This is a genomic window from Funiculus sociatus GB2-C1 (assembly GCF_039962115.1).
Classification (GTDB): domain Bacteria; phylum Cyanobacteriota; class Cyanobacteriia; order Cyanobacteriales; family FACHB-T130; genus Funiculus; species Funiculus sociatus.
Genome location: NZ_JAMPKJ010000043.1, coordinates 1 through 53,675, shown reverse-complemented (window position 1 = coordinate 53,675; position 53,675 = coordinate 1). Strand labels below are relative to the sequence as shown.

The 53,675-nt window shown below is 45.6% G+C and carries 59 protein-coding genes, 1 other RNA gene and 2 pseudogenes; 36 read left to right on the top strand and 26 right to left on the bottom strand.

Translation table 11 applies throughout. The features are described from left to right. The 3 genes from NDI42_RS19020 to NDI42_RS19010 all read right to left on the bottom strand — a co-directional run. Positions 1–100: IS1 family transposase (locus tag NDI42_RS19020; protein ID WP_190450560.1), on the bottom strand; the 100-nt coding region annotated here is incomplete at its 3' end. Between the two features lie 145 nt (positions 101–245). Further along, positions 246–1,643, bottom strand: a complete 1,398-nt coding sequence (locus NDI42_RS19015; protein ID WP_190457218.1) for an MBOAT family O-acyltransferase — start codon at positions 1,641–1,643, stop codon at positions 246–248. 92 nt (positions 1,644–1,735) lie between these two features. After that, the gene (locus tag NDI42_RS19010; RefSeq protein ID WP_190457216.1) at positions 1,736–2,788 is read right to left on the bottom strand and encodes an SGNH/GDSL hydrolase family protein; all 1,053 of its coding nucleotides are present in this window, start codon (positions 2,786–2,788) and stop codon (positions 1,736–1,738) included. Between the two features lie 405 nt (positions 2,789–3,193). On the opposite strand from NDI42_RS19010, the gene NDI42_RS19005 reads away from it, so the two are divergent. Further along, positions 3,194–4,507 (top strand): glycosyltransferase family 4 protein, encoded by a 1,314-nt coding sequence (locus NDI42_RS19005; RefSeq protein ID WP_190457214.1) that lies wholly within the window; start codon positions 3,194–3,196, stop codon positions 4,505–4,507. Positions 4,508–4,618: 111 nt separating this feature from the next. Here the strand turns inward: NDI42_RS19005 and NDI42_RS19000 are convergent, their stop codons facing one another. Then, on the bottom strand, positions 4,619–5,416 hold the full coding sequence (locus tag NDI42_RS19000) for a WecB/TagA/CpsF family glycosyltransferase (protein ID WP_190457212.1): 798 nt from the start codon (positions 5,414–5,416) through the stop codon (positions 4,619–4,621). 263 nt (positions 5,417–5,679) lie between these two features. Then, positions 5,680–6,234, bottom strand: coding sequence for a 2'-5' RNA ligase family protein (locus NDI42_RS18995; RefSeq protein WP_190457211.1), 555 nt, complete (start codon positions 6,232–6,234; stop codon positions 5,680–5,682). A gap of 61 nt (positions 6,235–6,295) precedes the next feature. Between NDI42_RS18995 and NDI42_RS18990 the strand changes: the two genes are divergently transcribed. From NDI42_RS18990 to NDI42_RS18965, 6 genes are all read left to right on the top strand, one after another. Then, positions 6,296–6,562 (top strand): YciI family protein, encoded by a 267-nt coding sequence (locus NDI42_RS18990; protein WP_190420356.1) that lies wholly within the window; start codon positions 6,296–6,298, stop codon positions 6,560–6,562. Positions 6,563–6,604: 42 nt separating this feature from the next. Continuing rightward, an RNA gene (gene ffs, locus NDI42_RS18985) (signal recognition particle sRNA small type) lies at positions 6,605–6,701 on the top strand. Between the two features lie 118 nt (positions 6,702–6,819). Then, on the top strand, positions 6,820–7,191 hold the full coding sequence (locus tag NDI42_RS18980; RefSeq protein WP_190457223.1) for a phasin family protein: 372 nt from the start codon (positions 6,820–6,822) through the stop codon (positions 7,189–7,191). 160 nt (positions 7,192–7,351) lie between these two features. Next, positions 7,352–7,768 (top strand): hypothetical protein, encoded by a 417-nt coding sequence (locus NDI42_RS18975; RefSeq protein WP_190457209.1) that lies wholly within the window; start codon positions 7,352–7,354, stop codon positions 7,766–7,768. Between the two features lie 80 nt (positions 7,769–7,848). Beyond that, the gene (gene queF / locus NDI42_RS18970) at positions 7,849–8,265 is read left to right on the top strand and encodes a preQ(1) synthase (protein ID WP_206755947.1); all 417 of its coding nucleotides are present in this window, start codon (positions 7,849–7,851) and stop codon (positions 8,263–8,265) included. A gap of 203 nt (positions 8,266–8,468) precedes the next feature. Continuing rightward, on the top strand, positions 8,469–9,623 hold the full coding sequence (locus NDI42_RS18965) for a response regulator (RefSeq protein ID WP_190457207.1): 1,155 nt from the start codon (positions 8,469–8,471) through the stop codon (positions 9,621–9,623). A 93-nt stretch (positions 9,624–9,716) separates the two neighbouring features. On the opposite strand, the gene NDI42_RS18960 is transcribed toward NDI42_RS18965, so the two are convergent. The 6 genes from NDI42_RS18960 to apcA all read right to left on the bottom strand — a co-directional run bounded on the left by NDI42_RS18960 (position 9,717) and on the right by apcA (position 14,901). Beyond that, positions 9,717–11,105, bottom strand: coding sequence for a cytochrome c biogenesis protein (locus NDI42_RS18960; protein WP_190457205.1), 1,389 nt, complete (start codon positions 11,103–11,105; stop codon positions 9,717–9,719). A gap of 60 nt (positions 11,106–11,165) precedes the next feature. Continuing rightward, entirely contained in the window at positions 11,166–11,900 is a 735-nt protein-coding gene (locus NDI42_RS18955; protein WP_190420370.1) for a cytochrome c biogenesis protein CcdA, read from the bottom strand. A gap of 87 nt (positions 11,901–11,987) precedes the next feature. After that, complete coding sequence (locus NDI42_RS18950) at positions 11,988–13,229, bottom strand: FtsW/RodA/SpoVE family cell cycle protein (protein ID WP_199311268.1); 1,242 nt, start codon at positions 13,227–13,229, stop codon at positions 11,988–11,990. A 207-nt stretch (positions 13,230–13,436) separates the two neighbouring features. Continuing rightward, the gene (locus NDI42_RS18945; protein WP_190411193.1) at positions 13,437–13,640 is read right to left on the bottom strand and encodes a phycobilisome linker polypeptide; all 204 of its coding nucleotides are present in this window, start codon (positions 13,638–13,640) and stop codon (positions 13,437–13,439) included. A gap of 228 nt (positions 13,641–13,868) precedes the next feature. Then, positions 13,869–14,354 (bottom strand): allophycocyanin subunit beta, encoded by a 486-nt coding sequence (gene apcB / locus NDI42_RS18940; protein WP_190420373.1) that lies wholly within the window; start codon positions 14,352–14,354, stop codon positions 13,869–13,871. A gap of 61 nt (positions 14,355–14,415) precedes the next feature. After that, entirely contained in the window at positions 14,416–14,901 is a 486-nt protein-coding gene (gene apcA / locus NDI42_RS18935) for an allophycocyanin subunit alpha (RefSeq protein WP_190434555.1), read from the bottom strand. Between the two features lie 929 nt (positions 14,902–15,830). On the opposite strand from apcA, the gene NDI42_RS18930 reads away from it, so the two are divergent. Further along, positions 15,831–16,025 (top strand): hypothetical protein, encoded by a 195-nt coding sequence (locus tag NDI42_RS18930; protein WP_190457201.1) that lies wholly within the window; start codon positions 15,831–15,833, stop codon positions 16,023–16,025. Positions 16,026–16,510: 485 nt separating this feature from the next. Here the strand turns inward: NDI42_RS18930 and NDI42_RS18925 are convergent, their stop codons facing one another. Beyond that, a complete protein-coding gene (locus NDI42_RS18925; protein WP_190457200.1) occupies positions 16,511–19,915 on the bottom strand; it encodes a phycobilisome rod-core linker polypeptide in 3,405 nt (1,134 codons plus the stop codon). Positions 19,916–20,355: 440 nt separating this feature from the next. On the opposite strand from NDI42_RS18925, the gene NDI42_RS18920 reads away from it, so the two are divergent. After that, positions 20,356–21,552: a class I SAM-dependent methyltransferase gene (locus tag NDI42_RS18920; protein WP_190457198.1), complete on the top strand. Its 1,197-nt coding sequence runs from the start codon at positions 20,356–20,358 to the stop codon at positions 21,550–21,552. A 152-nt stretch (positions 21,553–21,704) separates the two neighbouring features. Here NDI42_RS18920 and NDI42_RS18915 read toward each other — a convergent pair whose 3' ends face one another. Next, positions 21,705–22,004 (bottom strand): hypothetical protein, encoded by a 300-nt coding sequence (locus tag NDI42_RS18915; RefSeq protein ID WP_190457196.1) that lies wholly within the window; start codon positions 22,002–22,004, stop codon positions 21,705–21,707. A 4-nt stretch (positions 22,005–22,008) separates the two neighbouring features. Between NDI42_RS18915 and NDI42_RS18910 the strand changes: the two genes are divergently transcribed. The 16 genes from NDI42_RS18910 to NDI42_RS18835 all read left to right on the top strand — a co-directional run bounded on the left by NDI42_RS18910 (position 22,009) and on the right by NDI42_RS18835 (position 33,131). Further along, positions 22,009–22,176 carry a hypothetical protein gene (locus tag NDI42_RS18910; protein WP_190457195.1) on the top strand — a complete coding sequence of 56 codons (168 nt, stop codon included), beginning with the start codon at positions 22,009–22,011 and terminating at the stop codon, positions 22,174–22,176. A gap of 150 nt (positions 22,177–22,326) precedes the next feature. Then, positions 22,327–22,770 carry an ATP synthase subunit I gene (locus NDI42_RS18905; protein ID WP_313931314.1) on the top strand — a complete coding sequence of 148 codons (444 nt, stop codon included), beginning with the start codon at positions 22,327–22,329 and terminating at the stop codon, positions 22,768–22,770. A 59-nt stretch (positions 22,771–22,829) separates the two neighbouring features. Then, positions 22,830–23,585, top strand: a complete 756-nt coding sequence (atpB, locus tag NDI42_RS18900; RefSeq protein WP_190457193.1) for a F0F1 ATP synthase subunit A — start codon at positions 22,830–22,832, stop codon at positions 23,583–23,585. A gap of 128 nt (positions 23,586–23,713) precedes the next feature. Then, positions 23,714–23,959 (top strand): ATP synthase F0 subunit C, encoded by a 246-nt coding sequence (atpE, locus tag NDI42_RS18895; RefSeq protein ID WP_010994186.1) that lies wholly within the window; start codon positions 23,714–23,716, stop codon positions 23,957–23,959. Between the two features lie 214 nt (positions 23,960–24,173). Continuing rightward, positions 24,174–24,659 (top strand): F0F1 ATP synthase subunit B', encoded by a 486-nt coding sequence (locus NDI42_RS18890; protein ID WP_190420329.1) that lies wholly within the window; start codon positions 24,174–24,176, stop codon positions 24,657–24,659. An 83-nt stretch (positions 24,660–24,742) separates the two neighbouring features. After that, entirely contained in the window at positions 24,743–25,312 is a 570-nt protein-coding gene (locus NDI42_RS18885) for a F0F1 ATP synthase subunit B (RefSeq protein WP_190420327.1), read from the top strand. Continuing rightward, the gene (atpH, locus tag NDI42_RS18880; protein ID WP_190457191.1) at positions 25,312–25,869 is read left to right on the top strand and encodes an ATP synthase F1 subunit delta; all 558 of its coding nucleotides are present in this window, start codon (positions 25,312–25,314) and stop codon (positions 25,867–25,869) included. The genes NDI42_RS18885 and atpH overlap by 1 nt, the downstream gene beginning before the upstream one ends. Before the next feature lie 112 nt (positions 25,870–25,981). Next, positions 25,982–27,499, top strand: coding sequence for a F0F1 ATP synthase subunit alpha (gene atpA, locus NDI42_RS18875; RefSeq protein ID WP_190457188.1), 1,518 nt, complete (start codon positions 25,982–25,984; stop codon positions 27,497–27,499). A gap of 112 nt (positions 27,500–27,611) precedes the next feature. Beyond that, complete coding sequence (locus tag NDI42_RS18870; RefSeq protein ID WP_190457187.1) at positions 27,612–28,568, top strand: F0F1 ATP synthase subunit gamma; 957 nt, start codon at positions 27,612–27,614, stop codon at positions 28,566–28,568. 545 nt (positions 28,569–29,113) lie between these two features. Continuing rightward, complete coding sequence (gene psb34 / locus NDI42_RS18865; protein ID WP_190457184.1) at positions 29,114–29,287, top strand: photosystem II assembly protein Psb34; 174 nt, start codon at positions 29,114–29,116, stop codon at positions 29,285–29,287. Between the two features lie 37 nt (positions 29,288–29,324). Then, positions 29,325–29,561, top strand: a complete 237-nt coding sequence (locus NDI42_RS18860; protein ID WP_190457183.1) for a hypothetical protein — start codon at positions 29,325–29,327, stop codon at positions 29,559–29,561. 319 nt (positions 29,562–29,880) lie between these two features. After that, positions 29,881–30,321, top strand: coding sequence for a protein tyrosine phosphatase family protein (locus tag NDI42_RS18855; RefSeq protein WP_190457180.1), 441 nt, complete (start codon positions 29,881–29,883; stop codon positions 30,319–30,321). 289 nt (positions 30,322–30,610) lie between these two features. Further along, positions 30,611–30,934 carry a 2Fe-2S iron-sulfur cluster-binding protein gene (locus tag NDI42_RS18850; RefSeq protein WP_190457178.1) on the top strand — a complete coding sequence of 108 codons (324 nt, stop codon included), beginning with the start codon at positions 30,611–30,613 and terminating at the stop codon, positions 30,932–30,934. Positions 30,935–31,187: 253 nt separating this feature from the next. Next, positions 31,188–31,388: a DUF8621 family protein gene (locus NDI42_RS18845; RefSeq protein ID WP_190457175.1), complete on the top strand. Its 201-nt coding sequence runs from the start codon at positions 31,188–31,190 to the stop codon at positions 31,386–31,388. A 48-nt stretch (positions 31,389–31,436) separates the two neighbouring features. Next, the gene (locus tag NDI42_RS18840) at positions 31,437–32,498 is read left to right on the top strand and encodes a DUF3326 domain-containing protein (RefSeq protein ID WP_190457174.1); all 1,062 of its coding nucleotides are present in this window, start codon (positions 31,437–31,439) and stop codon (positions 32,496–32,498) included. 42 nt (positions 32,499–32,540) lie between these two features. After that, a complete protein-coding gene (locus NDI42_RS18835) occupies positions 32,541–33,131 on the top strand; it encodes a CPBP family intramembrane glutamic endopeptidase (protein ID WP_190420766.1) in 591 nt (196 codons plus the stop codon). A gap of 71 nt (positions 33,132–33,202) precedes the next feature. On the opposite strand, the gene purN is transcribed toward NDI42_RS18835, so the two are convergent. From purN to NDI42_RS18815, 4 genes are all read right to left on the bottom strand, one after another. Then, positions 33,203–33,889, bottom strand: a complete 687-nt coding sequence (purN, locus tag NDI42_RS18830) for a phosphoribosylglycinamide formyltransferase (RefSeq protein WP_190457172.1) — start codon at positions 33,887–33,889, stop codon at positions 33,203–33,205. A 7-nt stretch (positions 33,890–33,896) separates the two neighbouring features. Continuing rightward, positions 33,897–34,496, bottom strand: a complete 600-nt coding sequence (locus NDI42_RS18825) for a type IV pilin-like G/H family protein (RefSeq protein ID WP_190457169.1) — start codon at positions 34,494–34,496, stop codon at positions 33,897–33,899. After that, positions 34,493–34,624, bottom strand: coding sequence for a hypothetical protein (locus tag NDI42_RS18820; RefSeq protein ID WP_277876861.1), 132 nt, complete (start codon positions 34,622–34,624; stop codon positions 34,493–34,495). The genes NDI42_RS18825 and NDI42_RS18820 overlap by 4 nt, the downstream gene beginning before the upstream one ends. Before the next feature lie 108 nt (positions 34,625–34,732). Next, positions 34,733–35,560 carry a type IV pilin-like G/H family protein gene (locus NDI42_RS18815; RefSeq protein ID WP_190457167.1) on the bottom strand — a complete coding sequence of 276 codons (828 nt, stop codon included), beginning with the start codon at positions 35,558–35,560 and terminating at the stop codon, positions 34,733–34,735. A 91-nt stretch (positions 35,561–35,651) separates the two neighbouring features. Between NDI42_RS18815 and NDI42_RS18810 the strand changes: the two genes are divergently transcribed. Together NDI42_RS18810 and NDI42_RS18805 are read left to right on the top strand one after the other, a co-directional pair. Beyond that, on the top strand, positions 35,652–36,542 hold the full coding sequence (locus tag NDI42_RS18810; RefSeq protein ID WP_190457166.1) for a carbohydrate ABC transporter permease: 891 nt from the start codon (positions 35,652–35,654) through the stop codon (positions 36,540–36,542). Positions 36,543–36,548: 6 nt separating this feature from the next. Next, entirely contained in the window at positions 36,549–37,127 is a 579-nt protein-coding gene (locus NDI42_RS18805; protein ID WP_190457164.1) for a DUF981 family protein, read from the top strand. A gap of 207 nt (positions 37,128–37,334) precedes the next feature. On the opposite strand, the gene NDI42_RS18800 is transcribed toward NDI42_RS18805, so the two are convergent. Beyond that, complete coding sequence (locus tag NDI42_RS18800; protein ID WP_190457162.1) at positions 37,335–39,488, bottom strand: PAS domain S-box protein; 2,154 nt, start codon at positions 39,486–39,488, stop codon at positions 37,335–37,337. A gap of 112 nt (positions 39,489–39,600) precedes the next feature. On the opposite strand from NDI42_RS18800, the gene NDI42_RS18795 reads away from it, so the two are divergent. The 3 genes from NDI42_RS18795 (at position 39,601) to NDI42_RS18785 (ending at position 41,815) form a co-directional block, all read left to right on the top strand. Beyond that, the gene (locus NDI42_RS18795; protein WP_190420783.1) at positions 39,601–40,278 is read left to right on the top strand and encodes a response regulator transcription factor; all 678 of its coding nucleotides are present in this window, start codon (positions 39,601–39,603) and stop codon (positions 40,276–40,278) included. Between the two features lie 349 nt (positions 40,279–40,627). After that, a complete protein-coding gene (locus NDI42_RS18790) occupies positions 40,628–41,011 on the top strand; it encodes a response regulator (protein ID WP_190457160.1) in 384 nt (127 codons plus the stop codon). A gap of 105 nt (positions 41,012–41,116) precedes the next feature. Next, on the top strand, positions 41,117–41,815 hold the full coding sequence (locus NDI42_RS18785) for a pentapeptide repeat-containing protein (RefSeq protein WP_190457159.1): 699 nt from the start codon (positions 41,117–41,119) through the stop codon (positions 41,813–41,815). 167 nt (positions 41,816–41,982) lie between these two features. Here NDI42_RS18785 and NDI42_RS18780 read toward each other — a convergent pair whose 3' ends face one another. From NDI42_RS18780 to NDI42_RS18770, 3 genes are read right to left on the bottom strand one after another with little or no spacing between them, the layout of a single operon-like run. Then, positions 41,983–42,882, bottom strand: a complete 900-nt coding sequence (locus NDI42_RS18780) for a DUF8832 domain-containing protein (RefSeq protein WP_190457157.1) — start codon at positions 42,880–42,882, stop codon at positions 41,983–41,985. 4 nt (positions 42,883–42,886) lie between these two features. Then, positions 42,887–43,423, bottom strand: coding sequence for a cupredoxin domain-containing protein (locus NDI42_RS18775; RefSeq protein WP_190457155.1), 537 nt, complete (start codon positions 43,421–43,423; stop codon positions 42,887–42,889). Between the two features lie 16 nt (positions 43,424–43,439). Next, a complete protein-coding gene (locus NDI42_RS18770) occupies positions 43,440–45,716 on the bottom strand; it encodes a heavy metal translocating P-type ATPase (RefSeq protein WP_190457153.1) in 2,277 nt (758 codons plus the stop codon). An 83-nt stretch (positions 45,717–45,799) separates the two neighbouring features. On the opposite strand from NDI42_RS18770, the gene NDI42_RS18765 reads away from it, so the two are divergent. Beyond that, complete coding sequence (locus NDI42_RS18765; RefSeq protein ID WP_190457151.1) at positions 45,800–46,531, top strand: hypothetical protein; 732 nt, start codon at positions 45,800–45,802, stop codon at positions 46,529–46,531. Between the two features lie 541 nt (positions 46,532–47,072). On the opposite strand, the gene NDI42_RS18760 is transcribed toward NDI42_RS18765, so the two are convergent. Beyond that, complete coding sequence (locus tag NDI42_RS18760; protein ID WP_190434448.1) at positions 47,073–47,267, bottom strand: heavy-metal-associated domain-containing protein; 195 nt, start codon at positions 47,265–47,267, stop codon at positions 47,073–47,075. Between the two features lie 66 nt (positions 47,268–47,333). Between NDI42_RS18760 and NDI42_RS18755 the strand changes: the two genes are divergently transcribed. After that, the gene (locus tag NDI42_RS18755) at positions 47,334–48,200 is read left to right on the top strand and encodes a branched-chain amino acid ABC transporter permease (RefSeq protein ID WP_190425488.1); all 867 of its coding nucleotides are present in this window, start codon (positions 47,334–47,336) and stop codon (positions 48,198–48,200) included. 120 nt (positions 48,201–48,320) lie between these two features. Here NDI42_RS18755 and psaX read toward each other — a convergent pair whose 3' ends face one another. Further along, on the bottom strand, positions 48,321–48,464 hold the full coding sequence (gene psaX, locus NDI42_RS18750) for a photosystem I protein PsaX (RefSeq protein ID WP_190457148.1): 144 nt from the start codon (positions 48,462–48,464) through the stop codon (positions 48,321–48,323). Positions 48,465–48,608: 144 nt separating this feature from the next. Next, entirely contained in the window at positions 48,609–49,532 is a 924-nt protein-coding gene (lipA, locus tag NDI42_RS18745; RefSeq protein ID WP_190457147.1) for a lipoyl synthase, read from the bottom strand. Between the two features lie 445 nt (positions 49,533–49,977). On the opposite strand from lipA, the gene NDI42_RS18740 reads away from it, so the two are divergent. From NDI42_RS18740 to NDI42_RS18725, 4 genes and pseudogenes are all read left to right on the top strand, one after another. Next, the gene (locus tag NDI42_RS18740) at positions 49,978–50,589 is read left to right on the top strand and encodes a response regulator (RefSeq protein ID WP_190425494.1); all 612 of its coding nucleotides are present in this window, start codon (positions 49,978–49,980) and stop codon (positions 50,587–50,589) included. Between the two features lie 147 nt (positions 50,590–50,736). Then, positions 50,737–51,162: pseudogene (locus tag NDI42_RS18735) on the top strand (response regulator); the annotation flags it as partial. Continuing rightward, positions 51,160–51,744, top strand: a complete 585-nt coding sequence (locus NDI42_RS18730; protein WP_348231454.1) for a response regulator — start codon at positions 51,160–51,162, stop codon at positions 51,742–51,744. The pseudogene NDI42_RS18735 and the gene NDI42_RS18730, both read left to right, overlap by 3 nt. Positions 51,745–52,040: 296 nt before the next feature. Next, positions 52,041–52,748, top strand: coding sequence for a Coq4 family protein (locus tag NDI42_RS18725; RefSeq protein WP_190457145.1), 708 nt, complete (start codon positions 52,041–52,043; stop codon positions 52,746–52,748). Between the two features lie 95 nt (positions 52,749–52,843). On the opposite strand, the pseudogene recR reads toward NDI42_RS18725, so the two are convergent. Together recR and NDI42_RS18715 are read right to left on the bottom strand one after the other, a co-directional pair. Continuing rightward, positions 52,844–53,434, bottom strand: a pseudogene (recR, locus tag NDI42_RS18720) (recombination mediator RecR); the annotation flags it as partial. Between the two features lie 149 nt (positions 53,435–53,583). After that, positions 53,584–53,675, bottom strand: a 92-nt coding sequence (locus NDI42_RS18715) for a photosystem II protein D1 (protein ID WP_190451001.1), incomplete at its 5' end; no start/stop codon positions are given.

Sequence of the window (53,675 nt, the reverse complement as noted above, 5' to 3'; positions counted from 1 at the left end):
CAAATTGTCTGCCACAATCTCGACATTTAAAATTTTGTTTACCAGTGTGAGTATGACCATTTTTTACAACGTATTGAGAGTCGCACTTGGGGCATTGCATAAGCTAAAAATTACGGTAGGTTGAATAATTAAAATTATAGTTCATTAGCATTACTATGCAGGACTACCGAATTTTCTTAGATATCGCGTCCCCTCAAAGTTATTTTTGAGCAGGAGGGCAGCGAAAACTACCCCATCCAGAGAATTTAAAATTGGAAGTAAATGAAGGGAGAAGGATTTTGAGGGGCTAAGAAAATTAAGCCAAATACGATAAAAAATACCACAAACAGCTCTCTAAATCTATTTAGTTTTAGTTTAACGCCTTTATTTAATTGGTTTCCTACATAATCGCAAACAATTAAAACAGGAACAGTCATAATTAAAGAATTTGAATACCACGGAATTCCTGCTGGATTTGCCAGAAAAAACATTTTTTGAAGAATGAGTAATGAAATGGAGAAATCTGTTGATCTAAAGAAAACCCAAGTCACGCATACAAAGGTAAAGGTTACAAACCAAGCTAAAACGTTGTACAAATATGATGTTAAGTAGCTGGGTCTAAAAAATCCCAGAGTAGTTACCTGTTCAGCCGATCCTAAAACTGGGCGTTTCACATCTAATTCAGTTTGCTTGCTTATCTTGGGTTCTTTTTGTACACGCTCCATATACATCTTGTGAATCGCCAAGCCTATACCGTGCAACCCACCCCAGGCAACAAAATTCCAACTAGCTCCATGCCACAATCCGCCTAGTAACATGGTAACGAAAAGGTTAAAATACTGTCTTTGCTTTCCTTTCCGATTTCCACCTAATGGAATGTATAAATAGTCTCTCAACCAGGTAGAAAGAGAGATATGCCATCTGCGCCAGAATTCCGTGACACTGCGAGAAATGTAGGGAATGTCAAAGTTTTTTGGAATGTCAAAACCTAAACATTTTGCCACTCCAATGGCCATATCTGTGTAACCACAAAAATCGCAATAAATTTGAATAGCGTAAGCTATGACAGCAAACCAAAGTGTCATCGAACTATAAGCTTGCGGACTTTGAAAAACCGGATCTACAAAAAGTGCTAATCTGTCAGCAATAAATACTTTTCTGACTAAGCCAAGTAAAAATATTTGAAACCCATATATTAAATTTTCCCGTTTTATAATAACGTCTTCTTCTATCTCAGGCAGAAATTGCTTTGGTTTTAAAATTGGGCCTGCTATCAAATGTGGAAAGAAAGCCACCAATAATGCAAAATCCCAAAAACTTTTAGCTGATTTGTTAATATTCCGATAAATATCAATCGTATAACTCATCACCTCGAAAGTAATGAACGATATCCCTACTGGAAGTAAGATATTCAAAAAAGGCAGTTTGACGTTAAGCGGGTTTAATAATATATTAGTTGAATCAATAAAAAAATTAAAATACTTAAAAAAACCTAAAACCCCTAAGTTGAATACTATACTTATTATTAGCCAATCTTTTTTACTTTTTGGGGTTTGGCTAGATTCCATTTTCAACCCTGCATAATAGTTGAAATAAGTCATAGCAAACATTAACAAGGCAAATCTGTAGTCCCAATAAGCATAAAAATAGTAACTTGCTACCAAAAGAATTCCTCGTTTAATGCGACTTGATTTAACAAGTATCATTAAGAGTAGGACTATGACAAAAAATACTAAGAATTCAACGCTTGAAAATATCATTTTAGTATCCTCTTTTCCAAAATATTTACCAGACTCTTAGCACTTAATTCGTGTCCTATTTCGTTGATGTGTCCTCTTCCTCCCAGGATTGTATTGTTAAATCCATGAGCAGGTTTATAATATGTTTGATAATACTTAAGAAAATCCCCCCTCATATTGATATAATTGACATTATTCTTAGCAGCCAGTTTATTCAAACTTAGTTCAATTTCAGTTGGCTTTTGATTGATTATATCAGCATAATTATCAATGCTGGGTAAGTACAAAATTACTAAATTTGGGTATTTATCTTTAAGGGTTTTTAGTGTCCAATCTATAACCTCATCGTAATCTGGCGATGGTTTTTTTTCTACTTTAGATTCCTCTGGATTATTATGAGTTGGTTTGGCCGCCATCGCTTTTTTAAAGTTGTTTCCACCTACTCGTAAAACTGAGTATTCGACCATAAAGCTAAGCTTCGGAAATTTTTCCAAAAATAATCGAGATAAAGCATTGTCACTATAAAAATCATCAACATATACTGTTTGAAAAGTATTAGCTTTTTTGACAACATGAAATTGCTTTGCTTTATCTAAAATATCTTCTGTAAAATCTTGATCTACGAGTTGTATAACTACACTATCTGGCTGAATTTCAGAATTATAGAAGTTTGCCAAATGAATATAATAAGCTGGAGAAGCACCGTCTCTACCAGCATTGATAGTATTAAAGTTTAATTTTAATTTATTCTTTATTTGTTCTTGCAGTAAATAACTGTAAGTTTTATTGTCTGAAACTTGAACTGCTTTTGTATACGAATCGCCTAAAATAAGCGCTCTGTGTTCATTCTTTTGTTTTGGTGAGATATCTTCTGCTCTCATCCCCAGGCTGTTTAATTTTATTCTACTAAATCCTTCTTCACCTTGGACAGCAATGCCAGCCTTATTAATCCTTCCTAATACCGGATGATTTATAAATCCAGGGTTTTTTGCTACTGTGTTTGATAAAATTACTTCCCACACAACTAACGCAGATAGTAGTGATGCAAAAGTTTTTAAAATCAGCTTCATTTTATTCTCTCACTGCTGTTTAGTTTAAAAATGCCTTATTTATGAAATCAATGGTAGTTAAATTATTTGCTCCATCCTATATACTTACGTGTTTTGAGTTGTGTTTTGAGTTGAGGGTAGCAGTTGCCAACTATTTATTGCATCATCTTTGCGTTATTCTAGAACTTCTATTAAGCAAAATATATAAAGATTTGGTAAAGACTTAAGCATTCTATGTAAAAATACTGTATTATGTTGCCCATACATAAAACATAGGTTACAACTCAAGGAAAAGGAAGTGTAGGCTAGGTAACCAGTTACATCTGGTCATAGCAAATTCATTGCTCATGTGGGGGACTCTCTCAAAGCAGCAAAACTCTACAAGCGTCTTACAGACCGATTACTTTTAGATAGCGAGTACCAGTAATGGAGCCTTTGACCCGTCCCCGTGTATTGCTGATTGCGGAATCTGCGAACCCTGATTGGATAAGTGTGCCGCTTGTAGGCTGGTTGCACAGCCGAGCCATTGCTAAGCTGAGTGACGCTCATATAGCCACCCAAAGCTACAACCGCGAGGCATTTGTCCGTGAGGGATGCGTTGAAGGAAAGGACTTCACAGCCATTGACACCGGACAGGTGCATGAGCCGATCAAGCGCCTAAGTTCCTTTCTGCGCGGTGGCAATGGGAAAGGCTGGACGACAGTTATGGCGCTGTCTGTTTTCACGTATTACTACTTTGAACATTTAATTTGGCGGGAGTTTGGTCAACAGATTACTGATGGGAAGTTCGACATTGTTCACCGCCTCACACCACTGAGTCCAACCATCCCAAGTCTGCTGGCGCAAAAGTGTCACCGGGTAGGAGTGCCCTTTGTGCTGGGACCGCTGAATGGCGGTTTGCCTTGGCCCAAGGAGTTTGAGGCAACGCGACGCGAGGAGAAGGAGTGGCTTTCTTATATTAGATGGGCGTACAAGTTGCTGCCTGGATACGGCTCTACTCGAAAATATGCTAGTGCGATCGCCATTGGCTCCCGCGCCACCTGGAACCAGATTCCTGCCCAGTACCGGGACAAGTGCGTGTATATTCCGGAAAATGCGATCGCTCCGGAACGGTTCACCCTGCAACGTACTCGCCAAGCGTCGCGCCCCCTCAAGGCAATCTTTGTCGGTCGTCTTGTACCGTACAAAGGAGCTGATATGCTCCTCGAAGCAGGGGCACCATTAATTCGGGCGGGTGAGTTGACCGTGGAGATTGTCGGTGACGGTCCGGATATGCCCAAGCTCAAGGCACTCCTCAAGCAGGAGAAAATCGAAAGTGGTGTAGAACTCTCCGGTCACGTGGAACACACCCGCGTCCAAGAACGACTCGCTAATGCTGACTTGTTGGGGTTTCCCAGCATTCGTGAGTTCGGTGGTGCTGTGGTAGTTGAGGCAATGATGATGGGGCTGGTGCCGATTGTAGTGGACTATGGGGGTCCCGGCGAACTTGTTACTAAATCCACAGGCTACACCGTTCCAATGGGTTCGAGAGCGGAAATTGTGGCGCGTTTCCGTGAAATCCTCAACCGTTTAATTGCTGATCCCAGTATTATCACTGAAATGGGACAACGCGCCCGCGATCGCGTTTTAACTCATTTCACTTGGGATGCTAAAGCTCGGCAAACCCTTGAGGTATATCGATGGGTTCTTAAATCTAGGACTGATAAACCCAACTTTGGGATGCCATTAGACGATGTTTAATAACTGAATTACTGAAAATAATTATGATTTTATTAACGGTAATGGCGGACAGTTCCCCTGTCTGCCATTACCGTTAAATTTTTGTAGAGATACAATGCAGGGAACAAAAGCTTATTCCCACTTAATGCGTTCCAATCTCATAGAGTTCTTGTCTTTTCTAAATGGTGTCTTATAAAGATTCATCTTTTGTTTTAAAATCAACCAGAAAAAGGGAAGGTCGTCTATTAAATATCTCTTCCATAGCCTTTGAGGCTCAGATAAAAGTCTATGCAACCACTCTAAGCCAACATCACTCATCCATTTGGGAGAGCGTTGTTTATTGCCCGCTTCAAAGTCAAGAGAAGCACCTATTGACAAAAATACTTTAATTTTTGGCAACTGATTTCTATACTTTAAAATCCACTTCTCTTGCTTAGGCGCACCAACCCCTATTGCCAAAGTTGTAGCGCCTGACTTGTTAATCATGTCAACAATTTTCAAACATTCTTCTTCGTTTCTTTCAAATCCAAAAGAGGGGGAATATGAAGCGATTATAATCTCCCTCCCCACTTGATTATTAATTTGTTGTTGAGCTTTACTAGCTACGCCTTCGGCAGCCCCTAGTAAGAAAATCTTAACGTTTTCGTTATCTTTGTTGTACGTGTAGAAAGCTGGAAACAGATCCGAACCGGAAAGCTTTTCTTTAAGAGGTGTGCCTAAAAACTTGGAGGCATACATCACTATTTGGCTATCACACACTTTGTAAGTGGCAATATTATACGCCTTATAAAAATCTCTATCGTTTTGTAACTTAATCAGGTGATCTACATTAGGCGTAAATACGATACCACCGGATGAATCCAGCTTTTCTAGTAATTCTGATTTTGATAAGTTGTCAATGGATACATTCAATACATTAACTTTTTGCATTGACCCCTCTCACTCAGCAATTATACTTGCTTGGACACAGTTACATTCCCAGACTACAATCCGACAAGCCATCAGCGCCTCTACCCTGAGGCAGGTTAAATATGTTCAGCATTATGAACCAAGGTAGATTTAAAGTTTTTGTTAAGACTAAGTATTTTCACGTAAAAGCACGCTTTATTACTCAAACTAGGACACTTCCAGAAGCTGGCGCTCCCATCTCTTCCAAAAACCACTACCGTCAAAACCCTTTTGCCAGTGACAGTTCAGGCACTCAAAAAAGGTAACGAAGATTGAATATTCCAACGCTGACCTGTATAAATCAGCAGCGTAAGATGGGAAAGCGTGAACTTAAAATCCAAAGTTTGGGACTGAAATTTTCTCCACCCACCATAAAAGTTTTGCCGCGTCAAGTCTCTAAAGGCTATAGTCATGTGAGGAGCAAAAGGACGCTTCTGGGATAAATCTGCAATTCCCAAGTTTTCCTCCAAATAAGCCCTTAAATCGGCTTGTAAAGCTATAAGTTCTGGCGTTTTGATGACATTGATATAGATAACGCGGGGTGGAAAGGCTCCAAACCCTGATAGGATAATGGGAATCGGTGAGTGACGAAGGGCAAACGTCTTCAAGGACTCTTCCAAAAATGGCAGCGCCTCCACCGACCATTCAAAAGGTGGTTGCAGAGTAATATGCGGGGGAGACTTTAGTGCGCCACTGCTTGCATAGACGCTAGCAAAGTGCTGCTTAATTTCAGTAACGTAGTCCTGAATCTCCTGCGGCGGCAAGAGAGCGACAAAAAAGCGGTTTTTTGTTTTGTCCAAGGAATTTTTTAGGTGTAAGTTACTTTACATATATATATAGATATACAAGGGAAGAAAGTGGATGCCCTGGTTTGTAAAGATTGAAGAAGGCATAGTAGACAAACCAACCTTTGATAAATCTGTACCAGCGCACAAAGCCTATATTCAGGATTTGATTGCCAAAGGGCACCAAGCACGTAGCGGTTACTGGATACAGAAACGAGGTGGCATGATGCTATTTGAAGCATCCTCAATGGAAGAAGCGCAAGCCATTGTAGCTCAAGATCCACTGGTGCAAAACGGCTGTGTCAAGTACGAACTCTATGAATGGCGAGTGGTTGTGCAATAAAATTGCTTTCCACTTGCCGGCAAATGATGTTATGCTGTAAACGATCCGGACCCATGCGATCGCAACGCCTAAACCTTGTCAGGACCGGAAGGTAGCAGCAACACGGGATGCTTGCGATAGGCGTGGAATCCGGGTCACACCGAAACGGTGCCGAAACACCAGTGCTTAGTCTGGAGATTGGTGGGCAGTTCCCTGGTTTCACGCTTATGCTGGAATCAGCAGATACTTGCAGATTCTTCAAGGAGCGACTGGTTGCGATGCCTGGTTTTGGAGATATTGTTAAAAAAGCGTTCTACCTGGGAGTAGGTTTAGCTGCCTCAGCGGGTGAGCAAGCCGGAGAGACATTAGGGGGCTTGCGATCGCAAGCGCAAAAGTTGGCAGACGAAATGGTGGCAAAGGGCGAGATGACAACAGACGAAGCCCGTCGTTTTGTCGATGATATGATGAAACAAGCCCAGCAGCCAATCGTTGAGGAAAACCCCAACGGCAGCAACCCTGGAGAGCCGCGCCGGATTGAAATTCTCACAGAGGATGAAGAGCCAAAAGCCGCGGAAACTAAGGACGTAGATACTATGCGCCAACAGGTGCAAGCACTACAGGATGAACTGCGGCGGCTGAGGCGCGATTAGTCCAGCAACAAGAAAAAGAAGCGCGAGGCAACGGATGCGCGGCTACGCATCTAGGCGAATAATTGGCATCGCGCTATTAAAATCAACGATTGCTGATTGATTCGGTTGGCTCCGGCTGCGTAGCTGGTAAAAATTAATGCTCTTATGCTGAGTATTCAAAATGGAAGACTTGCAAAAAGATTTTTTCGAGATGCTGGAAGCAGTGGCTTATGAAGTAGAGCAATTCTTCATTGGCATCACAGAATTAGTAGACGAAGTTGCCGAAAACGTGCAAAGCGTCATAGGAACAGATATCGACCAGTGTTTGCAGGAAATATTTGAACCACTGGCGGAGATTTATTTAGACTTTGAAGAAATAGTCAACGAGACAGATCAGTCTTTCACTTATATAGTCGATACAGTTGAACCCACGCCACACAAACACCCGGCTTGTATTGGTTGCCGTAATTACCACGGTCAAGTTTACAGCGGTAACTTATTAGTCTGCGGGATGCACCCTTATGGTTGGGAAGATAAAAATTGTCCTGACTGGGAATCTTTTGGTAAAGACTCTTCTACCTCCAGAGATATTTTTTGAGTTTTTAGTTATTAGTCATTAGCTTGTTTTAACGAACTAATGACCAATAACCAATGACCAACGATCGCTAACAACTACTGATGAGTAAATCGCCAATTCAACAACAACCATCGCCTGAGACACCGCCAGAAATGAAATATGGCGAACGAGAGATTGCCGAGGGACAATTAATTACGTTCCCCAATCCGCGAGTCGGACGCCGCTACGACATTCACATCACATTGCCAGAGTTTACCTGTAAGTGTCCTTTTTCTGGGTATCCTGACTTTGCCACCATCCACGTTAGTTATGTACCTAATGAGCGGGTGGTAGAACTGAAGGCGATCAAACTGTATATAAATAGTTACCGCGATCGCTACATCTCCCACGAAGAATCCGTCAATCAAATTCTCGATGACTTTGTAGCCGCCTGCGATCCCCTAGAAGTAACGATCAAAGGCGATTTTACTCCCCGTGGCAATGTCCACACGGTTATCGAAGTCCGTCACCAGAAATAAAGGGATTGGCAACTAAAAGGCAAAAAAAAGAATTCTTTTTTTGCCTTTTTCCTTTCACTAATACATTTGCTAACGGTGACATTACCTAAGCTTTCATCAAATGCCGCCAATAAAATCAATAAGTACACCCTTCTGGAGACTTTGCATCAGCCTTTATGCTGATATAGGAGTCTCCAGAAAAAGCGCTTGGCGATTTGGTGTTTATGCAGACATTGCCGGTATATTCAGGATTGACAAAGCTAGAGCGGCAGATCGTTGCTATCAACCAGAAGCAAGCTACCGGAGAGTTGATTGTCGGTTACAAGACTCCTCAATGGCGACTTTGCTTTTTCCTCGGTCAATTAGTTTATGCCGTTGGGGAAACTCATCGAGTCCGACGTTGGCAACGAGCTTTGAAACGCCACTGTCCGGATTGGAAAGTTGAAAACGACCAACTAGCTACCACCCAACTTTGGGAATGCCAATTGCTGCATCAAGGGATGGCTCAAGGTCACTTAAGTGCGGCTCAAGTTAAAGCAGTGATGTGTGAGAGTACGCAAGAAGTCTTGTTCTCCATGATCCGCCAGCCGAGTTTATCAGGGTGTTGGCGCGATCGCGAATACCAAGAGCCGCGACTTCCTTTTTACCTCACCTTGTGTTTCTTGGAAATTCAGCACCTTATCCAGCAAAGCCAACACCTTTATCAGCAATGGCAAGGTTTGGGAGTCAGCTATCTCGATCCAGAGATGGCACCCGTCCTTAAGCAGTCTCCATCTGATGTGACCCAATGTTCTGTAGATACTTTTCTTAATTTAACTGCCTTATTCAATGGTCGATACACCATTTGGGATCTAGCTTTGAAGATGAAGCAACCGCTTACCAGAGTAGGTCGTCTGTTGCATCATTTCTACCAACAAGGGGTAGTGGAACTGCAAACAGTGCCAGATTTTCCTCCCCCCTTAGCACCCAGTTATCTAATTGATGGCATTAGGAAAAGTGAGTCCACGATCGCTTGTGTAGACGACTCTCCTATGGTGGGAGAATATTTAAAAGAGATTCTTATCCCTGCTGGCTACCGAGTAGTGTACATTCAAGATCCCATTCAAGGGGTTGCTACCCTCGCCAAACACAAACCAGACCTGATTTTTTTGGATTTAGTGATGCCAAAAACTGACGGTTATAATGTTTGTAGTTTTCTGCGGAACAGTTCTGCTTTTCGTCAGACTCCTGTAGTTATTCTCACCAGTTCCGATGGTTTGATTAACCGGGTGCGCTCAAAATTTGTCGGTGCGAATGATTTTTTAACGAAACCTTTTGAAAGCAAGCAAGTTCTGCAAGTCCTCAAAAAGCATCTGTCAAAGAAAACTCCTAAGTCGTGAGTATTATAAAAGCCCATTTTCTTCTCAGGCAGAGGCTGGGAAAGCTTGGAAGGAGGCAGAGTCTCTTTCCAAGCTAGAAATAGGTGAACTCGATTAAGCGATCGCTTGAACCTCAACAACTGGAACTTCTGCCTTCGAGTGCGCCAGTTTATCGAGAATATCAATTAATTCTCGCTCAAAGGCAACTTGCGCCCGATTGGTTCTGCCACCAACATAGAAGCGATCGCCTTCTTGCAAAGCCCAAATTTGCGAGTGGGAAAAGTAACTCATCACCACACCTAACATCAGCAAGCCAAAGCCAGCATAAACCATCGGAATGCCTGGATCTGCTTTGATTTGTAAGCCAGTGCTACCAACAACATCAGTAATAGTCAACTTCACCTTATTAACGTCTACCGACATCCCAGAGCGAACCGTATTAATCAGCTGACCTTTAGCATCATAAAGTAGCAGCGTTCCCTGCAAATCTTTCGCCAGCAGGGAAACTCCCTCACTCAAATCTGGTTTAGTAGGAATCCAAGTTCCCCAAATTCTACCCCTACCGCCAGTATCTAATAAAGACATCGGCAACTGTAAAACCGGGCTATTGTTCAACTTTACCCGGATAGCTGCGACTCCCCAATCAGTTTGATAGAACGTCACGCCTTTGTAGCGCAACGGCTGATTGACGTGAATCGTCTTATGGTCAACTTCTTGCTCTCGATTGTCTAGCACCGACAAATCCGAGTAAAACTGGTCAATTCTACCTTCTGGTGTATAGTCAATCCAGAAGCGATTCACCCGCACCGACCAATCTTTGGGAACTTGTGGCAGCGCCCAGGAACCAGCTTCAATAATATTTTTCACCTGAAAAGTTTCACCGCTTGGCACCATTTCCTGTGCCACAAATCCGGTGATTGACCCCCAAATCGCCCCCGCCAGAATCAGTAACATACTGGCATGAACCACAATTGGGCCAATGCGACCGACAATTCCTTTACGGGCGTAGAGTGTATCTCCTTCTTGAAAAACTTTGTAGCGTCGTTGCTGCAACAACTGGGTAAGCGTACTCAGCGAACCTCTATCTAGTTCTGCACTTAAGGCAAGTTTCTCAAACTGTCGGGGTTGGTCGTAAAACTTCCACCGTCGCGCAGCTTTCAAAGCTGGAAACTGGCGAGTAAAGGTACAGGCGGTTAAGCTGCTGCCAAACAAAATCATTATTGACAAAAACCACCAAGTACGATAAACATGATCCAATCCGATTACCTGAATTACCTTCCAAGTCAGGAAACCGAACAGGGCGGGATGTTCTGGATAATTAGCTTGGTAGAAAGCGGGAGATTGACCTTGTTCGATCACCGTACCAGAGATGCTGAAGAATGCGATCGCTAGTAACAGCGCGATCGCTAACCGCAAATCGGAGAGCAACGGTAACAACTCCCGCCGAAAGAAATTTTTGGGAGTTGACACCAAATTTGATAAAAAAGAATCTTTTCCAGTCATTTTTTGATAATTGCTAATAGGTAATAGCTAATAGCTAATTGTTTTTATTACCATTAGCCATTAACCTACAGGAAGCCGAGACAGCAGCGAAAATACACCAAATCCCACCAACAAAGCGCCGCTGACCGGGTTTATCCAACCAGACCATTGACGCAACTCCAGCAACTTTTTAATAGAAGCAGTAAAAGTCCCCGCCAAAATCAAAGGTGCGACGTATCCCGCCGTATAGGATAGCAGCAAAACTCCACCTAACACAAAATCTTGCGTCGTGGCAACCCAACCCAACAAAGTTGCCAAAACAGGGGTACTGCAAGGGGAAGCTATCACCCCAAAAGTTAAGCCAATCAGATAAGAACGGACACCCTCTGGTAAGTCTTTAGAAATCCATTCAAAACCACCCCAAGCAGGCAACTGTAAAGGCAATGCTTCGAGTAAATTTAACCCCATCAGGATTGCCAAAAGGCTAACAATTATCGGCAACCCGAATCCTACCTGACCGTAAACTCGTCCCAGTAAACCTGCCAAGATTCCTAATCCCGCCAGCGTCGTTGCCAATCCCAGCGAAAACCAAGTCGATTGGGCAGCGGCTTGCAGCCGACTTTTAGTTTCATATCCCCCAATATAGCCAATGGTAATTGGCAACATGGAAAGCATACAGGGTGTCAGGCTGGTAAATAACCCTGCTGCAAAAATGACTGCGATGCTGAGAAAGCCCAAATGTGTCAGCTGGGTAGAGACAAGGTGATTAGCAAATTGTTCTAATTCATAAAGTCTGGTAGAGAGAGTTTCAAACATGGGGCAGTTGGCGTGTAAAATGCTTGCTCTGCTTGAATTTTAGCTCACTTAGACTGGTGATTTTTGTGGGCAACTCCAAGACCTCATCTAAGCATTAGGCTTTTGGATAACCCGACGCGATCGCCCCTGAACAAACCTCCGCCCCTGCAAAGGCAAAACCTCAGCCTCACTGCTTTCTCTTGCCACCCGAATCAACAGCCCCGCCGCCATCAAACTCGCAATCATCGAATTGCCACCATAGCTAAACAACGGCAACGGCAAACCAGTTGTAGGCAAAACGCCCGTAGCAACACCAATATTCAGCAGCGACTGCCCCACCATCAAAACCATTGTTCCAATCGCCACCAACCGATGAATGGGAGTTTTAGCCCTCATCGCCACCATCAGCGCCAGCGTCGCATAAGCCATCAGCAACACTATCAACAGCAAACTGCCTGCAAAGCCGAACTCCTCTGCATACACCGCAAAAATAAAATCTGTGTACTGAATCGGCAAATAAAACAGCTTCTGTTGCGACAGCCCAAAACCAGACCCCCAAGTACCGCCAGACCCTACCGCCAGTAAACTTTGAACCAGCTGGTATCCATCTTGCATCGGATCAGCCCAAGGATTAAGAAACGACATCACCCGCCGCCGCTGATATTCCTTCACGCTGATACTGATCGTTGCCAAAAGCAACCCGCCCAGCGCCGTTCCCCCCAAATAGGAAAAAGGCAACCCAGCCGCAAGCGCAATCAGCCACAAAGTCATTCCGCACAGCGCAGTTGTACTCAAGTTCGGCTGTAGGAGAATTCCCACAAGTACGCAGCAAAAAATAAACAGCCACGTCAATCGCACCCTCCAAGTCAGCCTATCCCAGTTTCCAAAAATGCGAGCGCTTTGCAACACCAAAAATGGCTTAATCAACTCAGAAGGTTGCAGCGGAAACGGCCCCAAGGCAATCCAGCGCGTGGCACCATTAGTTGTGGTTCCTACTCCCGGAATTAGAGTGACGAAAATTACCCCCAGCAGCAGTATCACACCCCAATTGGCTATTCCCAGTACATGACGCAGGGGGAAATTTACCACCACGTTAAATACCAATAGCCCCAGCATCACCGAGATAATTTGCCGTTTGAAGTAGTACAGTCCATCCCCATACTCAGCATCCCCACTGGGATAAGATGCTGAGAACAGAACCACTAAGCCGATAAATAGCCAGAGGAAGGTCAGCCACCTCAACAACCGGGCATCTATTGCCCAATCTTGGACGGCGGGATTAAAAAAGGGAACTAGCTGACGTAAATTCACAAAAGACGTGGCTTTTGAAGTGACATTCAATCGCTGCATGATAGCAATTTAACGCGCAAAAGCAAACCCCTTTAAACCCGGATACACAGTTGTAGCAGGTCTTTGATTTTTAAGTCTAGGTGAACCGTATTGATTTAACCCCTAAATACTGTGCGGCAGGAGTCTCACTTTTACCCTATGGGTTTAAAAGGGAAACTCCTGCCGCCTTTGTTAAAAATTCTGTAAATTAGCCTGCGAAAGAAGGAATTAAAGCAGTCCAGTATTGACCCCAGGCTTACCAGTAGCTAACTCAACCTTAACGATTTTTCCACCCATTTTCATAATCCGCTGCTGTTCGCGAAACCAGTTTTCGTAGGGAACCAGTTTCGTGAAATAAGTGTTTTGCAACTCCCGCTGAGTCCGAATACGGGTCTGGCTGGGGACACAGGCAGTAATTTTAAACATCCGCATGGGTGTATTTCTCCTATTAAGCTGAGTAAATTTTTGATTTGAAACGCTCTTGGGATTTACGCATCCCTATCAAACAGAAGGCTGGGAGTCAAGAGTCAATGCTAGACCGTTAAAACTCATTAACTGAATTAAACAAGCCTTTGACGGGCTAGCACTCACTCCAGACTTCCCAGACTTCGCCAGACAAAATGCTCGCCTGTTGAACTTTAGCGATTAACCGAAAATCGCTTAGCTCAAACCAGAGCAGATGTAGTCAAAATAGACGCCCATTTCCTTACCAGCGTCAGCACCAACCAAGCTGGCGGTAACTTCTTTCATGGCTTGGATAGACTGCACAGTTGCAGCAACGGGAACGCCTAGAGAGTTGTAGGTTTCTTTCAGACCATTCAACACGCGCTCATCCAGAATGGATGGGTCGCCAGCCAACATGGCATAGGTGGAATAGCGGAGGTAGTAGTCCAGGTCGCGGATGCAAGCAGCATAGCGACGGGTGGTGTACATATTGCCGCCGGGACGGGTGATGTCCGAGTACAGCAGGGACTTAGCAACAGCTTCTTTAACAATGGTGGCAGCGTTAGCGCTGATTGTGCTTGCTGCACGAACCCGCAGTTCGCCTGTTTGGAAGTAGCCCTTGAGCTTTTCTAAGGCACCAGTGTCCAGGTATTTGCCTTGAACGTCGGAGGAATTGATAACAGCAGTAATTGCGTCTTGCATTTTTTTGTTTCCTTATCTCACGTAGTCAGATCTAAATCAAGAGCAGGGAAGGGGAAACACCCTACTGCATGGCACCAATCACGTAGTCGAAGTAAGAACCTGCTTCAGCAGCTTCTTCTCCAGACATCATTGAGGAAGCAGCATTCTTCATAGCGCGAACGCCTTCGGCGACTGCTTCAATTGGGGTACCCAGAGACTTGTACATTTCGCGAACGCCAACCAGACCGATTTCTTCAATCGGAGTAACGTCGCCGGAAACGATTCCGTAGGTTACTAGACGCAGGTAGTAGTCTAGGTCGCGCAGGCAAGTGGCGGTCATTTCTTCGCCGTAGGCATTGCCACCGGGGGAAACAACATCAGGACGCTTTTGGAACAGCTGGTCGCCGGCTTGCTTAACGATGCGCTCGCGGGAATCGGTCAACATTTGGGCAATCCGCAGACGCTTTTCACCGGAGGTGACGAAGTTCTTGATCCGGTCTAATTCGCCTGGGCTGAGATAGCGAGCCTCGGCATCGGCATTCACGATAGATTTCGTGACGATACTCATTTCTGGATTCCTCCAATCAAAAGAAGTTTTTAATTCAGATAGGCTGAAACTGGCATTCTGCAAGGAATGTCTGAGTTTATCGCTGCTATTAGATGTACTTTACGCTTAAAGTGTGCGATTCAGTATCTCTAGCATTTTTCAGCGTAACCGTCGGTACACACCGCCTCAGACTCAGCTACCTTCCGCAAATAATTCTGCGGCATTACGTTCACATTCCAAGTCTGTTCTTAATACTTTTTAACATTTATCCTCATTTAGGGGCTTTCCGAAGGCGATCGCGCCTAGTCTTGAGTGGTAGCGATCGCGCCTGGGATTTGTGAACCACTCTCTCCTGCGGCATAACTCACAGGAGGGGAGGTCTGCCCTTCATCGCTTGGGTGTGCCAAAACCAAGGTCAACAACTTGGTTCCGTGGCATCGACATGAGAATAGGGCATAGGGCAGCGTTACAAAATTGTTTAGCTATTGGGAGTTGGGGCTTTTCTTTTTCTCTTGCTCCCTGTCCTCTCTTTTCTCACGGTTTAATTTCCTATTGAAATTTCTGCTAAAAAGATAGCGATCGCACCCAAGACTGCCGCATGAAATAAATTTTGGCAATAATAATTAAACTATGATTTTTTTTTGGCACTAAGCATCAATTACAAAGCTGCTAAACACCGCAGCGAAAAATACAATTCTGCTTCATCCAGAAGAAGTGTAACGCCTCAAAAACTTTTATAGTAATTTTAGATTGGGTACGATACATCTGTAGGGACATGGCAATACTATGACCCCACCAACGTAGACCAGACTTCAGAACCGCAATATATTCCACCCAACCGAGAAACGCTATACACCTTGAAAGAACCATCAGCCAGTTCGATGAAGATTGGTTGCGACCTCTAGCCTACTAAATTAAGAAGTAATTGATTACTATTCCAGAGTTCCACGATGGCGTTTGACTGGTCAGAGTATCTTAATTTAGCCAAGAAACTCGCCAGTGAAGCTACTACTTCTGCCCATCGGGAAGCCGAGTTGCGTGGTAGTATCCATCTGCCTTACTACGCAGCTTTCAACTTAGCGAAAAAACATTTACAAGATAAGTTAGGGCAATCTATTCCTACAAGAGGTGATGCTCATAAATAGGTTTGCAAACAGTTTGCGCTTAGATGCGATTTAGCACATCAATCAGTAGTGAATAAATCAAATAACTTACGCTTATTTCGCAATTAAACTGGCTCTATATCTTTTTTCCAGGCTTGTCAAATTTCACCGCAGTATCTATAGCTTTGGTTGATGAAATAAGTTTTATTTTGAGATGAAACTACTTGAATAGAAAGGGAAAGATTAGCGCTAGCTAAGATGGCAGCTTGACATAAACTTAGGAAAAAGAAGCGATCGCGCTCATTCCAATCTCTAAACTAGAAACATGAGGGAATCCAAAATTATTACAATTCAACTTTCTGCTGAAGATAGCGATCGCTTCCCTTCTTTCTCTCGTCCTCAGCGTCCTCAGCGCCTCTGTGGTTCAATAAAAACCCCCTGACCTTTCTCACAGATCAGAGGGAAATTTATAGCCCGCGCAGGCGGGCTATGTTTGTGTAGCCGCGAATTATATTCGCCAGGTCTTCTTAGCGGGTAGAAGTACTACCGAGATAAGAAGGCGACAAATCAGACCACGACTGTTTCACCAAATCAGCAGCCGCCTTCACACTACCCAGATAGTTACCAGCAGGTAGAGACGGATAGCGGTTGTAAGGCACCACATCCTCGCCGAAGTAACGAGCGTACTCAGGACTATCCACCATTGCTTCTACAGCCGCCTTCAAGCCGCCATCAGCCAGCAGCTTGTTATACTGCTGGATCTCGCCTTGGGTAGCTGGTGCGCGTCCCAAGAGATGCCGGAACAGGAACTCAATCACCTTGGTATTGGGATAAGGCGTATAGAAACGACGGCGGTAGATTTCGGAACTTGCCAGAGTCTTGACAAACTCGCGCACGGAGATATCCCCATTGCGGAGTTTGCTATCCAGCTCCGAACGCCGCAATTCACCAGGAACCTGACCGCTGAAGATGTCCATCACTTGACAGTAGATGGCATTGATAACTTGTACAGTTTCCACCTGGCTCATGCCTGGGTTCATCCGGTAAATCCGTGCAGGTTTGCGCCGCGTTGTACCAACACCAACCTCAACAGATTGCCCGTCACCGTTGGTAAAGGAACGACCCAACTCGATAAACTTGGGCTTGCTCATGTCCATCTTACGAGCAGCCGCAGCCATGTCAGCGATCGCTTTGCCCGTGAGCGGCATCTTCGACGCATCCATCCGTGGCTTCACTGGCTCAAAGCTGGGAACCACCAAGTCATTATTCTGCTTGGTCAACTGGTTGTACAGCTTCTCAGTATTCGGGAAGTTTGCCGCAGGGAGTGTCGGGAAGCGGTTGTAAGGTACCGTATCCTCACCGAACGCCTGGGCATACTCTACGCTATTCACCATCGCGCCTACAAAGCCCCGGATGCCCTGAGAGGCGAGAATTTGGTTGTACTTGCGAATTTCAACTTGGTCTACGGGCGCACGTCCCAAGAAGTGCTTCGTCCCCAGCTCAATCACCTTGGTATTCGGATAGGGGGCGTAGAACTCCTTGATGTAAAGTTCTGAACCTCCCAACGCCTCAATGAATTCCTTGAGGTTGATTTCACCATTCCGCAGCTTGCTTTCCAAGTCGCTGAATTGGTTCTTCACGACATAAGGTTCAATATCGCGCTCGAAAATCTGGCGATAAGCAGCCCGGATGACATTTTGCACCAGCGCCTTATCTTCGGTTTCCGTCAGCTTGAAGACCTTAGTTTGTTCGCGCTTCTTGGTAACACCTTGGTTGATACGGAACTGAATATCGGGTTCCGTCCGCATTTGTGTAACTTGACCCAGTTCCACAAAACGGGGGGTTTCTTCCTTCTCAACTTTAAGTCCGGTGTCGGTAATGCTGCCCACGCGGAGACTACGCAAGCTTACCCCAGCCGGTGTCAGATAACGCTCGTAAGGAACTGTATCTTCCCCAAACGATTCGTTGTATTCTGGGCTATCGATAATTGCGTCAACTAAGGCGTAGAAGCCTTTCTTAGCGCAGATATCGAAATACTTGTTAATTTCTTGCCGTCCGTAGGTGGGACGACCCAACAGCCGCCGATGGATGTACTCAACTGACTTGGTGACATAAAGCGAAGTCCAGTACAGCTTGCGGAACAGATCCGACTTAGCCAAAACGCGGATAAACTCTCGCACGGTGGTTTCGCCGTTTTCCAGCTTGATTTCTGCCACCTTCAGGCGCTGACCTTCGTAGACATCCCGCCCAAAGACTTGCAGGTAAGCTGCCTTAATCAAGGCTTGGGTGGAGCTTTCCGAGTATTTGACACTGGAATTCTTCACATAGCGCTTCGCAGATACGCCGCCGTTACCGCTAGGGCCTGGAAGTTGATCCAGCTTGAACACCTTGGGACCGAGTGAACCCGGATCTTTCGGACGAGCTGCTGGGTTGCTCAGTTGGTTATCAATACCTGGGCCTTGGCGGATCAGGATGCGGCGAGTATCTTTACCAAAGGGAGCCGGACGGGTGTTGGGATTCTTCGTTTCTTTCGGGAAGATTGCCCCAAACTGAATTTCTAGCGGGTCGTTGCCGGAACCGTAGGGGTGTTGATCCGGTAGCGGGCGATCGTAAGCAGCAAAGGTGGTGAGGAACTGCGGTACCTTACGGAAAGGCGCACTGTAGTTCAACAAATCTTGCTGCGGCCCCCAGTTACGACATTCTTGGGCTTCTTGACCCAAACCTCGGATGTAGGGGACGGTTTCTTCGCCGAAGTAGTCGGAGTATTCTTTAGAATCCACCAAGGCATCTATCAGACCTGGTAGACCTTTTTGGGAAACGATGGAGAAGTATTCTTGTACTTCTTCACGGCTGGACGGCCCACGTCCCAAAATGTGACGGAAGGCGAGTTCTAGAGCGCGACTGTTGATGTATGGCTCGAAGAAATTTTTCCGATACAGAGGAGATTTACCTAAACGGCGAATAAACTCCTTCATGGAGATGTCGCCATTTTTCACCTTAGATTCAAGGTCAGAGATGCCCTGGCTGTAGGCGCGGGTAATGTCCCGTTCAAAGACTTGCCGATAGGCAGCTTTGATGATTTCTTGTTTTTCCGAGGAGGACAAACCGGGCTTCATGGCGTATTTGGGACGCCGCTCGGCTGCGTTGAAGTAAATTTGGGGTAGTTGCAGACCTTGCTGATCGCCAGAAGGACGCTGCCGTAATTTGTTTGAGGGAGTGGGGGCTTTGAATTCGTTAATCAGAACTTCAAAGTATTGGTTGACAATACCTGAGGCTTCATCATCGCGCCGGAAATAACCCAAAGCTGCTGCTCGCATTTCCTGCAAGGCGACAATTGTGGCATCGGTAGAGCAAGCGTTTTCGATGATTTCCCGCAAACCCCGCGTGTTGACAGAGATGATGTTAGGATCTCCGGCAACGATCGCGTAAGTTAGGTAGCGCAAAAACCACGATAAGTCCCGCAGCGATTTCTGCATATTGCCCGGGCCGTAACGGGCGACGTTTATCGGTCGGAAACCTGCTGGTGCGGCACCGCCGCCGCTGGCGCTAAAGAGACTCCGCAAACCTTGCAAAAAGCCGCCGCTGCTTTCCACATAGGTGACATTTCCCAGCGCCATCCCTTGTTTGACATCCGGAACTGTACCCGCGATCGCTAGTTCTGGTTCGCGAGGCTTCTCCAAAAAAGCCATCGGGGAACCCCCAACGAAAATGCGGTTAGCAGCGCGGGACACAATCAGGTCGGCGTTTTGGGTGAGCGTTTGGGAAATCTCTAAACGCTTGTTTCCAGAACTGAAATAGCTTTTCAGCTCATCCAGTTCCCCCCGCCCTAAGAAGCGGTCTTGCTGTTCCGCTTGGGAAATTGTTGCAACTGGTACTGTTTGATATAGTTGCGGACGCGCAACTGAGCTTCCACCACTTGCCTTAACACTCATTGGATCTCAAAAGCTCCCTATAAAAAAATTGTCACTGCGTTAAACATGACCAGAGTGCCACTGTTGAATTATGAAGTGCCAAGGCGTGAATTTGGGCTACTGCCGCAGGTGCTTTCTGCCTGCTTATGCAGCCTTTATCCGACCGCCTTCAACATCTGGTGTTTTCATCCACCCTTGGGTAAGGGCTTCAACCGGAGAGCCTTCATTTTTAGGCAAACTAGGCTTCTGGAGAGCATCCCATCTAACCACTGCCTGGGTTTAATCAGCTCAGTTTTTAGATTAAAACTTTTCGGGCTTGCTAGATAGGTTTATTAAAAAGTGTGTAGAATTCTCTCCGTGTATTCACAGTGTCATAATACTAAATTGCGATACATTTCCTGAGAAAAAAGATAAGCTTTGTTACGTTTCCCAGTTGTCTCTACTTTGCGCCATTTTGTGATATGGAAATAAGGCAGGATATCAGCAACGCTGTTCAGCGACTCTACGATACTTACCCTTTTCCGCCAGAACCCTTGCTGGATAGTCCGCCTCCCGGCTACAACTGGCGCTGGAACTGGCTAGCTGCCTATAGCTTCTGCACGGGTCAAAAACCCCAAAAACAGGAGATCCGCATTTTGGATGCTGGATGTGGCACTGGTGTTGGAACAGAGTATTTGGTTCATCTCAATCCTACTGCACAAGTGGTGGGAATTGATTTAAGTGCAGGTGCGTTGGGGGTGGCACAAGAGCGCACTCGCCGTTCAGGGGCAAATCGCGTTGAGTTTCATCACTTGAGCCTGTACGATGCCGATCAACTCCCTGGTGAGTTCGATCTAATTAACTGTGTGGGGGTGCTGCATCATTTACCTGACCCAATCCGGGGAATTAAGTCCTTGGCGGCGAAGTTAGCGCCTGGAGGCTTGATGCACATTTTTGTCTATGCTGAGCTGGGGCGGTGGGAAATTCAGCTGATGCAACAAGCGATCGCGCTCCTCCAAGGCGACCAACGCGGCGATTACCGCGATGGCGTACAGTTGGGCCGTCAAATATTTGCCGCATTGCCAGAAAATAATCGTCTTGTCAAGAGAGAACGCGATCGCTGGTCTTTAGAAAATCAGCGGGATGAGTGCTTTGCTGATATGTATGTCCATCCCCAAGAGATTGACTACAATATCGCGACACTTTTTGAACTAATTGATGCTTCCGGGTTGGATTTTCTGGGATTTTCCAATCCTAGAAACTGGCAGTTAGAGCGACTTATAGGGAAAAATCCGGAGTTAATAAAACGAAGCGAAAATTTGAGCGATCGCGCCAAATATCGTTTGATTGAGCTATTAGATCCAGAAGTCATCACCCACTACGAGTTTTTCTTAAGCCGTCCTCCCCTACCTTCATCAGATTGGTCATCGGATGAAGCCTTGTTAAAGGCGATACCAGAGCGAAACCCGTGCATGGATGGATGGCCTAGCCGTTGCCTGTTTAACTACGATTATCAAATTATTAATTTATCAGAGGAGGAATTTCAATTTTTGCAAGCGTGCGATGAAAACTCCACTCAACAGCGAACCATGAAAGAAATTTTGGCAGATGGAAAGCTGGAGTTGGATAAAGTGCGATCGCTCCTTACTGGGCAGTTAATTTTGCTAACACCAGCTTAAAAGCATCAGCAACTAGCGCGGCCAATAGATATATAAAAAGCCTAACGACTAAAGTCAAGGGCGCACAGACAAAGCCTGCCAGTGCTGGCAGGCTTTGTTTATGGAGCATCGAGGCTTCCGCCAAGAGCTATAAGGGTTCCCATCGGGAATATTTAGTTGGCTGAGCCTGGTACTTCTTCTCTTATCTGGCGTTCGGCCGGATTAGGACTTTCCTCTCTCACCTTAAAGTCATAAGTGGTTCCCGGTTCAACCTTTTCAACTGACTGCTGATTCTCCGTGTCCCTATCGACTTCCCGTTCTACTTGGTTGAGAGGTTCTGCCAAGCTTTCGCCATTGTAGGGGGGAGTGCCATTGAAAAATTTGTCGATCCGGTTCGTTTGAGCCACTGCTGGGGAACCGATGAGGGCAGTGCAGCCGATGATGGCGAAGAGCCAATAAGTTCGAGATTTCATCGGATTGCTACCTCCTGTTAAACTACCTGTAGCCTACTACTCAACTAAGTTAACTAAAGTTTACAGCCCGTTGCCTCTGGCGACCGACGTACCACTTGCGGGCGATCGCTTCTGTCCCAAGGACAAGAGGCGACGACCGGGCGAAACTAGCCTCAAAGATGAGAAAAAATGACCTTGAGCTAGAACACGCTCGCATAGAACATACTATTCCGGCTGAAAGCGGCTTAATTCTTTTTTAAGTAATGTTACCTCTGCATGGTATATTCAAAATTGCTGTGACCTGTAGTACAGGTCTATTAGCAGGACTCGCTTCTCAGCTGTTGTGAACCTGTCAAACGAATCTCAACCAACCACGTCGCCGACGCAGGAGTTCCCAGCACCCGGTTCTCCTGCCGCAGAAACAAACAACGCCATGCAAGAGTATTACCAACTACAACAACAGTTGTTGGTGATTACGGTTGCTTTTACAGGGATAATATTTATCTGTGTATGGATTTTTTATTCCCTGAACACTGCCCTAAACTATTTGATTGGGGCATCCACAGGTGTGGTTTACTTGAGAATGTTGGCTAAGGATGTTGAGCGACTAGGCGGACAAAAAAAGCGTTTGGGATCTAATCGCCTGGCGCTATTTATTGGGCTAATTGTAGCGGCAACGCAATTGCAACAGCTGCATATTCTGCCCATTTTTTTGGGATTTCTCACCTTTAAAGCCGCGCTCATCTTCTACGTGCTGAGAAGTACGCTAATGCCAGAATCTCAATAGGTTAGGCAGAAGCTCTCCTCTCAATCGCTCAATCCTCAACGAAAGTGGAAATCCCGGAAATGTTCATCGTAGATGGTTTAAGCGTCCTGAATACTTTCCATCTTGCTGCATTGGAAGTTGGCAAGCAGTTTTACTGGCAATTGGGCAATTTCAGAGTACATGGGCAGGTTTTTCTGACCTCCTGGTTTGTAATTGCCCTTCTGATTATTGCCTCGATTGCTGCAACTCGAAACATCCAGCGAATTCCCCGCGGTATACAAAATACGATGGAGTACGCCCTGGATTTTATTCGGGATCTAGCCAAAAGCCAAATTGGTGAGAAAGAGTATCGTCCTTGGGTGCCATTTGTAGGCACTCTCTTTTTGTTCATCTTTTTGTCGAATTGGTCGGGAGCGCTCGTTCCCTGGAGGCTAATTAAGCTACCAGAGGGCGAACTAGCTGCTCCCACTAGCGACATTAATACAACAGTGGCACTTGCCCTGCTGAGTTCTTTAGCGTATTTTTATGCAGGGTTCAGCAGGAAGGGTTTAGGGTACTTCGGTAACTACATTCACCCGACACCCATCATGTTGCCCTTCAAGATTTTGGAAGATTTCACCAGACCCCTCTCGCTCAGCTTCCGTCTGTTTGGAAACATTCTGGCTGATGAGTTGGTGGTAGCGGTGTTAGTTCTCCTAGTTCCCCTGTTTGTTCCCTTGCCAGCGATGATTTTAGGTTTGTTTACCAGTGCAATTCAAGCTTTAATTTTTGCGACACTGGCAGCATCCTATATCGGGGAAGCTGTAGAGGAACATGGAGGAGAACATCACGACTGAGGCGACCAATAGCCTGTCATGATGTCAATTGGAAAAAAGTTTGGGTTGAGGATTTTGGATTTTGTTTGAAATCTAAAATCTTAAATCTAAAGTAGCAAATCGTTCTGTACTTAAAAGTAAGGAAAATCATGGATCCATTAGTTTCTGCTGCTTCTGTTTTAGCTGCTGCTCTTGCTGTTGGTTTGGCTGCAATCGGCCCTGGTATTGGTCAAGGTAATGCCGCTGGTCAAGCAGTAGAAGGTATTGCCCGTCAGCCAGAAGCTGAAGGTAAAATTCGCGGTACTCTACTGCTCTCGTTGGCATTCATGGAAGCGCTGACCATTTACGGTCTGGTCGTTGCCCTAGTGCTGCTGTTTGCCAACCCCTTCGCGTAAATTTTGACGAGCCGCGCTCAGATAACTATTAACAATTTAAGATGAGGATTTTGATGGTAGCCATCAATTATTCAACTCTTAAATAGTTAAAGTTTTGAGCGCGGAAGCAATACGTAATTAGCTAACGCTACGCGGTAAGTTCAACTATACCCGTAGCGCCTAGAACGCAACAAATTAAAAGCTCGACCCTGTTTGAGAAGGGGGTCATAAAATTATGACACACTGGACAATTCTGCTGGCTGTTGAAACAGCCACCAAAGAAGGGGGTCTATTTGATCTTGATGCAACCCTACCCTTGATGGCTGTGCAGTTTTTAATCCTGGTGGCGGTGTTGAATGTCGTGTTCTACAAGCCACTGACGAAGGCAATTGACGAGCGCGATAACTATGTCCGCAAGAATCTACTAGAGGCACGCGAACGCCTATCGAAAGCTGAAAGCTTGACAAAGCAATACGAACAAGAACTGGCTCAAACTCGCCGTCAGTCTCAAGAAACCATTGCCGCAGCTCAAGCTGAAGCAGATAAAATTAGGGCGGGCAAAATTGCGGAAGCTCAAGCTGAAGCGACCGGAGAAAGAGAACAAGCGGCTAAGGAAATTGAGCAGCAAAAGCAAGAGGCATTCCAAAGCCTGGAGCAACAGGTAGATGCCCTCAGTCGCCAGATTCTGGAGAAACTCTTGGGACCAGAGTTAGTTAAATAGCAAGGATGAAGGATGAAGGATGAAGGATGAAAATTTACACTTCAAACTTCACACTTCAAGCTTCACACTTCAAACTTCAATAGATGGGGATCATGGGGACTTATTTATTACTGGCTACAGAGGCTATAAGAGCAGGCTCTGAATTAGCAGAGGAAGCGGGGGAAGGTGGTTTCGGGGTAAATTTCGAGATTTTAGAAACCAACCTGATCAACCTGATAATTATTTTTGTGGTGCTGTTTTACTTCGGACGGAAGTTCTTAGGAAACATCCTAAGCGAGCGCCGTGCCAAAATAGAAACAGCGATTCGGGAAGCTGAAGCTAAACAAAAAGAAGCAGCAGCATCCCTCTCCGATGCCCAGCAGAAGTTGGCTCAAGCTCAGTCCGAGGCACAGCGAATCCGAGCAGAAGCAGAAGTAAGCGCTAAGGCAGCTAGAGAAAAAATTCTAGCTCAGGCAGCTCTGGACGTGGAACGCTTGAGACAGACAAGTCTGGGAGATATCAACAACGAGAGGGAAAAAGCGATCGCCGAGTTGCGATCGCGAGTTGCCGCAATGGCGTTGCAGAGAGTCGAGTCGCAACTGACAGGTCAGTTAGACGAATCAGCTCAACAACAATTAATTGACCGTGGCATCGCCAGTGTAGGAGGTCGGTAATGAAAGGCAGTATGTTAAGCGCCGAAATTGCAGAGCCGTATGCAGAAGCGCTAATGTCCTTAGCTCAATCCCAGAACCAAGTAGATCGCTATGGCGAAGATGTCCGCTCTTTATTGAGCCTACTAGACGGCTCCCCAGATTTACAGGAATTTCTGGGCAATCCCGTACTCAGCGCTGAAAATAAAAAAGCCGTATTGCGGCAGATTGCTGGCGACGGACTCCACCCTACCATCCTCAACTTTTTGATGCTTCTGGTGGACAGGCGACGCATCATCTTTGTCGGGGGAGTTTTGCAACACTTCCAAGCGCTTCTGAGAAAGCTGAACCAGACTGTACTAGCAGAAGTCACCTCAGCAGTAGAACTGAACGATGCCCAACGGCAGGCTATCAGTGAAAAAGTTAAAGCCATCAGCGGAGCGCACCAAGTTGAACTCGCTACCAAACTCAATCCAGAATTAATTGGTGGTGTCATCATCAAAGTAGGTTCTCAGGTGATTGATACCAGTTTGCGAGGACAACTACGCCGCATTGGACTACGCCTGGGCCGTGCTGCCTAGCAATTGAGTTTAAAGGTTGGAAAGTTAAAAGGTTGAAAGTCTTTAAAAAGCAACCCAAAACATTCAACCCAAAACCTGCAACCTGTAACCCTCTAAACAAGAACAACTAATCATGATCAGCATCAGACCAGACGAAATTAGCAACATTATTCGGCAGCAAATTGAACAATACGACCAAGAAGTTCAGGTTTCTAACGTTGGTACAGTATTGCAAGTAGGCGACGGTATTGCCCGGATTTATGGCCTGGATAAGGTCATGGCTGGGGAACTGGTGGAATTTGAAGACGGCAGCGTTGGCATCGCCCTGAACCTGGAAGAAGATAACGTGGGCGCAGTGCTGATGAGCGATGGTCGCCAGATTCAGGAAGGCAGCTCAGTTAAAGCCACAGGCAAGATTGCTCAGGTGCCAGTGGGAGAAGCCATGATTGGTCGGGTGGTAGACGCACTTGCTCGTCCGATTGATGGTAAAGGAGAAATTCAGACCACCGAATCTCGTCTGATTGAATCAGGCGCACCAGGAATTATTGAGCGGCGCTCAGTTTATGAACCGATGCAAACTGGGATTACCGCTATTGACGCGATGATTCCTATTGGTCGGGGTCAGAGGGAGCTAATCATTGGTGACAGACAAACTGGAAAAACTTCAATCGCGGTTGACACCATCCTCAACCAGAAAGAAGAGGACGTGATTTGCGTCTACGTCGCCATCGGTCAAAAAGCTTCTACCGTCGCCCAAGTGGTGAACGTGCTTCAGGAACGAGGCGCAATGGACTACACCATCGTAGTAGCAGCTCAAGCCAACGACCCAGCAACCCTGCAATATCTGGCTCCCTACACGGGCGCTAGTTTGGCAGAATACTTCATGTACAAGGGCAAGGCGACGCTGATCATCTATGATGACCTCTCCAAGCAAGCCCAAGCTTATCGCCAGATGTCCCTGCTACTGCGTCGTCCACCCGGACGGGAAGCTTATCCTGGGGATGTGTTCTATCTCCACTCCCGCCTGCTAGAGCGTGCGGCGAAGCTGAGTACAGAACTAGGTGAAGGCAGCATGACCGCGCTGCCAATTATCGAAACCCAGGCTGGTGACGTTTCCGCGTACATTCCTACCAACGTGATTTCGATTACCGATGGTCAGATTTTCTTGACCTCCGACTTATTCAACTCTGGTTTGCGTCCCGCAGTTAACCCCGGTATTTCCGTGTCGCGGGTGGGTTCGGCGGCTCAAACCAAGGCAATGAAAAAAGTGGCTGGTAAGCTGAAACTGGAGTTGGCGCAGTTTGACGACTTGCAAGCTTTTGCCCAGTTTGCCTCGGATTTGGATAAGGCAACTCAAGACCAATTGGCACGGGGTCAGCGCTTGCGGGAACTCTTGAAGCAGCCGCAATACTCCCCCCTATCTGTGGCTGAGCAAGTGGCAATTGTATATGCAGGTTTGAATGGCTATTTGGATGAAATTCCAGTAGATAAGGTTGCTCCTTTTGCGCGATCGCTGCGGGATTATCTGAAAACCAGCAAGCCGAAGTACATGGAAATCCTCCGCAGTCAGAAGCAGCTTAACGAAGAAGCGGAAGGCATTCTCAAAGAAGCGATCGGTGAAGCTAAGAAGACCTTCATGGCGATGGCGTAATTTGTCCAAAGCTGATAGCTAATCGCGAATGGCTAATTGTAAAAAGTAGCTATTCGCAATTAGCTATTAGCAATTAGCCATTCGCAAAGGACAACTGACAACTGACAAAACTATGGCAAATCTAAAATTTATTCGCGATCGCATTCAGTCGGTCAAAAACACCAAAAAAATCACCGAGGCAATGCGCCTAGTTGCCGCCGCCAAGGTGCGCCGCGCCCAACAACAGGTAATTGCCACCCGTCCCTTTGCCGACCGTCTGGCGCAGGTTCTCTACAATCTGCAAAACCGTTTACGGTTTGAAGATGTGGATCTGCCCTTGCTAAAACAACGGGAAGTCGGCAACGTGGGGTTATTGGTAATTTCAGGCGATCGCGGTCTGTGCGGTGGTTACAACACCAACGTCATCCGTCGCGCCGAAAACCGCGCCAAGGAACTCAAAGCAGAAGGCTTGAACTACAAATATATATTGGTAGGGCGCAAATCCATCCAGTATTTCCAACGCCGCGAACAGCCAGTTGTAGATGGTGGCACCTACACGGGTCTCGAACAGATTCCCACAGCAGCGGAAGCTTCTCAAATTGCTGACGAACTGCTTTCCTTATTCCTAGCCGGGGAAGTCGATCGGGTTGAATTAGTCTACACCAAGTTTGTCTCCTTAATCAGCTCTCGTCCAGTGGTGCAAACTTTGCTACCGCTGACTACGCAAGGGCTAGAAGCAAGAGATGATGAAATCTTCCGCCTCACAAGTAGAGGCGGCGATTTTGAAGTAACGCGGGAAAAAGTCTCTACCCAAGTTCGAGATTTCCCACGGGATATGATTTTCGAGCAAGATCCGGTGCAGATTCTCGATGCCCTCTTGCCGCTGTATCTGAATAACCAGTTGCTACGGGCATTGCAAGAGTCAGCTGCCAGCGAACTTGCGGCACGGATGACTGCAATGAACAACGCCAGCGACAACGCTAAAGAACTAATTGGCACCCTGACGCTAACTTACAACAAAGCCCGTCAGGCAGCAATTACCCAAGAAATCTTGGAAGTCGTCGGCGGTGCCGAGGCGCTACAAGGTTAGATTTAAGTTTCAAGTTTAATTAATAGAATGCGTCTGAGATTTATCGGACGCATTTTTTTTATAGCAATTCAAGGGTTGGGTGCGATACATCTGTAAGGACATGGCAATGCCATGTCCCTCACCTTGGTGGCTCAAACGTCCGAACCGCGATATATTCCACCCAACTAAGAAATGCTATATATAGCAAACCTGGATGTACGAGAAGACTTACAACATGGAACTCGTCGGTAGTTGTGGACAAAAGCTCACCTAATAAAACTGACTATTTCTTCCACGGGAGCTTAGTACCCATTTCCGTAAGCGCGGAGAAGACGAGATAAAGGGCGAGTACGCCAACACTCACAAGAAAAAGAAGTATATCGTTGTCCATTCTGATAGAAGGCGGCTGAGATGGCTCAGGCGCATTTTTTTTTACATTTTATCCATTGTTAAGCAGCCCCTATCGCTGCCCAAACTAAAATGTATAGCAAAAAGTTACAATTTTCTTGCATTTTCTTTACAAAGTGTTACTATAGTTAACATAGAAACACAAAGGACAAGCAACGATGAGATACACCACCGACGAAAGAGGCATCCTGAACAACTATGCAGCCGAGCCTGCTGTGTACGTTGGAGAAGCTCCCTCACCAGACCAGCAGCGTAACTATGCCCTTCAAGGCGCGATCGCTATTGTATTTGTCTCTCTGCTAGTGCTGACTGCATTTGGTATCAGCTACTAATAAAACATAAAAGTATAAGAAACCAAGGAGATTTGTTATGAAGACTGACTTTAATTTAGATGTCCGCTCCGTGTCTGCGCCGACTGTTTTTAATGCTGATTTCAACAACTTTGCACCTATCACTGCTAATCAAGCTTGGTCGCTGTTTTTTACCGCAGGTCAGGATGATGCAGTGCTAGGAGATAGCCCAGAAATAGGACGACTTTTCAATAACATTTTAAAAGCTGTTGTCTTCACAGTTATTGTGGGAGCTTTTACTTTCTACTCTTATTAGGAAGACAATGGCTTGCATATTTCTAAAACCGCAGCTTCACGAAGCTGCGGTTTTATTATTTGAGCGACAAAGGGTTATTCTAGAAATCGTCAATGGTGCCGGGCCGCTATAAGGTAAAAGCAATACCAGGCAATTGCACGCGAGTGTAAGCGTTGCGCTGCGAACAGCAGCCGGTGAGACTGTCGCAGGCGAGACTACTTGGGTACAAGCTGCTATATGAGTAGAAGAAAATATGGGAGGTAAAATAATTCAAAATATCTATAATATTCTGAAACTATATATAAATAACGCCCTTCCAATCAATCTTGTGGGTGACTCAATGGAAGACATATACAACTTTCTGAAACTATCCGACTCCATTGCTACGGCGGGACAACCAACAAAAGAGCAGTTTTCAGCTATCAGCGAGTCAGGATATCAAGTGGTTGTCAATCTAGCATTACCAGAATCATTAAATGCCTTACCTGATGAGAAAGAAGTAGTTGAAACTCAGGGTATGGAATATGTACATATTCCTGTGGTTTGGGAAAATCCCACCATTGATGATGTCAGGCGTTTTTTCAGTGTTATGGAAGCCAATGCCGATAAAAATATTTTTGTCCATTGTGCTGCCAACATGAGAGTATCAGCCTTTATGTATCTTTATCGCCTGATTCATGAAGGCATGAGTGACGAAGATGCGAAGAGAGATTTACACCAGATTTGGATTCCTAATGATAATTGGCAGAAGTTTATTGAGCAGGTAATTCAGTACCAGTAGTTTTCGAGCCGCCCACCAGTTAGAGTCAGGGTGCGATCGCATCTTCAACAGCCGGGGAATTCGTAGATTCGCATTAAGCGCCAATTGTCAAGCACAATCCAAAATTAAATGTGTGCGATCGCTACTTGGCTGAATGAGTTGCTATATAAGCTTCTGTCAGCGTCTCGTAGGCGTCAAAAGCAATAAATTTTCCTCTGTCCTGTTTTTCACAGCAACTGGGATGATTAACTTATAGAATATAAAATCTGGATAATTAAGAAGTCGGAGTCTCAAGCTTAAGACTTGTACGATGTCTAAAACTTACACCGTCGAAATTCAACACCAAGGCACCAGCCAGACTATAGAAGTGCCAGAGGATAAAATTATCCTCCAAGCTGCCTATGCAGCTGGGATAGACTTGCCGAGTTCCTGCAATGCGGGAGTTTGCACTACCTGTGCAGCTAAAATTGTAGAAGGAAAGGTGGATCAGACTGATGGCATGGGCGTTAGTCCAGAACTTCAGGCACAGGGTTATGCGTTGCTATGTATCGCTTATCCGCGCTCAAATCTGAAGATTGAAACTGAGAAAGAAGACGAGCTTTATGAACTGCAATTTGGGCAGTTTCAGAAGTAGGGCGGCTAACGCCCACACATTGGGTAACAGGGGCGGGGATTACCCCAGCGCCCTCTTTAAGCAGGGTGGTTTCATACAACCCTTAGAAAATATCGAGGCATTGCGACATTTTGTAGGGGCATAGCAATCAAAAAGCCCCTACCGCCAACCAAAATCAACGTTACTGAATTTTCTTTTAATAAATGAAACCACCCTGCCCCCTTAAAAAGGGGTTATTTCACACCAGAAGATAAAGTTTTTAGAAGGGATTAAGATGACAACACACTTCATAACGGCTGAAATTGATCTCCAAGAATCGCCTGTGCAACTAAATCAGGCAATTGAGGTCGAGTTGCAAAAACGAGGTGAACCTCTACGCTGGGCTGTAACCAGTGTAGATATTGAGAAACAAAAAGCCCACGTTGAAGCAATTGTCACAGTGGAATCTGATGTCAATGCTGCAAACCCTGCTTAGACAGGCTTTGTTTGCTCAAGGCGAGTTTACTCGTTAGACAAATTTAAAATGAATCAGCGTCAATACACGGTTGTATTGATTGTCCCGACTGGGGTGGGGGCATCAATTGGCGGTTATGCGGGGGATGCTCTGCCAGTGGCCAGAGCGATCGCTCAAATCTCTGACACCCTCATCACTCACCCCAACGTCCTCAACGGCGCTCAGCTTTACTGGAATTTGCCCAACGCTTTCTATGTTGAAGGTTACGGACTTGACAAATTCGCGTCATCGTGCTGGGGACTGCGACCAGTACATCAAAACCGGGTGGGTTTAATCCTCGATCAAGCCATTGAACCAGAATTGCGGCTGCGGCACATTCAGGCAGCGGATGCTACCAGAGCCACGCTGGGACTGAATCTCACTGACTATGTGGTAACTGATGCACCGTTAGAGGTGGAACTGCAAAGAGCCGCTTCTGGAGCCAGTTGGGGGACAATTGGAAATCCAGATAGTTTGTTACGAGCGGCTGAGGTGCTGATTACCAAGGGGAGGGCCCAAGCGATCGCAGTCGTTGCCCGTTTCCCCGATGACATCGAAAGCGAAGCCCTGGAAAATTATCGGCACGGGCGGGGAGTAGACCCCGTGGCTGGTGCCGAAGCCGTAATTAGTCATCTCGTCGTGCGGACTTTTCAAATTCCTTGCGCTCACGCCCCGGCGTTATTGCCATCTCTCCCCGATCCGCACCTGTCTCCCCGCTCGGCTGCCGAAGAGTTGGGCTATACCTTCTTACCCTGCGTTTTGGTGGGACTTAGCCGCGCACCTCAATTTATCACCACAAAAACAGCTTTAAGTCAAACTAAAGATATGTGGGCAGAACAAGTTGATGCCGTCGTCGTACCTGCAACTGCTTGCGGCGGCAGTGCTATCCTCAGCTTCAGCCAGTCGAAAGCACAAATTATTGCCGTCCAAGAAAATAAAACTCAAATGCAAGTTCCTCCAGAACAGCTGGGAATTAAAGCATTACGGGTAAACTCATATTTAGAGGCGTTGGGTGTCTTGGTAGCTCATCGAGCAGGCATTAGTCCATCTGCCCTGAGAATGGCGCTCTCGTCGATAATCGAAATTCAGTAAGTAGGCAATCCCCAGCCTAAAACTCAAAACTCAAAAATCAAAATGGCGACAAAACAGCTTCCTGAGAATCCCGAAATCGAACCCCTGACGCGCACCCAAATTCTAATTGCAATGGGGGCGACAGCTGTTGTGTTGCTGCTAATCTCCAAGCTGTGCTTGCAATTTGGTTCCATCTCTCTCCTACCCCTGAGCCTGACAGTAAAAGCTTTACTTTTAGGGGTGGGCTTGGGGCTGGGAATCAGTGGTGCTAGTAGCATAGTCTATCGCCTTTGGCCTGCTTACCAGCGCAGCGCAGATTACTACCTAGAATTGGTGCTAAAACCTTTATTGTGGCTTGATTTAATTTGGCTGGGACTGTTACCCGGTTTGAGTGAAGAATTGTTGTTTCGGGGTGTGATGCTGCCAGCAGTGGGGTTAAACGTTGTTGGGTTGGTAGGATCGAGTTTCTGTTTTGGAATATTACACCTCAGCAGCCCTCAGCAATGGTCTTATGCAGTTTGGGCAACAACGGTGGGGTTGCTGTTGGGATATAGTGCCTTAGCAACTGGTAATTTGCTAGTGCCAATTGTGGCTCACATCACTACGAATGTGATTTCTAGTTGCCTTTGGAAGCTGGACTATAAAAAGTTGTGAAGTTTAGGGTTTGATTCGCTTCGGTCATGGCTGCAACCGCAACCTGCTAGTTTCCAGGCTGGGACTGGGAACTAGGATTGGGAGGCGACCTCTTCACCAGTACCGAGAAAATGCGATCGCTGACATATAGCGATCGCTTGCGGTAATATCTTGTGTTCCTGAACTTGAATCCTGGCGTGTAGCGTTTCTAGGGTGTCGTCAGGCAAAATTGGGACAGCTGCTTGTAGCAAAATCTTACCGCTATCAACTTCCACACTTACTAGATGAACCGTACAGCCAGTAATTTTTACCCCAGTATTCAAGGCTTGCTCTACTGCGTTGATACCCTTGAAACTGGGTAACAAACTGGGATGAATATTAATAATTCGGTCGGGGAAAGCATCAACTAAAACTTGCGTGACGACTCGCATCCAACCCGCCATTATCACCCATTCCACCTGATACTGCTGCAAAGTCTCAACAATTTTTTTATCCAACTCTTCCCGGCTTTTAAAATCTCGGTGATTCAGCAAAACAGTGGGAACGCCCCACTTTTCGGCTCGTGCTGCTGCCTTTGCACCGGGATTATTGTAAATTAAAACTTGAATTTGGGCATTGAGTTGCTGTTGCGCGATCGCTTCCGCAACGGCCTCAAAATTACTGCCATTCCCAGATGCCATCACTCCCAATTTTAACGGTTTAGCATCACCAAAAAAGCTGGGATAAACGGACGGTGAAACTAAGCTGGGGGGATCAACCGATGCAGAATTATTACTCATGCAGCCTTCAACCTCTTAATAAACGAGAACCAGCAGGACAGGTAATTTGCCCAGATTGATTTCTACCATCTTGCGGTATCGGAGGCGAAGCTGAGGGTTTAGCGGTTTCGCAAACAACAGCCCTGGTGCTGGTTGCACGCACAGATATTGTGGCAAACACTGCCCCTGTGTAGCTTTTAAGTGCAGGGCGTCTAGCAACGGCAATCATCATCACACTCTCGACGCGATCGCTTGGCTGACCATATAGACTCGGCTGTTCGGTTGCAGAGGTAGAAGCACTATTCTGACGTTGGAGGACTATCCTGTAGCGATAATTCTGTGTCTGGCGCTGAAGTCCCAGCCCTAGCTGCTGCATCGATGTGGCAAATTTACCGTTTTGAAGATAGTAAGCTTGTTGAGCGCGGTTCACTGCGGCAATATACTGTTTAGCTTCACCTTCTCGCGTACTGTCCGTTTGGTTCCTAGTTGAAGGATTTTCTCGCGTACTGTCGGTTTGGTTTGGATCTTGAGCATTTACACTGGTGGCGATACTACTAAGTAAACCAAGTAAAAGCAGGATTGGCAAACCAGCTTGAAAGTAGCAATGCTTGAAGAAAGTCTTACTCATGCAGGTAACAGCCGAGAGATTAAAAGCATTTTACCAGTATCGATTGTACCGAGATACAAAGCGTAGCCTAAAGTTAGCGCGATCGCTTCCGCAACAGCCTCAAAATTACTGCCATTCCCCGACACCATCACACCTAATTTTAAGGGGAGCGCTCTCTCAAAAGATTGGGAGAAACGATTGGTGAAATTAAGCTAGGTGTGGAGTCCGGTGGTGCTGAATTGATACTCATGCAACATTTATTTTTCTAGTGAATGTGAACCTGCCGGACATTGAATTTGTTCAGAGGCATTCTTCGGAGGTGTGGGCATGGCAGGCGGAGTGGATGAGGGTTTATCGGTTTCGCAAATTGCCGCCATTGTAATATTTTCACCGTTATTTTCGATAACAAATACAGCACCGGTGTAGCTATGAAGTTTCGGGAGCTTGGCTTTGGCAGTGTTCATCACGTTTTGAGTGCCATTGCCTTGAGGCAGAATTTGGTAATTAAAACTCTCTGTCTCTGGCTTGATACCAATACCCAACTGCGCGATTGTTGTACCAAATTTATTATTTTCCAAGTAATACGCTTGTTGGGCACGGTTCATCGCACCAATGTACGTTTTCCCTTCAGATTGTTTTGCCCTGGTTGCTTGATTGTTAAATGTTTCCTGAATACCAACAATTTGAGTGTTTGGAGGTAAAGTTGTTGCGTCAGAAATCTTTTGGACACGTATTTCATATGCAATGGGACTAGAGGAGGTTTCAGGGGATAGGTAGAATAATTTGCCCTCTGGTGTGAACATAAACTTCAGAATTTGACCGGATGATGGCTCTGTTATGTGCCATTGTCCCACCCATCGATCTGTCCCTGATTTATCTTGAGTAGCACTTAGGGAAGAAGAATTTGTTATTTGCGATTGTCCCACTGATCGATCTGTCCCTGATTTATCTTGAGTAGCACTTAGGGAAGAAGCTGAAGGTGTATTGGTTGAATTACAGCCACTAACAGCCATTAGCCCAAGCAATATACTCAGGATTGGAAGATTTGCTAGTTTATAACGTTGCTTGAAGACGGTGTGATTCACGCGATCGCTTCCTGCCAACAGATTAACAGGATCTTACCCAATGTCCGGCTAAAATAGCCATACGCCGACTCAACTGCAAGCGAACCGTTCCATGAAATCCCCGCACTTCTCTCAAAAGCAACTGCTAGATAATGATGCGATCGCTGCCTGGATTTTCCTTGCTCCCGCCCTAATTTTACTAGGACTGTTTCTGCTGTGGCCTATCGCCTACCTGTTTTATCTCAGCTTTACCACAGGTAGTTTTACCATCGCTGGTGTCCGCTTCGTAGGTTTAAAGAACTACCTGCGCTTACTCCTGACACCCGACTTTTGGCAAGTTCTCAGTAACACCGCTTATTTCACCATTGCCACAGTTATTCCCAGTTTAATTATTCCCTTGGGTTTAGCAGTGCTGCTAAATCGTTCCTTTGCCTTGCGGGGAATTTTGCGAACTGCCTATTTTATTCCTTCTATCACCAGTCTCGTAGCTGCTGGTTTGGGCTTCCGTTGGCTGTTCCAAACCGAAGGGCCAGTCAACGCCCTGCTAAATTCTATCAATATTGAACCGATTCCCTGGCTAGGTAGCACGATTTGGGCAATGCCAGTGTTGATATTATTAAGTATCTGGAAACAGCTAGGTTTTAATATGGTGGTGTTTCTGGCAGGTTTGCAGGCAATTCCCCCCAGTCGCTATGAAGCAGCAGAACTAGATGGAGCAAATTCCTGGCAACAATTTTGGCATATTACTTTACCCGGATTGCGACCTACTCTAGTCTTTGCCACAGTCACCACAGCCATTTTTACACTGCGAAGTTTCGAGCAAGTTTATGTGATTACTGGCGGTGGGCCATTAAATTCAACTAATTTACTGGTGTACTACATATACGATCAAGCATTTGCCCAATTTGATTTTGGTTATGCCGCCGCCGCCGCGACAGTGCTGCTAGCGGTGACACTGGTGCTAGTCTATCTACAGTTACGAACTTGGGGAGAGGAGGGTTAGAGTATCGTGTTTGTCAATTACATAACGCTGATGCTGATCAATATGGTAGCGGGGCTGTTTATCTTAGCTTCCTACGTGTATTGGGGACTTGGTGCCGATAATCAGAAAAGGTGGATTCCAGGCTTTGGAATGACGGGCGCGATCGCACTCGTAACTGGCTTACACATGACTTTTACATGGCCTGTTACTGGCAGTTTCAACATTGCTTATGGTGAGACATCAGTTTTATTCGGGCTTTTATTCGTAGCCGCATCAATAGCGATCGCGCAGGGTTGGGACTTACTAACAGTGGCAATGTACGCCTTCTTCGCTGGTTTGGCTGCCATTGTAATTGGGGCGCGGATCATCAACTTGAATTTGACACGACAGCCACTCCTATCCGGTATCGGCTTCATCCTGACAGGATTAGGTGGTGTCCTCGCTGCACCATCACTTTATCTGCAAACTAATCGCACCTGGCGAATGATTGGCGCAGCTGTACTGATAATAGCTGCTCTCATCTGGGCGCTTACTGGTTACATGGCATACTGGGGTCACATAGCAAACTACTCCGACTGGAAGCCGCCGATTATGCGATCGCCCTAACCTGGTGAAAGTTAAAAATAATTTTAGGTTGGGTTTCACGCAATCACCCAACCTAAGCCAACTTTGCTTTTTTTCTTGATAACTATTAATTACTAGCCCGCCTGGGCGGGCTGAATTTGTGTAGCCGCGACTTCAATCGCCAGGCGTTTTTTTATTTATAACTATTATTAGCCCGCGCAGGTAGGCTTAGTTTGTGTAGCCGCGACTTCAGTCGTTAGGCGTTTTCTCCTCATTCTTTGAAACATTAATATCCCAAGGAATTGCCACAGTAAACGTAGTCCCAAGCCCAACTTTACTTTCTAGCGCAATGCTACCACCGTGTAAGTCTACACACTTTTTGACAACAGCTAAGCCTAACCCTGTCCCCGCAACATCACCCACATTTTTGCCCCGGTGGAAAGATTGATAGAGCAGTTCTTGGTCTTCAGGAGAAATCCCAATCCCCTTATCTTGAATCTGAAAAATAGCCTCTCCCGATTCATAACTGAGGATAAAATAAATATGGCTATCCTCTGGCGAATACTTGATAGCATTAGACAGCAGATTAGTAAAAATCGAGCGCAGCAGCTTTTCATCCATGCAAGCCGATTTACCTACGCATTGGCTGATAAAAAAGATATTTTGTTGAGCGCGAGTGCTGAACTCAATTTCTTCAACTAGAGACTGACAGAAATTTTCTATATTTAAAGGTTCTGGATTAAATTCTAACTTTCCAGATTCCGCTCTTGTTAGAGTCAAAATATCAGTTAATAACTGAGTCATAGTTTTAGCAGCCGATTGAATGCGATAGAGATTTTTAAGCTTTTTCTCTTCCGACCACTCTTTGCTGCTATTTTCCAATAATTGAGCTGAAATTAAAATAGTGCTTAAAGGAGTGCGAAACTCGTGAGAAGCCATTGAAAAAAACCGTAGTTTCAGTTCGTTGATTTCTCGTTCTTTTTCCAAAGTACGGCGAATTTCTTCCGCCTGCTTGCGCTCAGTGATATCTTGTGTTACCCCAGCCCGCCGATAGACTTCTCCTGCCGCATTTTTAATAGGGAAACAGCGATCCCAAACCCAGCGAACTGATTCATCTGGTCGCATAATCCGATACTCAATATCAAATTCTTTTTTGGCGTTCTGCTCAAGGTTCGCAATTACCCGATCTCGATCTTCTGGATGTACGGCATTTATAAAAGATTTAGGATTTGCATATAAATTCTCACAGGTACGTCCCCAAATTTCTTCATAAACAGGATTAACATATAAAACTTCATGCAGTTCATCATCGCTCATCCAAAAAATTTCATGGATATTTTCAGCAATTTGGCGAAATTTTTCCTCGCTGGCTTGTAACGCCTCTTGTGCTTGCTTTTCCTGAGTGATGTCACGAGCTAACATCAGCCTTGCTTGTCGCCCCGCAAACACTAATTCATGGGCAGTAATTTCTACATATATCGGGGTTCCATCCTGTTTCTGATGTCTCCATACTCCGGCTTGCTTAACTTGGGAAAAGTGTACCGAATTTTTGTCAAGGAGAACAGGTAAATCTTCGGGTGGACAAATATCCTTAATCGTCATAGATAAAAATTCTGCCTGTGAGTAGCCGTAATCATTAATTGCTGCATCATTGACAGCGAGGAAAGCTAAAGTTTCTAAATCGAAAACCCATAGAGGATAGGGATGAAGTTGAAATAAATTTCGATATCGTTGTTCACTTTGCCGCAAAATATCTTCTACTCGTTGCCGTTTCTTGATTTGCTGATGCAGCAACGAGTAGACTCCAAAAAGCAAACTAAAGCTAAAGAAAAAACCTGCAATTTCTATTAGCATTGTATCTTGGAAACTTGCTTCCGATTCCTTAGCTAAACGCTGCAATAATAACTTCTCCTCGCCTTCCATTTTGGCAATAATTTTCCAGATTTCATCGTGCAGCATAATCCCTTTATCTGTCAGCTCTATTTGAGTTGCTGTGTCAGATTTATTCTGCTTGTACAACTCAACAGACTTTTTGATTAATGTAACTCTTTGAGCAATTAAAGGCTCGATGATATCCAGGCTACGCTGATGATTGAGATTATCAGCCGTTTCCAGCCGCAGCTGGTTAAATTTGGGGTTAATCTCTTGAATGGCAGTGTTGTATGTTACTAAATACAACTCTTTTCCGGTGATAATATAGCCGCGTCTAGCTCTCTCAGCATCCCGCAGCGTCGTCAGTACATCCCTGATCTCTTGCAGGACTTGGTAGGTTTTCTCTACCCGTTTTTGCCTTTGAAATAGCTTGGTTGTGTTTTGATAGGAAGCTGTGCTAACAATGCTAAGAATGAGCATCGCCAACCCAAAACCACCTGCAATGATTTTTCTTTCCTGCGACCATTTCATATAGAGTATTTTTGAATGCTATAAAATTCTATGATTATTGGGCTAGTAGTCCACTCTCAGGATAGATGACAAGCGCCGAGTAAGATTACTCCCTATTTCCTCTCCGATTAATATGCGGATTCTGCTAGTTGAAGATGATGTGCGTCTGGCGGAAGCGCTGGCTGAAGCCCTTACAGACCAGCTCTATGTGGTAGATGTAGTCAAGGATGGGGAGGCGGGTTGGAGCCAAGCCAAAGCGATCGCTTACGACCTGATTTTGCTGGATGTAACACTTCCCAAGCTCGATGGGTTCAGTCTTTGCCAACGTCTACGCACACACGGCTATCATCTACCAATCCTGATGCTGACAGCACGCGACACCAGTAGCGATAAAGTCAATGGTTTAGACGCTGGAGCCGATGACTATGTAGTAAAACCGTTTGATCTGCAAGAATTATTAGCCCGTATCCGAGCTTTACTGCGTCGGGGCAGTTCTCCCTCTGCACCGACTCTAGTCTGGGGAGGCTTGCACCTCAATCCCAGCACCTATGAAGTCTCCTACCAGAATCAGCCTTTGCAATTAACTCCCAAGGAATTCAGTCTTCTGGAACTGTTTCTCCGCAATGGTCGCCGGGTGCTAAGCCGTTCTGCGATTATAGATAGCCTTTGGTCTAGTGAAAATCCGCCGGAAGAGGATACCGTCAAAGCTCACATCAAAAGTCTGCGTCAGAAACTCCGAACTGTAGCAGCTCCCGAAGACGTGATTGAAACGGTTCACGGTTTAGGATACCGCTTAAAGCAGCTATCATAATATATTAAGGTTTCCTAACTTTTGCTACTTGGTATTCGTAATTTGGTAATTGGGAATTCCTTAGAGGGACTCTCATTGGTATGCAATACTTCTGATCTCTCCCTAACCTAGAATTATTTCTTACAGAACCGTATTGCCCAGTCCCCTCCTTCCAATCCCCAGTCCCCTCCTCCCAAGCTATCTTCCCGATTTCTTCCCGATTTTTGCCCAGTTTCTTCCCGATTCCTTCCCCGATTTCTCTACTTGTGTAGTGTAAATTAAAGATGCTTCAAAGCAGCTTGACCTAATTGTTGGTGTCTTGTCAGCTTGATTCACCACGCTCAATCTTGGATTGAATAGAAGAAGCGAAATGGATGGAAAAGTTCTGGTTATTGAAGATGCTACAGACACTTTAACCAGCCTTCTTGACCTCATTGAATCTCAGGGTTTCCAGGCAATCGGTGCTAAAAATGGCTTAATTGGTTTGCAGTTAGCCAACGAACAGATGCCAGATTTGATTATTTCTGACATCAATATGCCGGAAATGAATGGTTATGAGGTGTTAGAAGCATTGCGTCAAAACACCAAAACTGCAAGAATTCCTTTGATTTTGTTGAGTGGTGAAGAGGGTAATGCCGCGCGGCGGCTAGGTTTGGAATTAGGTGCTGCTGATTACTTGACTAAGCCAGTCATAAACAAACAATTGATGGAAGCGATCGCAGTGCAACTGAAAAAACAGTGTATATCACATTAAATTATCCCACTGATGATTGTCGGTTTCATCAAAACGCTGGATAAAAATCAGCAAAATCAACCTTTAGTTTAATTAACCACCTGAAATACTGAAAAAGAAAATTATATGAATTATAAAGAAGATTTTTATAAGAATTATGCTATACAAAAAGAATTTATTGCGGGAGAAATCAATAGAAAATCCCCTATCGAGATGGACTTGAGTGGAGCTAACTTGAGTGGAATTAACCTCAGGGGGGTTAATTTGAGTGGGGTTAAGTTGATAGGAGCAGATTTGCGGGGAGCAAATCTTAGTGAAGCTATCCTAAAGGGTGCCAACCTAAGTGGCGCCAACCTGCAAGACGCTAATCTCCGCGAAGCTGACTGCCGCGAAGCAAACCTGTATGAAGCTAATTTAATTGATGCTGATTTGACGAAGGCAAACCTGTGTGGGGCTTTCTTGTGGAAGGTGAAATTGAAAGGAGCCAATCTATCAGCAACTTCTCTGTGTGAAGCAGATGTGAGTGATGCCGACCTCAGCTTTGCCAAACTAAATGAGGCATCTTTGATTGGAACTAACTTGGTTAGATCCAATCTAGCTGGATCAGAGCTATGTGGAGCCAGGCTAGTAGAAGCTAATTTGTGTCAAGTTAACCTAACTGGTGCAGACCTCGCCTGGGCAAACTTAACTGAGGCAGACTTGAGCGGAGCAAATCTTCAAGAAGCAAATCTGGCTAATGCAAGGCTTTGCAACACCATAATATCTAACACGATAAATCAGCAACGAGAGCTAGTAGTAGGAATAATGCCCAGGTCTTTCAATTAATTTTAATTGCTTCGTTTATAGTTTGATGCTAATAGCTCTTAGCCAATAGTAATGCTGGCTGCTTTAGGTGGCTATTCAGCACTAACTCGCAAGCAGAAATCACTGGCTCTTAGAAATAATATCCAGTGATTTCAAAAAACACAACCCAAGCAGTTAACCTGAAACTTTTAAATAACCTCAACCCAAAAGTCAGCCGTCACAACCTTGCCACCGCGATTAAATTGACCCCAAACTTTATATTTTCCTGGTTGAGGAAACTGAGTGTGGAAAGATACCTGCTCTGGGGGAGTATTTTTCATGGCGTGGGCGTGAATGTAATCTGCGGCTGTCAAATTTGGTGATTGTCGCAGAATTACTAAATGCCCTTTCTCTCCTAAGTAAGGCTGCAAATCTTTAATAGGTTGATTGTCAGCAGCATTTTGTAAGTTAAACTGCAAGGTGACATCTTCACCTGCTTTTAGTTTTGGCGCAGAAAAGGTAAGATTCACTTTCGTATCGCCAAAAGTTTTAGCAGAATTTAGGTCAACAGTTGGGTCAGGTGAAGTAATTTTACCTGCCACTTGTGTTTTTAATACCGAGACTTGTTCCTTTTCTCCGCTTGGTTTATAGTCGCTAAAAAGGCTGTAATTACCAGGTTGGGGAAAACTGGTATTTACTTCAAAGCGTCCATTCTGCTTGTAGGTGGGATGAATATGATTGAAAAACTGAAAATCGTCACTGACAACGATCAGGTGCATCAGTTTTTCTTGAAAGTTGTCAAATTTAGCGATCGCTTTCCCCGATTTGTCTTGAATATCAATGACTAGAGGAACTGGCTTATTAGGAGAAACATTGGGTGGAACCGTAAGTTTAGCCTGCACCGCCTCGGTTTTGGGCATTGAGTGGTGATTCATGTTATGCCCAGCGTGCGAGTCATCGCCAGCCATGTTATGCCCTGCATGAGGGTCAGAGTGCATCCTACTCATATCTTGATGACCCGTTTTCATCGCCTGGGTTATCCCAGCAGCTGCGATCGCGCCCCCTACCAGCAACCCGACAACACCGTAAATTTGGGCTTTGTTTTTCATAATTTTACTCATCTTGATTTGTTGCAACTGATGCTTTTACTTCCACGACCCCTCTAGCCATATTCATCCCACAGGTAAAAGGGTACTCTCCTGGCTTTTGTGGGGTAAATTCTACAGGCGTTACTCGATCCAAGTCCAAGTCTTTAGCGATGTGGAAATCTGGTAAAATAACTTTCTCTAAGCAGCTACTTGAATCTTGGCGAAAAAAGTTGAGGCGAACAGGTTGACCTGCTTTCACTACTACCCGATCTGGATCGTAACCGCCATCAACTTTGATTGTGAGTTCTTGAATCCCTTGATTTGCTGTTGCCTGTTCCGCTTTAGTTTTACTTAACAAAAACCACCAAAGTTCTAACCCTATTAGCGCCAAACCGCCCAATGTAACTCCTAGTTTCACCTCAAAAGGTTGCTCAATTTGGCGAAATTGGCTAGTTGGCATTGCTGCCTCAGGTGGAACGGCTTTTACTGGTGCTACTGAAGCAATTGAGAGTAACAAACCTAGACTGAAAAAATGACGCAGTAGCTTTTTTTGAGTAACCATTTGTCATCCCCTGTATTTAGAAATTGACTCGCGGCTGAAAGTTCCGCAAACGCAAAGCGTTGGTGACGACAGAAACAGAACTAAATGCCATCGCTGCACCAGCAATCATTGGGTTAAGTAACCAGCCAAAAATTGGGAACAAAATTCCAGCGGCGATGGGAATTCCAGCAACGTTGTAGATAAAGGCAAAAAACAAGTTTTGGCGAATATTCTGCATGGTGGCGCGACTCAACCCAATAGCAGTTACAATGCCTTGCAAGTCGCCAGAAATTAAGGTGATGTCGCTGGCTGCGATCGCTACATCTGTTCCCGTCCCAATCGCAATTCCCACATCTGCTTGTGCCAGTGCTGGTGCATCATTGATTCCATCCCCCACCATCGCCACAATGGATTTTGACTTAGGAACTTTTCCCCTCTTCTCACCCTGGAGAGATTTGATAATTGCAGCTTTTTGGTCTGGACGTACTTCCGCAAAGACACGAGTGATACCAACTTCTTGCGCGATCGCTTCCGCAGTTTGGCGATTATCCCCAGTGAGCATTACTACCTCTAAACCTAACTTTTGCAATGCTCTCACAGCTACTGTTGAAGATGGTTTGAGGGCATCCGCAATTGCTATTAACCCTTGCATTTCTCCATCTACAGCAATCCAAACGGCAGTTTTACCCGCAGATTCCCAAGCAACTTTTTGTCCTTGCAAAGGTAAAGTTTCAATTCCCAATTCATCCATCCATCGCTGCGTGCCGATTTGCACCAGTCTGTCTGATACGATACCTTTGACACCGCTACCCGCGATCGCTTCAAAATTTTTCGCCTCTGGCAATGGGAACCTCACTTCCTGAGACTGGGCATATTTAACAACAGCTTCAGCCAAAGGATGTTCTGAATTGCGTTCAACTGCTGCCGCCAGCCCTAGGAGTTTCAGTTCATTTTGGTTAGCAGTTCCCAACATCGTTACATAGTCTGTAACTGTGGGTTTTCCCTGCGTGAGAGTGCCAGTTTTATCTAACACAATCGTTTGAATTTTATGAGCTAGTTCCAGACTGTCAGCACCTTTAATTAAGATGCCATTTTCTGCGCCTTTTCCGGTTCCCACCATCACAGAAGTAGGCGTAGCTAAACCCAAAGCGCAAGGACAAGCAATAATTAACACGCCAACGGTGGTAATTAAAGCCATTGACAGATTGCCCGTGATGTTAAACCAGATGATGAAGGTAGCGATCGCGATCGCAATCACCACAGGCACAAACCACCCCGTCACTTGATCCGCCAATCTTTGAATCGGTGCTTTCGCACCTTGAGCTTGTTGCACCAACTTGACAATTTGCGCCAAAACTGTATCGCGCCCGACTCGCGTCGCCCGAAACTTAAAACTGCCAGTTTTATTAATCGTCGCCCCAATAACTTCATCTCCTGGCTGTTTCTTCACAGGTAAACTTTCACCCGTCACCATCGCCTCATCAATAGTGGAAGTGCCCTCTATCACTTCCCCATCAACCGGGATTTGTTCGCCGGGACGCACCAAGATCGCATCTCCAACTTTCACCGCCTCAACGGGAACATCAATTTCCTGCCCATCCCGAATCAGACGCGCCGTTTTCGCTTGCAAACCCATCAATTTGCGAATTGCTTCTGAAGTTTGCCCCTTGGCGCGGTTTTCCAGCAGCCGTCCCAGCAAAACCAGGGTTATTACTACTACTGCTGTTTCATAATATACATCTCTACTCAGCCCAAGGACTCCCGGAAAAACAGTGACAAACAGCGAATATAAATACGCCGCACCTGTACCCAGCGCAATCAGCGTATTCATATCAGCAGCATGACGCTTCAAGGCTTTCCACGCGCCCCGGAAAAAAGACTCGCCACACCAAAACTGCACTGGTGTCGTCAACACCAGCTGCACCCAAGGATTATGCAGCCATGCTGGAATCAAGGGAACGTGTAACCCCGTCATCGCCGGGATTGAACCCACCACCAGCACAATACTAATGACTGCACCTAATATTACTTTGCGCGTCAGCTGTTGCTTTTCCTGACGGCGACTTGCTACCTCAGTATCATCAACTCCGGTTCCCAATTCCTGAACTGGTTCGGCTGCATAACCCGCATCAGCTACAGCTTGCTGAATTTTCTCCAGACTCGTTGCTTCAGGCTCATACTTGACGGTAGCTTGTTCCATGCCAAAGTTAACGTTGCACTCCCTCACGCCCGGAACATTGCGAATCGCTTTTTCTATCGCACCAGCGCAAGCAGCACAACTCATTCCTTGTAAGTTAAGAGAGTGTGTTTCCATAACTATCTCCTGCTGTCTGATTTTAGGTTAATCTCTCCAGTGCGGTGGAGAGTCAAGGGGGTATATTGGATATTTTTGTTAAAGTGAGATATTTGCTTCAGAGGCGATCGCCCCTCTTCACCCTATCCCTTCAGGAAGACGCACCTGTGACTATTGACGAGCAAATCGAGGAATTAAAACTTTACATAGAGCCATTGTTAGCTTGCTATCTAGCTATATTTGATTTGGCTGATACTCAAAGACGCAACCTTTACTTAGGTCACGAGGAAGTAGACAAGGATATTTTCGAGTTCAATAATTTGTTGGCCGTTCGCCTCGCTGAAGGCTCTTTCAAAAGAATTGGGGGCGATAAATGGGTTGTTAGTGTTACCCAACAGCAACTTAACATTATCGATAACTTAATCTTGGCATATAAAAAAGAAGTACCCATATCCGTTGGCTGGGAATGTAGAGCGATCGCGCCAAACGGCACCAGAGTCTTTATTGAAGAGAAAAGAAACGTCTTGATAAGTCGCGCCGTCAGATGTGGTTACTTGGGTATTCAAAACATCGATAAAGTTGCTGTCAAGGTCAAAGAGTTGGTGGAAAAGGTATGGCGTTTACCTGTTAATTTAGCAATTTCAGTAGAGCAAGAGGTTAAAATTACTCTACCAAAGTGGCAGTGTATCATCGGAAATTTACCGAACATTCTGTATAATTGCCCGTTCTGCAATTGCACAGGGTTCAACTGGTTAGATGGTTGTGACGCAACTTCTTACGGGATTTGCAAGGGTTGTGGTGCCGAGGTAGACTTTCGTAAAAACTGCATCTATTAATACTTAAGATCAATGGCACTGGCTTAAGGCTTGTAGGTAGGGCCCGTGCAAAGCGAAACCCAACGCCGACCTTGTTTTTCTGACTCCAAATAGCTCGCTTATCATCAATCCACCTTTGCTCATGCCAGCCATTGGGTTGCAGCTATTTAACTAATTGCTGGGGTTGTAGGTTTGAGAGAACATCAGGATCTCGCACGGTAACAATCAAATAATTTCACTTATTTTAAAATCGAGGCAGAGCCTCGACTCGTCTCGCTCCCAGGCTGAACCTGGAAGGAGATACTGCCCCCTCTGGGCTTTTCAGTGAGGCAGGGTGGTTTCATTTATTAAAAGAAAATTTTGTAACGTTGATTTTGGTTGGCGGTAGGGGCATGGCATTGCCATGTCCCTACAAAATGTCGCAATTTTCGATATTTTCTTCTATTGTATGAAACCACCCTGCTCTGGGCTTTTCGGTGAGGGGGTTGGGGGTGAGGTTAAGGGTGTATTGCAACAAAGCGAGAACCACTATATTAAAAGTTTCCCCGCTCCAGAAAACACGCTAGGCGACGGGATATCCGGCGTTAGCGATCGCTTCCCTAACTTTCGTTTCTGGCTGTTGCGTTTCCACTTGCACCACCTTAGTTTTGGTGTCAGCCTCTACCTTCGCTTTCGGATCTATTGCGGTAACTGCCTGGGAAATCGTCTCTACACAGGCAGAACAAGCCATACTCGGTACTTTCAGTTCTAGTGTCATGGTAAAACCAAGATTACTCTTTCAATTTCTATTATGAACTCTCCTCTTAACTGGAGAGTCAACCCAATGGACACACAAACTGCACAATTAATTGTGAATGGAATTGCCGTAGGTAGCATCATTGCACTCGCGGCAGTCGGACTAACGCTGACTTATGGTATTTTGCGACTCTCCAACTTTGCTCACGGCGATTTTATGACACTGGGAGCTTATCTCACCTGGTTAGCAAATACCAGTGGGGTAAATATCTGGCTCTCGATGATTTTGGGAGCTGGGGGAACAGTCGGAGCAATGCTACTAAGCGAACAGCTGCTGTGGAAACCAATGCGCGATCGCCGTGCCTCCTCCACCACCCTAATAATCATCTCCATTGGACTTGCCTTGTTTATCCGCAACGGCATCATCTTCATTTGGGGAGGCAGCAACCAGCGCTACAACTTGCCCGTAGCAAGCGCTATAGACATTTTTGGAATCAAAGTAGCTTATTACCGAGTGTTGGTAGTAGGTATGGCGGTGCTGGCAATTTTAGCGCTGCATTTTCTGCTGCAAAACACCAAAATCGGTAAAGCGATGCGAGCTGTAGCGGATGATATTGATCTGGCTCGTGTCTCAGGGATTAACGTTGAGCGTGTAGTAATTTGGACTTGGGTAATTACCGGGATTTTTACCGCGCTGGGGGGAGCCATGTATGGGCTAATTACAGGCGTTCGTCCCAATATGGGCTGGTTTTTAATTTTGCCGATGTTTGCGTCAGTGATTCTCGGCGGAATTGGCAATCCCTACGGCGCGATCGCGGGTGCTTTAGTCATTGGTATCGCCCAAGAAGTCAGCGTTCCCTTACTTGGTTCGGAATACAAGCAAGGCGTTGCCTTGATGATTATGGTCTTGATTCTACTCTTCCGTCCCCAAGGCTTGTTTAAAGGGACGATTTAAAAAAGGATAAAGGTGGCAGTGGATTTTGTAGCGGATGTGGCGGATGGATTGACTATGAGTCCCATAAGTTAACCCATCCGTTACATCTGTTACCCGATCCGTTGCCACCTTTTGCATCAACTATGGGTTGATGACGTGGAAATAGATTCCAGCAACCAGGAAGTTGCCCGCTAAGAGAATGAGTAAAACGATAGTGCGGAAGGGATAGGGAGGACTACTGGTTTTGGTAAGAGAACCTTTGGGTTGCTTAGCTTGAGCTGTCATCAGGATAATCTCCTAATTTGGTACATTCTAAAGAAATACCAAAGAGCTGTCCCCATTAGCACGACTCGATAGAAATATTTTCATTTTCGCAGTTGTACTAAAAAAGGATGAAAATCTTTCTTGTTGCCCCTTTCCCCTTCTTCCCTATTCTCCCGCGTGGTAGGAACTGCGAACCAAGGGGCCAGAACGGACGTGAGCAAAGCCCATCTCGCGGGCGATCGCACCGAATTTTTCAAACTCCTCTGGTGTCCAGTATTTCTGGACTGGCAGATGTTCTAGAGAGGGGCGCATATATTGCCCCAGAGTAATGCGATCGCATCCCGCAGCCCGCAAATCTGCCATCGCCTCAATTACTTGGGCTTCCGTTTCCCCGTGTCCCAGCATCAAACCGGATTTCGTGGCAATTGTCGGATCGAGTTCTTTAACATAACGCAGGACATCAAGCGATCGCTCATATTGCGCCCCTCGTCGCACCCGTCCTTGAAGCGATCGCACCGTCTCAATATTGTGGTTATAACAGACAGGTTGAGCCGAAACTACCGTTGCGACTCGTTGGCGTTGTTTTTCCCCCGACTCCTTACCCCCCCAGAAATCTGGAGTCAACACCTCAATTAAGGTTTCCGGGTTCATCTGTCTCACCGCCGCCATTGTCGCCGCAAACCAACCAGCCCCACCATCCGGCAAATCATCTCTAGCTACCGAAGTCAGCACCACATAGCGCAAACCTAGCAACTGCACCGCAGTCGCCACCTTTTGCGGTTCCTCTGGATCTAAAGGCATCGGTGCGTGTCCCTTCTCCACTTGACAAAAAGCACAAGCACGGGTGCAAGTTTGCCCCATCAACAAAAAAGTTGCTGTCTTCTGGGCATAACACTCTCCCCGGTTCGGACAGCGCCCCTCCTCACAAATCGTGTGGATTTGTCGCTGCTTAATAATTCGTTGCACCGTTGAGATTTCGCTAGCTTTCCCAATGGGGCGGCGCAACCAAGACGGTAGTGCCTCAATTTCTGACCGCCACTCTTGCACATTAGACTGGGTTACATTATCCGTTTCGGTAGGCAGATCCATGAATCTTCCGGTGGGCTAACAGCCAAAGTGAGCATCCACATGATACAAATCTTAAAGCATTTAACTTTAACTCTTGTTCCACATTGATTTTTTGCCCTTTCAGACCAGACCAGATTAATCTAGAATTTAGGCACTCAGCTGGCTTTTTGGCTTAATGTCGAGATGGTAAAACGTTGAGGATGTCAAGCAAAAAACTGTATCGCTGCACGTCACCCGCTCAGGAATTACCTACTATAGCGGTAGCGTTAGTTTACCGCGATCGCGTATACAACTTCATAGGTCTGTAGCTCTAACACCCAGGCGCTACACATTGCAAATCATCCTGATGCGTATGAACGCTATGCCGGTTTTTGAAGCTAGTCGCTTTTTTTTAACTCTAGAGTAAGCAGCAGTCGTCTCAAACTAAGCGTAGTTTTTTTTTAAATCCCCTCTAAGGAGTTCGGTCGTGGCAAGTCACAAAATCCTGGTTATTGATGACAGTAGAGTGATTAGAAATACAGTACGCGATATGTTACCGCCGGGTAACTTTGAGATTTTAGAAGCAAAAGACGGTCTCGAAGGCATGAATCTGATCCACCAGGCACATCCCAACTTGATTATGTTGGATTTTCTGTTGCCTAAAATGAGCGGCTGGGAAGTATTTCAGCAGGTTCAAAACAAGCCTGAACTTCAGAAGATTCCTCTAGTTTTGATGTCCGGTCGTAAAGAAGAAGTGACCGAAAAAATTTCGGAACCTTTCGAGTATTTTGAATTTATCCCCAAGCCGTTTGACCAAAAGCAGCTGATTGCCGCCATCAAATCAGCCATGCGTAAAGCTAGCCTCCGCCCAGCGGTAGCGCCGTCCCCGCAGCCAGTAGTAAAAGAAACAGTTCCCCCAGACTCATCTACTGGCACCGCTGAAATTCAGCAGCTAAATGCCAGAATTGCCAAAATGCAAGCTGAGATTGACACCTTGAAAAAACAGATGGCTCAGATGGCAGCGGTACCCGCTGAAGTTGACGGCTTGAAGAAAAAACTAGCTCAAATTATGGCTTTCATCCAACAAAAGCTAAAGTAGCAGCTAGTATTTAGGGAATACGTCTTACCCGTGAGATATCCCAATTAATCTCTGGCTAAACTAACTTATATTGGGGGCAGTCTTACGGTTGAGCAAAACAACATAAGACCATTTAATGCCCTCAGTCACAACTTCTAGGAGTCAGTTATGCCAAGTAACAAAGTCCTGGTTATCGATGACAGTCCCACAAGCCAAAGTGCAGTCAGAGAAATATTACCCAAAAGCAATTTTGAAGTTTTAGAAGCAAAAGACACTCAAGAAGGACTCAATTTAATCCGCCAAGAACGCCCGAATTTAATCGTGCTGAATTTCCTAGCATCCAAACAAAGTGGCTGGGAAGTTTTTCAACAGATTCAAGTTTCCCCGGAACTCCAGAAAATCCCCTTGGTGTTGATGTCAGGGCGCAAAGAAGAAGTTACACAGAAAATTCCGGAACCGTTTGAGTATTTTGAATTTGTGGAAAAGCCGCTTCAGCAAAAGACGCTGATTCAGGCGATGAAATCTGCAATGGCAAAAGCAAAATTGCCTAGAAGGCAAACTGCTTCGCCGCCTGCCCAAAAAGCTCCAGCGATTGTAACAACTCAAAAAATCCTGATAATTGATGATGCCAAAGTCATTCGGAGTCAAATCCCAGAAATGTTGCCTCAGGGCAAATTTGAAGTTTTAGAAGCAAAAGATGGCGAAGAAGGACTTAATTTAATTCGGCAAGAGAGTCCAAACTTGATACTGTTGGATTGGATAATGCCTCGCTTGGGCGGTTGGGAAGTTTTTCAGCAACTGCAATCTCTGCCTGAATTACAGACAATTCCTTTAGTGGTAATGTCTGGACGTAAAGAAGAGGTGAAAGAGAAACTTTCAGAACCTTTTGAATATTTTGAATTTCTGGAAAAGCCTTTTAATAACAAGCAATTAACTGATGCCATCAAGTCGGCGATGGCTAAAGCCAGACGAGTGCGACCCAGCGTTGGAACGGCTTCTTCCCAGACAGCAGTAGTCGCTGACTCAAGTGCAGGCGTTCAACTTCACGCTTTAAATGAAAAAATTGCCACCATGCAGGCTGAGATTAATGGATTGAAGCAACAAGTAGCTGAGATTCCTGGGTTAAAGAAACAATTGGCTCAGCTTATGGCTTTCGTCAAGCAGAAGTTGCATTAGACGCTTCTACCAATAGTAGCTATTAGGTTGGGTTGAACGATAGTGAAACCCAACCACTTCCTAAGTCAATCCAAAATCATCAAACTTTCGGAAACTCCAACCTCCGCCAAATTCTGGCATCCAAAATCGATTGGCTAGATATTGGGTTCCGTAACTCAAACCAGCTTACTAGCACTCAACCTACGTTATTAAGCTTTTCACAATTCAAAATCCTTGCATCCAAAATGGTATAGGGGGGGGATGCCACTAACAAAAAACCAGGGCTAAGATTGAGCAAAGATTATAGGATGAATTGTATGTTGTCACGAGAACGGCGACGCTTAAATCTTGATTTTTTTTCTACTTTGAAAGGCGTTGTTTCTCTACTCAAAGATCCCAACCAAACGGACTCGGTTTACGATATCGAAGATGGACTGCGGCACACAGATGCTACTAAGCTGGCACTGGATTATGTAAAATCTAACCCTGATGTAGAGCGCATCATCCAAGAGCGTTACGTTGCTCCAACTCCAGACCTGGAGGCGCTACTAAAATGTCCCGAAGGTTCTCTGGGATATGAGTACGCCTCTCACATGAAGGAGGCAGGTTTCGATCCAGAATTTTACCGCAAGATAAAAGTTGAGGATGATATCAGCTACCTTCTTTTCCGCATCCGGCAGACTCATGATATTTGGCATATACTTACAGGTTTTAGCACTGACGTAGCCGGAGAACTGGGTTTACAGGCATTCTATGTGGCTCAGACACGCAGAACTATGTCAGTGGTACTGACAGCCGGAGGGTTGTTGAGTACGCTGATCAAGTCTCCAGAACATTTGAACAGGGTGTTAGACCATATTTCTCAGGGATATAGGATGGGGATGAATGCAAAACCTTTCCTGGCTCAGAAGTGGGAGAAAAACTGGGATAAGCCTTTGTCTGAGTGGAGGGCTGAATTAGGGATTGGGCAGAATTTGCCTAGTTTCCAGGCTGAGACTGGGAACGTGAACACAGGTGCCTCTTAATAAAACTTCAAAGTAAGAAGGTAGCCTCAATGAGAGTGCGTTTCCTTCTTTAAAGGGGTGGAGCAATATTGTCCACCCCTTTATGAGAATTACAACTAATCTAGCTCTCGCCTTCCTTCCAAGGCTCGTGCTAGCGTCACCTCATCGGCGTACTCTAAATCTCCCCCCATTGGTAAACCAAAGGCAATCCGGGTTACTCGCGTAAATGGCTTTAGCAGCTGACCGACATACAGCGTCGTTGTCTCACCTTCTACACTTGGACTAATTGCCAGAATTACTTCTTTAATTTTTTGCTGACTGACTCGCCGCACCAGTGGTTGGATATGCAGCTGGTCGGGGCCAATGCCATCCATTGGGGAAATGACACCTCCGAGGATGTGATACTTACCCCGATACTCGCGGGTTTTTTCCAGCGCTATCACATCGCGGGAATCTTCCACCACACAAAGCGTGCTGTTGTCGCGGTTGGAATTGCGGCAAATCTCACAGACAGGTTCAGCTGAGAGGTGAAAGCACACCTTACATAAACCAACTTGCTTTTTCGCCTCAATTAAAGCTTGAGCTAGTGCTTCTACTTCTTCGGGCGATCGCTTTAAAATATGTAGGGCTAATCGTTGAGCCGTTTTGGGGCCAACTCCAGGCAAACGTTGTAGTTGCTCGATCAGACGAGCTAAGGGTCGCGTATACGTTGTCTATTCTCCTAATGTGTATTTGTCTATAACTATGATGGCATTCCTATAGGCAGTACGTGAAGCAACGCCAGCCTACTTTGGATAACTTTACCAAAAAAAAAGCGCCCCTATTGGAGCGCTTCTTTAGCTAGAAAAACTAGCGATTAACCATTGATGCTAGGAGCAACCAGAGCAACTGGGGTGGACTCACCTGCTGCCAAGTCGAGAGGGAAGTTGTGAGCGTTACGCTCGTGCA

Excerpts from the sequence above, each read along its gene's own strand:
- NDI42_RS19010 (WP_190457216.1), bottom strand. The coding sequence starts at position 2,788 with ATGAAGCTGATTTTAAAAACTTTTGCATCACTACTATCTGCGTTAGTT.
- NDI42_RS19005 (WP_190457214.1), top strand. The coding sequence starts at position 3,194 with ATGGAGCCTTTGACCCGTCCCCGTGTATTGCTGATTGCGGAATCTGCG.
- NDI42_RS19000 (WP_190457212.1), bottom strand. The coding sequence starts at position 5,416 with ATGCAAAAAGTTAATGTATTGAATGTATCCATTGACAACTTATCAAAA.
- NDI42_RS18990 (WP_190420356.1), top strand. The coding sequence starts at position 6,296 with ATGCCCTGGTTTGTAAAGATTGAAGAAGGCATAGTAGACAAACCAACC.
- NDI42_RS18980 (WP_190457223.1), top strand. The coding sequence starts at position 6,820 with ATGCCTGGTTTTGGAGATATTGTTAAAAAAGCGTTCTACCTGGGAGTA.
- NDI42_RS18975 (WP_190457209.1), top strand. The coding sequence starts at position 7,352 with ATGGAAGACTTGCAAAAAGATTTTTTCGAGATGCTGGAAGCAGTGGCT.
- queF (WP_206755947.1), top strand. The coding sequence starts at position 7,849 with ATGAGTAAATCGCCAATTCAACAACAACCATCGCCTGAGACACCGCCA.
- NDI42_RS18965 (WP_190457207.1), top strand. The coding sequence starts at position 8,469 with ATGCAGACATTGCCGGTATATTCAGGATTGACAAAGCTAGAGCGGCAG.
- NDI42_RS18960 (WP_190457205.1), bottom strand. The coding sequence starts at position 11,105 with ATGACTGGAAAAGATTCTTTTTTATCAAATTTGGTGTCAACTCCCAAA.
- NDI42_RS18955 (WP_190420370.1), bottom strand. The coding sequence starts at position 11,900 with ATGTTTGAAACTCTCTCTACCAGACTTTATGAATTAGAACAATTTGCT.
- NDI42_RS18950 (WP_199311268.1), bottom strand. The coding sequence starts at position 13,229 with ATGCAGCGATTGAATGTCACTTCAAAAGCCACGTCTTTTGTGAATTTA.
- NDI42_RS18945 (WP_190411193.1), bottom strand. The coding sequence starts at position 13,640 with ATGCGGATGTTTAAAATTACTGCCTGTGTCCCCAGCCAGACCCGTATT.
- apcB (WP_190420373.1), bottom strand. The coding sequence starts at position 14,354 with ATGCAAGACGCAATTACTGCTGTTATCAATTCCTCCGACGTTCAAGGC.
- apcA (WP_190434555.1), bottom strand. The coding sequence starts at position 14,901 with ATGAGTATCGTCACGAAATCTATCGTGAATGCCGATGCCGAGGCTCGC.
- NDI42_RS18930 (WP_190457201.1), top strand. The coding sequence starts at position 15,831 with ATGGCGTTTGACTGGTCAGAGTATCTTAATTTAGCCAAGAAACTCGCC.
- NDI42_RS18925 (WP_190457200.1), bottom strand. The coding sequence starts at position 19,915 with ATGAGTGTTAAGGCAAGTGGTGGAAGCTCAGTTGCGCGTCCGCAACTA.
- NDI42_RS18920 (WP_190457198.1), top strand. The coding sequence starts at position 20,356 with ATGGAAATAAGGCAGGATATCAGCAACGCTGTTCAGCGACTCTACGAT.
- NDI42_RS18915 (WP_190457196.1), bottom strand. The coding sequence starts at position 22,004 with ATGAAATCTCGAACTTATTGGCTCTTCGCCATCATCGGCTGCACTGCC.
- atpB (WP_190457193.1), top strand. The coding sequence starts at position 22,830 with ATGTTCATCGTAGATGGTTTAAGCGTCCTGAATACTTTCCATCTTGCT.
- atpE (WP_010994186.1), top strand. The coding sequence starts at position 23,714 with ATGGATCCATTAGTTTCTGCTGCTTCTGTTTTAGCTGCTGCTCTTGCT.
- NDI42_RS18890 (WP_190420329.1), top strand. The coding sequence starts at position 24,174 with ATGACACACTGGACAATTCTGCTGGCTGTTGAAACAGCCACCAAAGAA.
- NDI42_RS18885 (WP_190420327.1), top strand. The coding sequence starts at position 24,743 with ATGGGGATCATGGGGACTTATTTATTACTGGCTACAGAGGCTATAAGA.
- atpH (WP_190457191.1), top strand. The coding sequence starts at position 25,312 with ATGAAAGGCAGTATGTTAAGCGCCGAAATTGCAGAGCCGTATGCAGAA.
- atpA (WP_190457188.1), top strand. The coding sequence starts at position 25,982 with ATGATCAGCATCAGACCAGACGAAATTAGCAACATTATTCGGCAGCAA.
- NDI42_RS18870 (WP_190457187.1), top strand. The coding sequence starts at position 27,612 with ATGGCAAATCTAAAATTTATTCGCGATCGCATTCAGTCGGTCAAAAAC.
- psb34 (WP_190457184.1), top strand. The coding sequence starts at position 29,114 with ATGAGATACACCACCGACGAAAGAGGCATCCTGAACAACTATGCAGCC.
- NDI42_RS18860 (WP_190457183.1), top strand. The coding sequence starts at position 29,325 with ATGAAGACTGACTTTAATTTAGATGTCCGCTCCGTGTCTGCGCCGACT.
- NDI42_RS18855 (WP_190457180.1), top strand. The coding sequence starts at position 29,881 with ATGGAAGACATATACAACTTTCTGAAACTATCCGACTCCATTGCTACG.
- NDI42_RS18850 (WP_190457178.1), top strand. The coding sequence starts at position 30,611 with ATGTCTAAAACTTACACCGTCGAAATTCAACACCAAGGCACCAGCCAG.
- NDI42_RS18845 (WP_190457175.1), top strand. The coding sequence starts at position 31,188 with ATGACAACACACTTCATAACGGCTGAAATTGATCTCCAAGAATCGCCT.
- NDI42_RS18840 (WP_190457174.1), top strand. The coding sequence starts at position 31,437 with ATGAATCAGCGTCAATACACGGTTGTATTGATTGTCCCGACTGGGGTG.
- NDI42_RS18835 (WP_190420766.1), top strand. The coding sequence starts at position 32,541 with ATGGCGACAAAACAGCTTCCTGAGAATCCCGAAATCGAACCCCTGACG.
- purN (WP_190457172.1), bottom strand. The coding sequence starts at position 33,889 with ATGAGTAATAATTCTGCATCGGTTGATCCCCCCAGCTTAGTTTCACCG.
- NDI42_RS18825 (WP_190457169.1), bottom strand. The coding sequence starts at position 34,496 with ATGAGTAAGACTTTCTTCAAGCATTGCTACTTTCAAGCTGGTTTGCCA.
- NDI42_RS18820 (WP_277876861.1), bottom strand. The coding sequence starts at position 34,624 with ATGGTGTCGGGGAATGGCAGTAATTTTGAGGCTGTTGCGGAAGCGATC.
- NDI42_RS18810 (WP_190457166.1), top strand. The coding sequence starts at position 35,652 with ATGAAATCCCCGCACTTCTCTCAAAAGCAACTGCTAGATAATGATGCG.
- NDI42_RS18800 (WP_190457162.1), bottom strand. The coding sequence starts at position 39,488 with ATGAAATGGTCGCAGGAAAGAAAAATCATTGCAGGTGGTTTTGGGTTG.
- NDI42_RS18795 (WP_190420783.1), top strand. The coding sequence starts at position 39,601 with ATGCGGATTCTGCTAGTTGAAGATGATGTGCGTCTGGCGGAAGCGCTG.
- NDI42_RS18790 (WP_190457160.1), top strand. The coding sequence starts at position 40,628 with ATGGATGGAAAAGTTCTGGTTATTGAAGATGCTACAGACACTTTAACC.
- NDI42_RS18785 (WP_190457159.1), top strand. The coding sequence starts at position 41,117 with ATGAATTATAAAGAAGATTTTTATAAGAATTATGCTATACAAAAAGAA.
- NDI42_RS18780 (WP_190457157.1), bottom strand. The coding sequence starts at position 42,882 with ATGAAAAACAAAGCCCAAATTTACGGTGTTGTCGGGTTGCTGGTAGGG.
- NDI42_RS18775 (WP_190457155.1), bottom strand. The coding sequence starts at position 43,423 with ATGGTTACTCAAAAAAAGCTACTGCGTCATTTTTTCAGTCTAGGTTTG.
- NDI42_RS18770 (WP_190457153.1), bottom strand. The coding sequence starts at position 45,716 with ATGGAAACACACTCTCTTAACTTACAAGGAATGAGTTGTGCTGCTTGC.
- NDI42_RS18760 (WP_190434448.1), bottom strand. The coding sequence starts at position 47,267 with ATGACACTAGAACTGAAAGTACCGAGTATGGCTTGTTCTGCCTGTGTA.
- NDI42_RS18755 (WP_190425488.1), top strand. The coding sequence starts at position 47,334 with ATGGACACACAAACTGCACAATTAATTGTGAATGGAATTGCCGTAGGT.
- psaX (WP_190457148.1), bottom strand. The coding sequence starts at position 48,464 with ATGACAGCTCAAGCTAAGCAACCCAAAGGTTCTCTTACCAAAACCAGT.
- lipA (WP_190457147.1), bottom strand. The coding sequence starts at position 49,532 with ATGGATCTGCCTACCGAAACGGATAATGTAACCCAGTCTAATGTGCAA.
- NDI42_RS18725 (WP_190457145.1), top strand. The coding sequence starts at position 52,041 with ATGTTGTCACGAGAACGGCGACGCTTAAATCTTGATTTTTTTTCTACT.